Annotated in this window: 54 protein-coding genes and 3 tRNA genes (1 of these 57 cut by a window edge); 24 read left to right on the forward strand and 33 right to left on the reverse strand. The window is 63.5% G+C overall.

Translation table 11 applies throughout. The annotated features are described in order from the left end of the window. Positions 1–313 (forward strand): BON domain-containing protein (locus tag VI26_RS02945; RefSeq protein ID WP_048408264.1); only part of this gene is annotated, 313 nt, incomplete at its 5' end. Between the two features lie 156 nt (positions 314–469). Here the strand turns inward: VI26_RS02945 and VI26_RS02950 are convergent. The 5 genes from VI26_RS02950 to amgK form a co-directional block, all read right to left on the reverse strand. Further along, complete coding sequence (locus tag VI26_RS02950; RefSeq protein WP_369799185.1) at positions 470–1048, reverse strand: hypothetical protein; 579 nt, start codon at positions 1046–1048, stop codon at positions 470–472. Positions 1049–1473: 425 nt separating this feature from the next. Then, complete coding sequence (gene ruvA, locus VI26_RS02955; RefSeq protein WP_048408266.1) at positions 1474–2067, reverse strand: Holliday junction branch migration protein RuvA; 594 nt, start codon at positions 2065–2067, stop codon at positions 1474–1476. A gap of 37 nt (positions 2068–2104) precedes the next feature. After that, positions 2105–2656 carry a crossover junction endodeoxyribonuclease RuvC gene (ruvC, locus tag VI26_RS02960; protein WP_048408267.1) on the reverse strand — a complete coding sequence of 184 codons (552 nt, stop codon included), beginning with the start codon at positions 2654–2656 and terminating at the stop codon, positions 2105–2107. Between the two features lie 4 nt (positions 2657–2660). Beyond that, positions 2661–3368: an N-acetylmuramate alpha-1-phosphate uridylyltransferase MurU gene (murU, locus tag VI26_RS02965; protein ID WP_197081362.1), complete on the reverse strand. Its 708-nt coding sequence runs from the start codon at positions 3366–3368 to the stop codon at positions 2661–2663. Positions 3369–3370: 2 nt separating this feature from the next. Next, entirely contained in the window at positions 3371–4402 is a 1032-nt protein-coding gene (gene amgK, locus VI26_RS02970) for an N-acetylmuramate/N-acetylglucosamine kinase AmgK (RefSeq protein ID WP_048408269.1), read from the reverse strand. Positions 4403–4476: 74 nt separating this feature from the next. Here amgK and VI26_RS02975 point away from each other — a divergent pair, with 74 nt between their 5' ends. The 5 genes from VI26_RS02975 (at position 4477) to VI26_RS02995 (ending at position 13693) form a co-directional block, all read left to right on the forward strand. Further along, positions 4477–6750: an LPS-assembly protein LptD gene (locus tag VI26_RS02975; protein ID WP_048408422.1), complete on the forward strand. Its 2274-nt coding sequence runs from the start codon at positions 4477–4479 to the stop codon at positions 6748–6750. Positions 6751–6759: 9 nt separating this feature from the next. Further along, a complete protein-coding gene (locus VI26_RS02980) occupies positions 6760–8049 on the forward strand; it encodes a peptidylprolyl isomerase (protein WP_197081363.1) in 1290 nt (429 codons plus the stop codon). A gap of 2 nt (positions 8050–8051) precedes the next feature. Then, on the forward strand, positions 8052–9035 hold the full coding sequence (gene pdxA, locus VI26_RS02985; protein WP_048408271.1) for a 4-hydroxythreonine-4-phosphate dehydrogenase PdxA: 984 nt from the start codon (positions 8052–8054) through the stop codon (positions 9033–9035). A gap of 241 nt (positions 9036–9276) precedes the next feature. Beyond that, entirely contained in the window at positions 9277–13128 is a 3852-nt protein-coding gene (locus VI26_RS02990; protein ID WP_048408272.1) for a DUF3683 domain-containing protein, read from the forward strand. A gap of 16 nt (positions 13129–13144) precedes the next feature. Next, positions 13145–13693: a cysteine hydrolase family protein gene (locus VI26_RS02995; RefSeq protein WP_048408273.1), complete on the forward strand. Its 549-nt coding sequence runs from the start codon at positions 13145–13147 to the stop codon at positions 13691–13693. 48 nt (positions 13694–13741) lie between these two features. On the opposite strand, the gene VI26_RS03000 is transcribed toward VI26_RS02995, so the two are convergent. From VI26_RS03000 to VI26_RS03010, 3 genes are all read right to left on the reverse strand, one after another. Then, a complete protein-coding gene (locus VI26_RS03000) occupies positions 13742–15352 on the reverse strand; it encodes a glycosyl hydrolase family 18 protein (protein ID WP_048408274.1) in 1611 nt (536 codons plus the stop codon). A 529-nt stretch (positions 15353–15881) separates the two neighbouring features. Beyond that, positions 15882–16139, reverse strand: a complete 258-nt coding sequence (locus VI26_RS03005; RefSeq protein WP_048408275.1) for a hypothetical protein — start codon at positions 16137–16139, stop codon at positions 15882–15884. 134 nt (positions 16140–16273) lie between these two features. Further along, positions 16274–17572 (reverse strand): hemolysin family protein, encoded by a 1299-nt coding sequence (locus VI26_RS03010; RefSeq protein WP_231580947.1) that lies wholly within the window; start codon positions 17570–17572, stop codon positions 16274–16276. A 178-nt stretch (positions 17573–17750) separates the two neighbouring features. Here VI26_RS03010 and VI26_RS25285 point away from each other — a divergent pair, with 178 nt between their 5' ends. Beyond that, the gene (locus VI26_RS25285; protein WP_082150856.1) at positions 17751–18416 is read left to right on the forward strand and encodes an HIT family protein; all 666 of its coding nucleotides are present in this window, start codon (positions 17751–17753) and stop codon (positions 18414–18416) included. Between the two features lie 29 nt (positions 18417–18445). Continuing rightward, entirely contained in the window at positions 18446–19282 is an 837-nt protein-coding gene (locus tag VI26_RS03020; protein WP_048408277.1) for a sulfurtransferase, read from the forward strand. A 6-nt stretch (positions 19283–19288) separates the two neighbouring features. On the opposite strand, the gene VI26_RS03025 is transcribed toward VI26_RS03020, so the two are convergent. Next, positions 19289–19882, reverse strand: coding sequence for an alpha/beta hydrolase (locus VI26_RS03025; protein WP_048408278.1), 594 nt, complete (start codon positions 19880–19882; stop codon positions 19289–19291). Beyond that, positions 19882–20658, reverse strand: a complete 777-nt coding sequence (locus VI26_RS03030) for an exodeoxyribonuclease III (protein ID WP_048408279.1) — start codon at positions 20656–20658, stop codon at positions 19882–19884. The genes VI26_RS03025 and VI26_RS03030 overlap by 1 nt, the downstream gene beginning before the upstream one ends. Before the next feature lie 74 nt (positions 20659–20732). Between VI26_RS03030 and pyrE the strand changes: the two genes are divergently transcribed. Together pyrE and VI26_RS03040 are read left to right on the forward strand one after the other, a co-directional pair. Beyond that, a complete protein-coding gene (gene pyrE, locus VI26_RS03035; protein ID WP_048408280.1) occupies positions 20733–21377 on the forward strand; it encodes an orotate phosphoribosyltransferase in 645 nt (214 codons plus the stop codon). After that, positions 21377–21967, forward strand: a complete 591-nt coding sequence (locus VI26_RS03040; protein ID WP_048408281.1) for a DUF4124 domain-containing protein — start codon at positions 21377–21379, stop codon at positions 21965–21967. Before pyrE ends, VI26_RS03040 begins: the two co-directional genes overlap by 1 nt. Before the next feature lie 44 nt (positions 21968–22011). On the opposite strand, the gene VI26_RS03045 is transcribed toward VI26_RS03040, so the two are convergent. The 6 genes from VI26_RS03045 to VI26_RS03070 all read right to left on the reverse strand — a co-directional run bounded on the left by VI26_RS03045 (position 22012) and on the right by VI26_RS03070 (position 23924). Continuing rightward, positions 22012–22341 carry a hypothetical protein gene (locus tag VI26_RS03045; RefSeq protein WP_048408282.1) on the reverse strand — a complete coding sequence of 110 codons (330 nt, stop codon included), beginning with the start codon at positions 22339–22341 and terminating at the stop codon, positions 22012–22014. 72 nt (positions 22342–22413) lie between these two features. Next, positions 22414–22803, reverse strand: a complete 390-nt coding sequence (locus tag VI26_RS03050; RefSeq protein ID WP_197081364.1) for a YbaN family protein — start codon at positions 22801–22803, stop codon at positions 22414–22416. Beyond that, positions 22800–23381 (reverse strand): biliverdin-producing heme oxygenase, encoded by a 582-nt coding sequence (locus VI26_RS03055; RefSeq protein ID WP_048408283.1) that lies wholly within the window; start codon positions 23379–23381, stop codon positions 22800–22802. The genes VI26_RS03050 and VI26_RS03055 overlap by 4 nt, the downstream gene beginning before the upstream one ends. A 251-nt stretch (positions 23382–23632) precedes the next feature. Beyond that, a tRNA-Lys gene (locus VI26_RS03060) sits at positions 23633–23708 on the reverse strand. Positions 23709–23735: 27 nt separating this feature from the next. Then, a tRNA-Lys gene (locus VI26_RS03065) sits at positions 23736–23811 on the reverse strand. A gap of 37 nt (positions 23812–23848) precedes the next feature. Continuing rightward, positions 23849–23924: transfer RNA gene (locus VI26_RS03070), tRNA-Lys, on the reverse strand. Between the two features lie 263 nt (positions 23925–24187). Between VI26_RS03070 and VI26_RS03075 the strand changes: the two genes are divergently transcribed. Then, positions 24188–24628 carry an FxsA family protein gene (locus tag VI26_RS03075; RefSeq protein WP_048408284.1) on the forward strand — a complete coding sequence of 147 codons (441 nt, stop codon included), beginning with the start codon at positions 24188–24190 and terminating at the stop codon, positions 24626–24628. On the opposite strand, the gene VI26_RS03080 is transcribed toward VI26_RS03075, so the two are convergent. Further along, on the reverse strand, positions 24622–24918 hold the full coding sequence (locus VI26_RS03080) for a DUF167 domain-containing protein (RefSeq protein WP_048408285.1): 297 nt from the start codon (positions 24916–24918) through the stop codon (positions 24622–24624). The two genes, VI26_RS03075 and VI26_RS03080, sit on opposite strands and share 7 nt — an antisense overlap. Before the next feature lie 100 nt (positions 24919–25018). Between VI26_RS03080 and VI26_RS03085 the strand changes: the two genes are divergently transcribed. From VI26_RS03085 to VI26_RS03105, 5 genes are all read left to right on the forward strand, one after another. Next, positions 25019–25486 carry a Dps family protein gene (locus VI26_RS03085; RefSeq protein ID WP_048408286.1) on the forward strand — a complete coding sequence of 156 codons (468 nt, stop codon included), beginning with the start codon at positions 25019–25021 and terminating at the stop codon, positions 25484–25486. A 139-nt stretch (positions 25487–25625) separates the two neighbouring features. Beyond that, positions 25626–26486, forward strand: coding sequence for an energy transducer TonB (locus VI26_RS03090; RefSeq protein WP_048408287.1), 861 nt, complete (start codon positions 25626–25628; stop codon positions 26484–26486). 20 nt (positions 26487–26506) lie between these two features. After that, on the forward strand, positions 26507–26875 hold the full coding sequence (locus tag VI26_RS03095) for a hypothetical protein (protein ID WP_048408288.1): 369 nt from the start codon (positions 26507–26509) through the stop codon (positions 26873–26875). A gap of 62 nt (positions 26876–26937) precedes the next feature. Further along, positions 26938–27351 carry a thioesterase family protein gene (locus VI26_RS03100; protein ID WP_048408289.1) on the forward strand — a complete coding sequence of 138 codons (414 nt, stop codon included), beginning with the start codon at positions 26938–26940 and terminating at the stop codon, positions 27349–27351. A gap of 56 nt (positions 27352–27407) precedes the next feature. Beyond that, entirely contained in the window at positions 27408–27893 is a 486-nt protein-coding gene (locus VI26_RS03105) for a TlpA disulfide reductase family protein (protein ID WP_048408290.1), read from the forward strand. Positions 27894–27942: 49 nt separating this feature from the next. Here the strand turns inward: VI26_RS03105 and VI26_RS03110 are convergent, their stop codons facing one another. From VI26_RS03110 to def, 8 genes are all read right to left on the reverse strand, one after another. Continuing rightward, positions 27943–28698 (reverse strand): molybdopterin-synthase adenylyltransferase MoeB, encoded by a 756-nt coding sequence (locus VI26_RS03110; protein WP_048408291.1) that lies wholly within the window; start codon positions 28696–28698, stop codon positions 27943–27945. 99 nt (positions 28699–28797) lie between these two features. Then, the gene (locus VI26_RS03115; RefSeq protein WP_019100015.1) at positions 28798–30066 is read right to left on the reverse strand and encodes a sigma-54 dependent transcriptional regulator; all 1269 of its coding nucleotides are present in this window, start codon (positions 30064–30066) and stop codon (positions 28798–28800) included. Next, on the reverse strand, positions 30066–32174 hold the full coding sequence (locus VI26_RS03120; RefSeq protein WP_048408292.1) for an ATP-binding protein: 2109 nt from the start codon (positions 32172–32174) through the stop codon (positions 30066–30068). The genes VI26_RS03115 and VI26_RS03120 overlap by 1 nt, the downstream gene beginning before the upstream one ends. Beyond that, the gene (locus VI26_RS03125; RefSeq protein ID WP_231463722.1) at positions 32174–32746 is read right to left on the reverse strand and encodes a DUF4390 domain-containing protein; all 573 of its coding nucleotides are present in this window, start codon (positions 32744–32746) and stop codon (positions 32174–32176) included. Before VI26_RS03125 ends, VI26_RS03120 begins: the two co-directional genes overlap by 1 nt. Further along, positions 32733–33983 carry a 16S rRNA (cytosine(967)-C(5))-methyltransferase RsmB gene (gene rsmB, locus VI26_RS03130; RefSeq protein WP_048408294.1) on the reverse strand — a complete coding sequence of 417 codons (1251 nt, stop codon included), beginning with the start codon at positions 33981–33983 and terminating at the stop codon, positions 32733–32735. Before rsmB ends, VI26_RS03125 begins: the two co-directional genes overlap by 14 nt. Positions 33984–34079: 96 nt before the next feature. Continuing rightward, positions 34080–34937, reverse strand: coding sequence for a zinc metalloprotease HtpX (htpX, locus tag VI26_RS03135; RefSeq protein ID WP_043635619.1), 858 nt, complete (start codon positions 34935–34937; stop codon positions 34080–34082). Between the two features lie 36 nt (positions 34938–34973). Further along, entirely contained in the window at positions 34974–35894 is a 921-nt protein-coding gene (fmt, locus tag VI26_RS03140) for a methionyl-tRNA formyltransferase (protein WP_048408295.1), read from the reverse strand. A gap of 37 nt (positions 35895–35931) precedes the next feature. Further along, a complete protein-coding gene (gene def, locus VI26_RS03145; protein ID WP_048408296.1) occupies positions 35932–36435 on the reverse strand; it encodes a peptide deformylase in 504 nt (167 codons plus the stop codon). A 150-nt stretch (positions 36436–36585) separates the two neighbouring features. Between def and VI26_RS03150 the strand changes: the two genes are divergently transcribed. The 4 genes from VI26_RS03150 to topA all read left to right on the forward strand — a co-directional run bounded on the left by VI26_RS03150 (position 36586) and on the right by topA (position 41751). Further along, on the forward strand, positions 36586–37620 hold the full coding sequence (locus VI26_RS03150; RefSeq protein ID WP_048408297.1) for a LysM peptidoglycan-binding domain-containing protein: 1035 nt from the start codon (positions 36586–36588) through the stop codon (positions 37618–37620). Then, positions 37617–38696, forward strand: coding sequence for a DNA-processing protein DprA (dprA, locus tag VI26_RS03155; protein WP_048408298.1), 1080 nt, complete (start codon positions 37617–37619; stop codon positions 38694–38696). Before VI26_RS03150 ends, dprA begins: the two co-directional genes overlap by 4 nt. Before the next feature lie 35 nt (positions 38697–38731). Then, a complete protein-coding gene (locus VI26_RS03160) occupies positions 38732–39190 on the forward strand; it encodes a DUF494 family protein (protein ID WP_048408299.1) in 459 nt (152 codons plus the stop codon). 260 nt (positions 39191–39450) lie between these two features. Next, a complete protein-coding gene (gene topA, locus VI26_RS03165; protein ID WP_048408300.1) occupies positions 39451–41751 on the forward strand; it encodes a type I DNA topoisomerase in 2301 nt (766 codons plus the stop codon). A gap of 83 nt (positions 41752–41834) precedes the next feature. Here the strand turns inward: topA and VI26_RS03170 are convergent, their stop codons facing one another. The 6 genes from VI26_RS03170 to VI26_RS03195 all read right to left on the reverse strand — a co-directional run bounded on the left by VI26_RS03170 (position 41835) and on the right by VI26_RS03195 (position 46734). After that, the gene (locus tag VI26_RS03170; protein WP_048408301.1) at positions 41835–42212 is read right to left on the reverse strand and encodes a DUF1622 domain-containing protein; all 378 of its coding nucleotides are present in this window, start codon (positions 42210–42212) and stop codon (positions 41835–41837) included. A 43-nt stretch (positions 42213–42255) separates the two neighbouring features. Then, positions 42256–42627, reverse strand: coding sequence for a diacylglycerol kinase (locus VI26_RS03175; protein ID WP_369799187.1), 372 nt, complete (start codon positions 42625–42627; stop codon positions 42256–42258). 140 nt (positions 42628–42767) lie between these two features. Continuing rightward, positions 42768–43727 carry a glutathione synthase gene (gene gshB / locus VI26_RS03180; RefSeq protein WP_048408303.1) on the reverse strand — a complete coding sequence of 320 codons (960 nt, stop codon included), beginning with the start codon at positions 43725–43727 and terminating at the stop codon, positions 42768–42770. Positions 43728–43732: 5 nt separating this feature from the next. Continuing rightward, positions 43733–44347 (reverse strand): hypothetical protein, encoded by a 615-nt coding sequence (locus VI26_RS03185; protein WP_048408304.1) that lies wholly within the window; start codon positions 44345–44347, stop codon positions 43733–43735. Continuing rightward, entirely contained in the window at positions 44344–45633 is a 1290-nt protein-coding gene (gene gshA / locus VI26_RS03190) for a glutamate--cysteine ligase (RefSeq protein ID WP_048408305.1), read from the reverse strand. The genes VI26_RS03185 and gshA overlap by 4 nt, the downstream gene beginning before the upstream one ends. Before the next feature lie 156 nt (positions 45634–45789). Continuing rightward, positions 45790–46734 (reverse strand): carbohydrate kinase family protein, encoded by a 945-nt coding sequence (locus VI26_RS03195; protein WP_048408306.1) that lies wholly within the window; start codon positions 46732–46734, stop codon positions 45790–45792. A gap of 120 nt (positions 46735–46854) precedes the next feature. Between VI26_RS03195 and VI26_RS03200 the strand changes: the two genes are divergently transcribed. Further along, on the forward strand, positions 46855–47331 hold the full coding sequence (locus tag VI26_RS03200) for a TlpA disulfide reductase family protein (RefSeq protein WP_048408307.1): 477 nt from the start codon (positions 46855–46857) through the stop codon (positions 47329–47331). 45 nt (positions 47332–47376) lie between these two features. On the opposite strand, the gene VI26_RS03205 is transcribed toward VI26_RS03200, so the two are convergent. Both VI26_RS03205 and secA read right to left on the reverse strand, forming a co-directional pair. Then, positions 47377–47901 carry a DUF2087 domain-containing protein gene (locus tag VI26_RS03205; RefSeq protein ID WP_048408308.1) on the reverse strand — a complete coding sequence of 175 codons (525 nt, stop codon included), beginning with the start codon at positions 47899–47901 and terminating at the stop codon, positions 47377–47379. 246 nt (positions 47902–48147) lie between these two features. Beyond that, the gene (secA, locus tag VI26_RS03210; RefSeq protein ID WP_048408309.1) at positions 48148–50859 is read right to left on the reverse strand and encodes a preprotein translocase subunit SecA; all 2712 of its coding nucleotides are present in this window, start codon (positions 50857–50859) and stop codon (positions 48148–48150) included. A 430-nt stretch (positions 50860–51289) separates the two neighbouring features. Between secA and VI26_RS03215 the strand changes: the two genes are divergently transcribed. The 3 genes from VI26_RS03215 to VI26_RS03225 all read left to right on the forward strand — a co-directional run. After that, entirely contained in the window at positions 51290–53296 is a 2007-nt protein-coding gene (locus tag VI26_RS03215; RefSeq protein WP_231580948.1) for an alkaline phosphatase, read from the forward strand. 354 nt (positions 53297–53650) lie between these two features. Further along, positions 53651–55390 carry an ABC transporter permease subunit gene (locus VI26_RS03220; RefSeq protein WP_048408311.1) on the forward strand — a complete coding sequence of 580 codons (1740 nt, stop codon included), beginning with the start codon at positions 53651–53653 and terminating at the stop codon, positions 55388–55390. Positions 55391–55400: 10 nt separating this feature from the next. Beyond that, on the forward strand, positions 55401–56158 hold the 5' portion of the coding sequence (locus VI26_RS03225) for an AAA-associated domain-containing protein (RefSeq protein WP_048408312.1). 556 nt of this gene lie beyond the right edge of the window; only the first 758 of its 1314 coding nucleotides appear in the window; the start codon lies at positions 55401–55403; its stop codon lies beyond the right edge, outside the window.

Raw genomic sequence — 56158 nt, forward strand, 5'->3', positions numbered from 1 at the left:
CAGCGCCCCGGCCGACGACCACGCTCAACGCGCCACCGCAGCCAAGGGCGATGCCAGCGCCGCAGAAGCCATGGTGGCGGAAGCCGCGCCCAGCGCACCTGCAGCCAACCTGAACCAGGCGGTTCAGGAAACGGTATCCAAGGCTGCGGCCCAAGTCGGCGCCAATATCCAGAGCAGCGTGAAAGCGGGCGAAGTCATTCTGACCGGCACCGCGCCCAGCGAAGAAGCGCTGCGCCGCGTAGCCGAAGAAGCCTCTCGCGTGCCTGGCGTGACCGCGGTTCGCACCAACGTCACTCTCAAAGCCGCAGGCTAAACCCCTAGTGTTCGTCGGCGCGCTGCCCCCTGGCTCGCTTGCCCTGAGTACAGCAGCGCCGACCCTCGCTTTACCCGGAGTCGTCCCAAGGGACGCACGCAAGTGTGCCCGCCTCCATTCGCCGCCCTTCTGGGCGGCCTTTTTTATTCGCGGACGCTATCGTTTTCCACCGGCCCACACCGCTGCCGCGGCCTCGTCCCTGCTCATATAGCGGCTGATCAGCCGCAGCATGGTGCCGTCGCGATTCATGCCGTCCAGCAGTTGATGCCAGGCCCGGGCTTCGCCTTCGGAAAAACCGCGCTTGTTCAGCACCAGGCTGCGCGGACTTGGCGTCTCCTCGCGCTCCCAGTCAGCCACCCGCACCTTGCCCTCCAAACCATGCAGGCGGATTTTCTGGCGATAAACCATGGGCGTGGAAAAGATGCCGGCGACACGGCGCTGGGCCAGCAATCGGAACAAGGCATCCTCGTCGGCGACCTCAATCAGCCGGCGTTGCACCGCTAATTGGGTCACCAAGGGATCGAAGTAGCGGCTGGTGCTATAACTGCGCACGATGGCCCAGCGGCTGGACGGGGCGTCCTGGATAAAAGCTTCCATGGACTGGATGGAGGCCGATACCTCGGCCGATAGAATCGCGTACTGACGCAACTGGATATAGTTGAAGAACCAGTAAATCTTGCTCCGCTCCGGGGTTTCGATCGCGGAGCCGGTCATGTCCAGCATGCCGGCCTCCAACTCCTGCCAGATGCGCGCGCGGCATCACCAGGTACTCGAAACGGCAGCCGCTGCGGTGGCGCAGTTCTTCGGCGACATCCCGGTCCAGCCCTTGGCCGGCGCTATAAAACTGGCCGATTTCATAGAAGGCGAAACGGATGGGACGCGGCGGACACGCCACGCCGCCCTCGGCGCCCGCCCAACAGGCCGCCAGCGCCAAACCGCTCAGCACCATCCATGTCTTCACGATGAACCCGCCTCCAGGCCGCGCCACAGTGCCGCGCCATGCCCGCGCATGGCTCTCCCCACTATAGGCGAGCAGTACGCGGCTTTAGAAGCCGTTCACGCTCAGCAGTGCCCGGCAAGGCGCTCGGTGAAAACCGCTTCGAAGAGCACAGATATCGCTAATACCTTCCGCTGCCTCGCCCTTGCCCTCTGGACAGGTGCTAGAACTTCATCAGGCTCTTCAAGGCCAGGCGCACGCCCTCGCTCACCGTCACCTCGGCCGGCAGGCCCTTGATGGCGGCCGCCGCCTCTTTCTCGTTATATCCCAATGCCAGCAGGGCGTTGACGATGTCGCTCTTCTCGTCCGGCGTCGCGGCGAAAGCCAGCCCGCCCGGCGCGGTCAGCGTGCTGCCAGTGGCCAGCTTGCCGCGCAGTTCGAGCACCAGGCGCTCGGCGGTTTTCTTGCCTATGCCAGGCACCGCGGACAGACGCTTGATGTCCTCGCTGGCCACCGCCACCGCCAGTTCATCGGTGGTCATGCCGGAAAGAATGGCCAGCGCGATCTTGGCGCCGATGCCGCTCACCTTGATCAACTGACGGAAAGTCTGGCGATCTTCCTTGCTGGCGAAGCCGAACAGCAGATGAGCGTCCTCGCGCACCACCAGATGGGTGAATAGCGTGGTTTTCTGACCCAGCGCCGGCAGTTGGTAGAAAGTGGTCATCGGCACATCGACCTCGTAGCCGACGCCATTGACGTCCAGCACCACTTGCGGCGGTAGTTTTTCGATGAGATTGCCGCTCAGGCGTCCGATCATGTTCTGGTTCTTTCTTCAAGCGATAACAGGCAAGCGGCTATACCAGCCGGCCGCCGCGAATTTTCAAGCCGCTCTGCGCCAGTTGGCCCAAGGCGCCGGCGCTGAGGTTGGCATGCGCCAGGGCCACCGCCAGCGCATCGGCTGCGTCGGCCTGTGGCGTGCCGGACAGATTCAGCATCCGCACCACCATGTGCTGCACCTGCTCCTTGGCGGCCTTGCCATGGCCGGCCACGGATTGCTTGACCTGCAGCGCGGTGTATTCCGCCACCGGCAGGTCCCGCAACACCAGCGCGGCGATGCAGGCGCCGCGCGCCTGTCCCAGCATCAGCGTGGCCGCCGGATTGACGTTGACGAACACTTGCTCGATCGCCGCCGCCTGTGGTTGGTAGGTATCGATCACGCCGAACAGGCCGTCGACGATCACGCGGATGCGTTCGCTCAGCGGCGCGCCTGGCGGCGTGCGTATGCAGCCGGACGCGACATAGTGGCGCTGCTGGCCCAGCAAATCGATCACACCGAAGCCGGTGATGCGGCTGCCGGGATCGATGCCGAGAATGCGACGCGCGCCGGGAAGGGATGGAGCCGACATCGCCTCAACCCGGGACGGCGCGCAATTGCGCATCCAGCTGCTGCAATTGCTGCGGCGTGCCCACATTGTGCCAAGCGCCGTTGAAATACTCGCCGCTGGCTCTGCCCGCCGCGATGGCCGCATCGTAAAACGGCCGCATCGGCACGAAGCTGCCGGCCTGGATGGCGGCGAACATGCGGGTATCGTACAAGCCGATGCTGGAGAAGGTCAGCTTGCGCTCGCCGTCCGCCCGCAACAGACCATCCGCCGCCAAGGCGAAGTCGCCGCCGGCGTGGAAAGCCGGATTGTCGGTCATCACCAGATGCATGCCCGGTTCAACTCCGCGCTCCAGCGCATCCAAGCGTGGCAGCAGGCGGGCATAGTCGAAATCGGTGTAGATATCCGCCGCCACGCACAGGAAGGCGCAATCGCCCTCCTCGCGCAACAAGGGCAAGGCTTTGGCGATGCCGCCGGCGGTTTCCAAGGGCTCGCCCTCGGCGGAGTAGGCGATGCGCGCGCCAAAGCGCCGGCCATCGCCCAACTCTCTTTCAATCTGCGTGCCAAGCCAGGCATGGTTGATCACGATATCGGCGAAACCGGCCGCCACCAAGCGCTCGATCTGCCAGACGATCAAGGGTTTGCCGTCCACGGGCAACAAGGGCTTGGGCGTGTGATCGGTCAGCGGCCGCATCCGTTCACCGCGGCCGGCCGCCAGAATCATGGCTTTAGGCATGCTCACCCCTTGTAGCTCAGCACCGGATAGGCCGCTTGCAGTTCTTCGTCAGTCTCATCCTTGCCCACCAATTGCAGCAGCAACTGATAAAACGGCGCCAGTTCCTGATAACGACGGGAGGTCCGCTTCAGATATTTGATGAAACGCGGAATCTCGGCGCGGTATTTGTCCTTGCCGTCGCGGTGGAACAACCGCGCGAAAATACCGGCCACTTTCAGGTGGCGCTGTACCCCCATCCATTCGAAATCACGGTAGAAGGCATCGAACTCGGCCGGTACCGGCAGGCCCGCCGCGCGCGCCTTCTCCCAATAGCGGATCGCGATATCGAGCACGAAGGGCTCGTCCCACTCGATGAAGGCATCGCGCAGCAGACTGACGATGTCGTAGCTGATCGGACCGAATACCGCGTCCTGAAAATCCAGGACCCCGGGCTTGCCCGGTGTCAGCATCAGGTTGCGCACAATGAAATCTCGATGCACGAACACCCTGGACTGGGCCAGCAGCACCGGCAGCAAGGCCTGGACCCCGGCGTCCCATAATTGGCGCTGGGCGAAATTCAGCGGCTGGCCCAGCTCCTTGGCACAGAACCATTCCGGAAACAGATTCAACTCGCGCGTCAGCAGCGCTGCGTCGTATTCCGGCAACACTCCCGGCTGGCTGGCGGACTGGATTTCCACCAAGGTGTCCAGCGCCTCCAGCAATAGATGACGCCGCACCTGTTCGCGTCCATCGTGTTCCAAGGCGGCCAGATAGGTCACCCGCCCCAGATCCTCCAACAACAGCAGGCCCTGTTCGCGATCACGCGCCAGCAGCTTGGGAACATTGACCATCGCGAAAACGTCGCGCACTTGCACATAGGCATCGGTGCTCATTTTTTCCGGCGGCGCGTCCATCACGATGCAACTCGCGCCGTCCGGCCAAGTCGCACGAAAGTAGCGCCGGAAATCGGCATCCGCGGCGGCGAATTCCAGCCCGATGTCCTGCCCGGGATACAAATCCGCCAGCCATTTCTTGATGAGTTCCTGTCTGTGCATGTCGCTTCGTCTTGGTGCTGATAGAATTGGCTGATTTTATACTGCCCCGCCGCCCCTTAGATATGGCTTTGTGCATGCCCAGAATCAAACCCCATCCGCTAGCCTTGGCGCTGGCAGCCGCGTTTTCGCTGAACCCCGCGCTGGCGCTGGCCGATGAAGACGCGCCGATCGCCCTGCCCACACCGCCCAAGGCCGAAGGCCAAACCCATGTCACCGCCGACGATATGGACGGTGAAATGAATGTGGAATTGAAAGCGCGCGGCAATGTGGTGGTCACTCGCGACGACCAGAAGCTGGAATCCGACTGGTTGAATTACTACCAGAACAAGGATCGGGTCAAAGCCGGCGACCGCTTCAAGATGACGCGCGGCGTCGATGTCGTCACCGGCACCACACTGGATTACAACGTCGCCGACTACAGCGGCACCGGCATGGACCCGGTGTTCGCGATGGGCAAGCCGGCACCGGCCGCCAAGGGCGCGCCGGCGAGCACCCGCCCGATGAGCACGGTGCCGATGCGCGGCGATGGCCAGCAAGTGGACTTCCGCGGTCAGAATCTATACCGGGTCTACAATAGCCGCATCAATAGCTGCGAGCCCGGCGACGACTCCTGGTATCTGAACTCTTCCTTGCTGGATCTGGACTACGTCAATGGTGTCGGCGTCGCTCGCAACGCGCGGCTGAATTTCTACGGCGTGCCCATCCTGTACACCCCGTGGATGGATTTCCCGCTCAATGGCAACCGCAAGAGCGGCTTCCTGCCGCCCACCTTCAAGACCGGCAGCAACGGCACCGAGGTCGCGTTGCCGTATTACTGGAATATCGCGCCCAACTACGACGCGACCATCACCCCGCATTTCAACGATAAACATGGCACCATGCTGGGTGCGGAGTTCCGCTACCTGCAACCCAACTACACCGGTTCGATCTACACCGAGCAATTGCCCAAGGACAAGGTTACCGACAAGAACCGCTACGCCTGGTATGCAACACATAACCAGACGCTGGCGCCGGGCCTGAGCTTCGGCTACAACGCCAACTACGTTTCCGATCCGAATTACTTCAAGGATTTCGGCGACCGTCTCAGCATCGCCGCCAACGTCAACCTGGTGCGCGAAGCCTGGCTCAGCTACGGCTTTGGCTGGCAGGGCGGTTCGGCCAACGCCACCTTGCGCGCGCAGCGCTACCAGACCTTGCTGGAAAACCCCGGCCCCGGCGATATCCCCTACGCACGGCTGCCACAGCTAACCTTTAGTGTTAGCCAGCAGTTACCTCAGGGCTTCAGCGCCAATCTGCAAAGCGAGTTGACCCGCTTCTCGCACCCAAAGCTGCAAAACGGCGATCGCCTGGTCGCCTATCCCAGCCTGAGCTGGAGCCTAGACAAGAGCTGGGGCTTTCTGAAACCCAAGATCGGCATACACCTGACCGAGTACCAGCTGGACGCGCTGCCCGGTCAGCAAGCGCGTTCGGTGTCGCGCAGCCTGCCCATTTTCAGCACTGACGCCGGCCTCTACTTCGACCGCGACACCGAATTCCTGGGGCAGGACCATCTGTTGACGCTGGAACCGCGGCTGTTCTACGTCAATATTCCGACCCGCAATCAGAACAATCTACCCAACTTCGATACCTCGGAAAACGACTTCAACTTCGCTCAATTGTTCACCGAGAACCGCTTCTCCGGTTCCGACCGCGTCAACGGCGCCAATCAGCTGACCACGGCGCTGACCAGCCGCCTGGTCAGCCAGGAAAACGGCATGGAGCGGATCCGGCTGACGGTGGGCAAGCGCTACTACTTCAACCAGGACGACATCACGCTGGCCGGTGTGCCACAGCAACGCACCGTCAGCGGCTCCAACCTGTTGCTGGGCGCCGGCGGTGACTTGGCCAAGGGCTGGCGGCTGGACAGCTCCTATGAATGGAACGAGGCGCTGAAAACCACCGAGCGTTACAATGCCCAGCTGCGCTACAACCCGGCGGCGGGCAAGGTGCTCAGCGCCCGCTACCGTTATGGCCGCTACGAGCAGCTCGACAACTCCTCGCTCTACGGCCCGCTGCGCCAGGTGGACATCGCCGCGCAATGGCCGATCGCCAAGAAATGGTATGCGCTAGGCCGCTACAACTACTCGCTGGCCGACCGCAAGCCGCTGGAACAACTGGCCGGTTTCGAGTACAACGACGGTTGCTGGTCGGCGCGCATGGTCGGTCAGCGCTATGTCAGCGATCTGACCACCACCAAGAACGCCATTTATTTCCAACTGGAATTCAAAGGCCTGGGCGGTTTCGGCAACAACCCAGTCAACACGCTGAAGCTGGCGATTCCCGGTTATAGCAAGACTAACGACTTATAAGCGATGATCATGAAACAGACTCTGCTCGCCCTGTTGCTGGCCGGTGCCCTGCAAGGCGCCGTCGCCGCTCCCGCCACCCCGGTCAAAGAAGTGGACCGCATCGTAGCGGTGGTCAACAAGAACGTGATCACCTGGCTGGACCTGCAAGCCCGCGTCGACGAAGCGATCAAACAGCTACAGGCTCAGAAAGTGGCGCCTCCGGCGCGTCAGGTGCTGGAAAAACAGATGCTGGAGCAGATGATCACCGAAGAAGTGCAGCTGCAATACGCCGCCAGCGGCGGCCTGCGCATCGATGACGCCGCGGTGGACCAGGCCGTGGCCAATCTGGCCAAGCAGAACAAAATGGATCTGGCCGGCCTGAAAGCGCAGCTGGCCAAGGAGGGCCTGGCCTTCGACAAGCTGCGCGCCGAAGTGCGCAAGGAGCTGACCATCGCCCGCCTGCGCGACAGCGAAGTCGCCGCCAAGGTAAATGTCAACGAGACCGAAGTCGACCAGGTGCTGAAAAGCGCGCAGAGCGGCAACCGCGCCGAATACCACCTAGCCAGCGTCCTGATCAATGTGCCGGAGCGCGCCGATGCCAAGCAGATCGACACCCTGTCGAAGAAAGCGGAGAAAGCCCTGACGGAACTGGACGCAGGCCAGCCCTTCGCCAAGGTCTCGGCCAGCTACTCCGACGCGCCCAATGCGCTGAAAGGCGGCGATATGGGCTGGCGCAGCGCGGTGTCGCTGCCAGTGGAGTTCGTGCAGATGCTGGAGCAGCTGAAAACCGGCCAGCACACCAATGTAATCCGCACCCAGCAAGGCTTCTTCATCTTCCAACTGCAGGACAAGCGTGACAGCGGCGCGCCGATGATGGTGGAGCAATACCATGTGCGTCACATTCTGATCCGCACCAACGAGGCAGTATCGGCCAATGACGCCAAGACCCGCATCGAACAGGTACGCGACCGCATCCAGCGCGGCGCCAAGTTCGCCGACATGGCCAAGCTCTACTCCGAAGACGGCAGCAACGCCAAGGGCGGCGATCTGGGCTGGGTCAACCTCGGCGATCTGGTGCCGGACTTCGAGAACGCGATGACCCAACTGCCGATCGGCCAGCTGTCGCAGCCGGTGCGCACCCCGTTTGGCTGGCATTTGATCCTGGTCGAGGGCAAGCGCAATCAGGACGTGTCCGGCGACCGCGAACGGCTGGCGATCAAGCAGCAGATCCGCTCCCGCAAGATCGAACAGGCCTACGCCGACTGGGTGCGCCAGCTGCGCGACTCCGCCTTTGTCGAAGAACGGCTGGACGAGAAGTAAGCATGAGCGTCCCGGTATTGGCCATCACCACCGGCGAGCCGGCCGGGGTCGGCCCGGACCTGGCGCTGCGGCTGACCGAAGCCGGCGTCGATGCGCGTTGCGTGCTGATCGGCGACAAATCGCTGCTGGCGGCGCGCGCGCGCCAACTGGGCCTCGCGCTGCCGCTGCATGATTATGTTGCGGACACGCCCGCGCCGACACAGGGACTGGAAGTCTGCCATGTGCCGCTGGCGGCGCCCGTCGTCACCGGGCGACTGGACCCGGCCAACGCCGGTTATGTGCTGGCAACGCTGGACTGCGCCGTCGACGGCTGCCTGACCGGCGAATTCGCCGCCATGGTAACCGCGCCGGTGCACAAGGGAGTCATCAACGACGGCGGCGTCGCCTTCTCCGGCCACACCGAATACCTGGCCGAGCGCACGCACACGCCCAAGGTGGTGATGATGCTGGCCGGCGGCGGCATGCGCGTGGCGCTGGCCACCACTCATCTGCCGCTGCGTGAGGTCGCCGATGCCATCACCCCGGACAGCCTGGAACAGGTCATCCGCATCCTGCACGCTGACCTGCGCGCCAAGTTCGGCATCGCCGCGCCACGCGTGCTGGTGGCGGGCCTGAACCCGCACGCGGGCGAAGGCGGTCATCTGGGCCGCGAGGAAATCGAAATCATCGAACCGCTGCTGACGCGGCTACGCGGCCAGGGCATGGACTTGATCGGACCCTTGCCGGCCGACACCCTGTTCAACCCGGACAAACTGGCCGGCTGCGACGCGGTGCTGGCGATGTACCACGACCAGGGCCTGCCAGTGCTCAAGCACGCCAGCTTTGGCGCCGGCATCAATATCACCCTGGGACTACCCATCATCCGCACCTCGGTCGACCACGGCACCGCGCTAGACCTGGCCGGCAGCGGTCTTGCTCATCCGGGCAGCCTGTTCGAAGCCGTGCAGCTGGCCCAACGCCTGGCCCTCAACTCCTCCACGCGCTGATGCTCATCTAGCCGGCGGCCATTCTGGCCGCCGGCAGCTCACGCAACGGTGTCGCCACCCAGCCCTATCCATTCCACCAAAACACTGCCGCCACGTCCCACCCAAGAACGGTAGGACAATATCCGATCTCCGCAATATCTTGAAGTAAAGAGGGAAATCCCTAGCGAATACGGGTTTTTCGCAACGCAACAATTGGGCTACACTGGTGGACGTTTTTCCAATAATGACAGCTGCACGGACAATGACCACCACCACCCAAGCCCGTGTGCGGGAGATCCCGTACAACTACACCTCGTACTCCGATCGCGAAATCTTCATCCGCCTGCTGGGCGAGCCGATGTGGAAACTGCTGGAGGAGCTGCGCGCCGAGCGCAAGACCGGCCGCTCCGCCCGCATGCTGTTCGAGGTCTTGGGCGATATCTGGGTGGTGGACCGCAACCCCTATCTGGTCGACGACCTGCTGGACAATCCCAAGCGGCTGGCGGCCTTGGTGGACGCGATGCGCCACCGGCTGGCCGAAGTGGAAAAACGCCGCGAAGGCAATGACAAGGTGGGCAAGATGCTGACCGCGGCGCGCGCCGCCGTCGAGCGCTTCGCCGAACAGTTCGAGGACACTCGCGAGCTGCGCGCCAAGATCCTGAAGAAGCTGTCCCGGCTCACCCGCCGCGACAATATCCAGTTCGACGGCCTGTCCCGCGTCGCCCACGTCACCGACGCCACCGACTGGCGCGTCGAATATCCGTTCGTGGTGCTGAGCCCGGACAGCGAAGCCGAAATCGCGCCGCTGGTGCGCGCCTGTATCGAGCTGGGCCTGACCATCATTCCGCGCGGCGGCGGCACCGGCTACACCGGCGGCGCGGTGCCGCTGGACCGCATGAGCGCGGTGATCAACACCGAAAAGCTGGACCGCCACCTCGGCGTTGAACAGATCGAACTGCCCGGCCTGAACGGCCTCCGCGCCACCATACAATGCGGCGCCGGCGTGGTCACCGCCCGCGTCGCCGAGGCTGCCGCGGCGGCCGGCCTGGTGTTCGCGGTGGACCCCACCTCGGCCGAGGCCTCCTGTATCGGCGGCAATATCGCGATGAACGCCGGCGGCAAGAAGGCGGTGCTATGGGGCACCACGCTGGACAACCTCGCCAGCTGGAAAATGGTGGACGCCAACGGCCAATGGCAGTTCATCGAACGCCTGGAGCACAACTACGGCAAGATTCACGATGTCGACGTCGCCCGCTTCCGCGTCAGCCAGCTCAAGGACGACGGCCAGACCGTGGTGTCCAGCCGTCAGCTGGACATCCCCGGCAGCGCCTTCCGCAAAGTGGGCCTGGGAAAGGACGTCACCGACAAATTCCTGGCCGGCCTGCCCGCCGTGCAGAAGGAGGGCTGCGACGGCATCATCACCAGCGCCCGCTTTGTGCTGCATCGCATGCCCGCGCATATCCGCACCGTCTGCCTGGAGTTCTTCGGCACCGTGGCCGAAGCCACGCCGGCCATCGTCGAAATCACCGATCTGTTCAAGCCCGGCGGCACGGCGCTGGCCGCCGGCGTGCAGCTGGCCGGCCTAGAACACCTGGACTGGCGCTATGTGCGCGCGGTGTCCTATGTGACCAAGGCCAAGAGCAAAGGCCGCCCCAAGATGGTGCTGATCGCCGACCTGGTGTCGGACCACGAGGACGCGGTGGCGGAAGCCGCCAGCCAAGTGGTGCGGCTGGCCAACGCGCGTCACGGCGAAGGCTTCATCGCCATCACCCCGGAAACGCGCAAGCGCTTCTGGCTGGACCGCAGCCGCACCGCCGCCATCGCCAAGCACACCAACGCCTTCAAGATCAACGAAGACGTGGTGATCCCGCTGCCGCGGCTGGGCGATTACAGCGACGGCATCGAACGCATCAATATCGAGCTGTCGATCCAGAACAAGCTGCGCCTGCTCGATACCTTGACCGAGTATTTCCACGGCCGGCTGCCGGTGGACAAGCTGGACACCAATCTGCCATCGGAAGAACTGATCGGCGACCGCCGCGCCTCGGCGCTGTCCCAGCTCGCCATCACCCGCGACCGCTGGCAGTGGCTGTTGGAACACCTTGACCGTCCCTTCCACGAATACCGCGAGCGCTGGCCGCACGCGCCGCTGGAAGACGCCGCGGCAACGCCAGCCTCGGTGTTTCACGCGCTGCGCGACATGGTCGTGCGCGTCAGCTGGAAGCGCGAAATGCAGGCCGAACTGGAGCAACTGTTCTCCGGCAACACCGACGGCCCCATCCTGGCCGCCATCCGCGCCATCCAGCAAAAAGTGCTGCGCAGCCGCGTGTTTGTCGCGCTGCACATGCATGCCGGCGACGGCAACGTCCACACCAACCTGCCGGTCAACTCCGACGATTACGAGATGCTGCAAAGCGCGCACAAGGCGGTGGAGCGCATCATGGCGCTGGCGCGCTCCTTGGGCGGAGTGATTTCCGGCGAGCACGGCATCGGCATCACCAAGCTGGAATTCCTCAGCGAGGAGGAAATCGCCCCCTTCCGCGCCTACAAGCAGCAAGTGGACCCCAACGGCCACTTCAACCGCGGCAAGCTGCTACCCGGCGCCGACCTGGCCATGGCTTATACGCCGTCCTTCTCCTTGCTGGGCGCGGAATCGCTGATCCTGGAACAATCCGACATCGGCGCGATCAGCGATTCGATCAAGGACTGCCTGCGCTGCGGCAAGTGCAAACCGGTGTGCTCCACCCATGTGCCGCGCGCCAATCTGCTGTACTCGCCGCGCAACAAGATTCTCGGCGTCGGCCTGCTAACCGAGGCCTTCCTCTACGAAGAGCAGACCCGCCGCGGCGTCAGCCTCAAGCATTTCGAGGAATTATCCGATGTCGCCGACCATTGCACGGTCTGCCACCGCTGCGTCAAGCCCTGCCCGGTCAAGATCGACTTCGGCGATGTTTCGGTGGCGATGCGCAACTTCCTGCGCAAGACCGGCAACAAGAGTTTCAACCCCGGCACCGCCGTCGGCATGGCCTTTCTCACCGCCAAGGACCCGGCCACCATCAAGGCCTTGCGCACCGGCCTGGTCGGCGTCGCCTACAAGGCGCAGCGGCTGGGCAACGCGGTGGGCAAGCGCCTGGGCTTGATAGGCTCCCAGACCCGGCAACCGCCGGCCACCGTCGGCAAGGCGCCGGTCAAGGAGCAGGTGATCCACTTCATCAACAAGCCCATGCCCGGCGGCCTGCCCAAGAAAACCGCGCGCGCGCTGCTGGACGTGGAAGACGCCAGCATCGTGCCCATCATCCGCAACCCCAAGCTGTCGGAAGACGCGGAAGCGGTGTTCTACTTCCCCGGCTGCGGCTCGGAGCGCCTGTTCAGCCAGGTTGGCCTCGCCACCCAGGCCATGCTGTGGCATGTCGGCGCGCAGACGGTGCTGCCTCCCGGCTATCTGTGCTGCGGCTATCCGCAGACCAGCGCCGGCTATCAGGACAAGGGCGACGCGATCACCACCGAGAACCGGGTGCTGTTCCACCGCGTGGCCACCACGCTGAACTACCTGGACATCAAGACCGTGGTGGTCAGCTGCGGCACCTGCTACGACCAGTTGTCGCAATACCGCTTCGAGGACATCTTCCCGGGCTGCCGCATCATCGACATCCATGAATACCTGATGGAGAAGGGCGTCAAGCTGGACGGCGTCGGCGGTCAGCAATACCTGTATCACGATCCCTGCCACACGCCGATGAAGGCCTATCAGCCTATGAAGGTGGTCAACGAGCTGCTAGGCGGCGGCGTGGCGCTGTCAGACCGCTGCTGCGGCGAATCCGGCACCTTCGCCGCCAGCCGGCCGGACATCGCCACTCAGGTGCGCTCGCGCAAGGAAGAGGAAATCAACAAGAACCTGCAGGCACTGACCGGTGGCGCCAAGCCTGTCCAGCCAGTGAAGATCCTGACCTCCTGCCCGTCCTGCCTGCAAGGCCTGTCGCGCTACAGCCCGGACACCGGCACCGAAGCCGACTACATCGTGGTGGAAATCGCCAAGCATGTGCTGGGGCCGAACTGGTTGAAGCAGTATGTGGATCAGGCGCGCGATGGCGGCATTGAGCGCGTGCTTCTATAAGGTTGGAGAACAACCCATGGGCAATAAAGCGTTGATCATCATCGACGTGCAATACGGCCAGATCGAAGGCCAGCCCCGCGCCGGCCGTGCCGACGCCGTGCTGGCCAATCTCAACCGCGCCATCGCGCTGGCGCGCCGCCAACACATGCCGGTGATCTTCATCCAGCACGACAGCGGCCCCGGCAGCGATCTGGCGCGCGACAGCGAGGCCTGGCAGCTGCATCCGGCGCTAGCGCGGCAGGATGGCGATGCCGTGGTGCACAAACGCTTCAGCGACAGCTTCCAGCACACCACGCTGACCGAGCTGCTGCGCGGCGGCGATATCGACGAGCTGTGGCTGGCCGGCTCCGCCACCGAGTTCTGCGTCGACAGCGCGCTGCGCTCGGCGATGTCGCAGGAATACAGCGTCACCCTGATCGCCGACGCTCACACCTGCAAACCACGACCTCAACTGAACGCGGAACAGGTGATCGATCACTTCAACTGGATCTGGTCCAATCTGGACGAAACACCCAAGCCCTTACGCGTGCGCGGCATCGCCGAGTTGGAAAGCGGCGCGGCTTAAACGAAAACCGCCGGGCACGCCCGGCGGTTTCTCTTTGCTGCTTCCGTGTTACTTCAACGGCGATGCGGCCGAGGCCTTGGCCGCCGCCTTCTTCTTGGCCGCGGCGGCGTCCTGACGCACTTCGCTGGTGGTCTTCAACAAAGTGCCCTGGGCGTCGTCGCCGTCCAGGGACCAGCTGAACACCCCACCCAGTTGCTGCTGGCGCACATAGTCCAGCTTGGTGCGGATGGTGGCCGGGTCGTCGTAGCTCCAGAACTCATTGCCGTCGTAAGTCCACAACTGCTTGCTGACCGGATGCACGAACTGCTTGGCGGAACGCGTCTTCAGCACCTTGTAATCCTCGATGCCGGCCTCGTAAGTGCCCTTGCCGGCTCCGGTCGCCACTTGATACAGGCCATCGCCCTTGGCTCCCGCCGCCACGCCGGCCCAGCCGCGGCCATAGAACGGGATGCCCACGTTCAGCTTGGCCTTGGGCACGCCGGCGGTGACCAGGGTCTGGATCGCGTCGTTGACGTTGTAGTAGACGCGGTCGCCAGTCACCGGCGCGGCCGGATCGCGGAACAGATTGGACTGGAAGTTGGTCGGCCCCTTGGCGTCCCAGCCGCCGTTGAAGTCGTAAGTCATCACATTGATCCAGTCCATATAGGCCGCGTACTTGGCCGGCTCGGTCTGGCGGATCTTGTCGACGCCGGAGCCAATCGCCGCGGTCAGGTAGTAGCGGCGCTTGTTCTGCGCGGTCAGCGCGTCCAGCTGGCTGCGGAATTCCGCCATCAGCAAGGTGAAGTTCTGCTTGTCGTTGGGATCCACGCTATTGGTCGGCAGACCGCCGCCGCCCGGGTATTCCCAATCGATGTCGATGCCGTCGAACACGCCCTTGGCCGCGCCGGCGCCGCCGGCGTTCTCGCCCACCGGCAGATTGCCTTTCAGGTACAGATCGATGCAGGACGCGACCATGGCCTTGCGGCCGGCGTCGGTGGCGGCGAACTTGCCGAAGTTTTTCGACCAGGTCCAGCCGCCCAGTGAAATCAGCACTTTCAGCGAAGGATTGGCCAGCTTCAGCTTGCGCAGCTGATTGAAGTTGCCGCGCAGCGGATCGCTCCAGGCATCTGCCTTGCCGTCCACCGACTCATTGGCGCCGAAGGATTTCTGGTAATCAGCCCAAGCGTCGCCGCCGTCGCCGTTGCCGTTCTCTGCACGGGTCACCATGCCGCACTTGCCGTCGGCGTAGACATTGCCGAAAGCGTAATTCAGGAAGGTCAGCTTCTTATCGCCGCCTGCGTCCACCAGATTGCGCAGCTTGTAATTGCGGCCGTAAATGCTCCATTGCGCAAAATAGGAGCCGACATGGCGGCCCACGGTCGGCGTCGGTTCCGGCGGCACGCCGGTGCCCGGACCCGGGCCGGGATCGCCGCCGCCGGGCGTGCATTCGCTGGCCGGCCGCTCTTCCCACGGCCCCCATTGATCCGCGCCTGGTTGATTGTTCTGCGTCCACCATTTGGCGCGCCAGGTCTTGTTGGCGTGCAGGGCGTAATCGCCGCCGTTATAGGTCTGCGCACCGCTCCACGCATTGCAGGCCGGCGCGGCGAATACCGCCGCGCTGCTCAACAACAAGCCGGCCCCTCCAAACAGCGCCGACAACGTCAACGAAAGCTTCGACATTCGGACCTCCTCAATTCTGTCAGTGATCACGGCAGCGTCATGCTGTCCCCGCTGCAGCACCGCAAGCCGGCGTTTTAGTTCGGACATGTGGTATTACAGTGGTATCAGATTCGAGCAATCACTCCACCGCTGCCAACCCAAATTTCACCAACCTGTCCTTAATAACAGTTAAAACAGGTCAAAAGTATTGCCTTACGTCGCCGACAATACAGCCGGCTCCAACAAGCCGGAACAAGCCTGAATTTAAGTGAATTTCAATGAATTTAACGCAAGAACCACCATAGGCAAGGTGGAAATGGGAATCTTCCAGCAGGCATTACAGCGCGGCGCCGCAGAGATGGGGAACTTGAGAATGCCTGTTGGCAATTTGAGACAGAAACAACACGGCAATAGCATTGGCTTCATAAAACCATGCCACTACAAAACCATTAAATTTTCAATGGCATCTGAAACGGGAATCGCCCACGGCTCCGGAAATGCAAAGAGGAGGCCGAAGCCTCCTCCCGATACCCTGCCTATAGCCGCAGAATCAAGCCGCTTTTTTCACGTGCGCTTTTTTGTGATGCTGCTTCTTCACGTGTTTCTTGGCGGCTTGGGCTTTTTGCGCGGCCGGGGCGGAAGCTGCCTTTTTGGCATGCTTCTTATGATGATGTTTCTTGGCGTGATGCTTCTTGGCGTGCGCCGGAGCGGCGGCCTTGGCGGCCGGGCCGGAAGCGTCGGCGGCGAAGGTGGCGGCGGAAGTCAGGCCGATTACGGAAGCCAGGATCAGTGCGGCGATCTTTTTCATGGTGATTCTCCAAGTCTGCGACTTATCGGTTGTCAGGGCACCGTCCTGGTGCATCCTTGAATTCATCATATGCAAGCCGCCTCGCCGCAGTCTGTGAGGCCTGTGTTAAATCATGTAACCGATCGTACAAGCGCTTAAACCTGCGCCGGCTCCTTGGCCACCACCCGCGTCACCAGGATCTGGTCGATCTTGTGATTGTCGATGTCCACCACCTCGAACTTGTAGCCGGCGTATTGCACGCAATCGGTGCGGCGTGGGATCTTGCGCAGCATATACATCATGAAGCCAGCCACGGTTTCGTAGTTCTGATCGTCCGGCAGCTCATCGATCTCCAGCACTCGCAATACATCTTCCACCGGCGTGATGCCGTCCACCAACCAGGAGTTTTCGTCGCGCTTGACGATCTGCTCCTCCTGACCCTGGCCCACCAGATCGCCCATCACCGTGGACATCACGTCATTGAGCGTGATCAGGCCAACGACGAAAGCATATTCATTCAAGATGACGGCGAAATCCTCGCGCGTGCCCTTGAACTGATCCAGCGACTCGGACAGGGTCAAGGAATCCGGGATCAAGAGCACGGTCTTCAACAAGCCCGGCTCCTTCAGCGAGATCGCGCGGCCGGCCAGCACCCGGCGCAGCAAATCCTTGGAATCGACGTAACCGACCACATTATCGATACCGTTGTCGCACACCAGGAACTTGGAATGCGGCTGCTCGGCCACCTTGGACTTGATGCTGTCCTCCCCCTCGTCCAGCGTGAAATAGATGATGCTCTCGCGCGGCGTCATCGACGACGGCACCAGCCGGCTTTCCAGCTCGAACACATTCTCGATGACCTGATGTTCCTGCCGATGCAGCACGCCGGCTTCGGCGCCGGCGTCCATCATCGCCGAGATATCGTCACTGGTGATCTCGTCGCGCGGGCTGGTGGGCATGCCCACCAAGCGCAGCAACAGGCCGGACAACTCGTTGAACAGCCACACCAGCGGCTTGAACAGCAGTACCATGAACAACATCGGCCGCACGATGCGCACCGCCACCGTCTCCGCCGCCACCATGCCCAGACGCTTGGGCGTCAAGTCGGCGAACAGGATGAACAAGCTGGTCACCAACAGGAAGGACGCCAGGAAACCCAGACTCTGCGCCAACTCCGGCGACAGGAAAAACCCCAATACGCGGGCGAAGAAGGGCGTGAACGCCGCTTCGCCGACGATGCCGCCCAGGATGGCCACCGCATTGACGCCTATCTGCACCACGGTGAAGAAATGGCCGGGATGCTCCTGCAAGGCCAGCACTTTTTCGGCATTGGCATTGCCTTCGTCCACCATTTGGCGCAAGCGAATCTTGCGCGAAGCCGCCAGCGAAATTTCCGACACCGAAAAAAAGGCGCTGGCCAGAATCAGCGCCAAGATAATCATCATATCCGTCATCAAGCTCTCCACTCTTGCCCATCGCAGCGCCTGAACACCGCTGCAGGCGGGCTAGGGCAGAAGGCATGATAAATAGTTCAAATCATAATTTCTGTAATGATAGCAGCGAACCGTGGTTTCACCGAAGCCCACGGCAACCGTTACAATGACCGCTCCACATTTCAGTAAGGCCGCAACCATGGATTGTGAATTGTGCCAAGCTCCAGCCGGGCAACTACTGCATGAAGACGAGCGCCTCAGAGTGCTGTTGGTGGACGAGGCCGGCTACCCTGGCTTCTGCCGCGTGATCTGGAAGGCCCATGTCCGCGAGATGAGCGACCTTTCCGATGAAGACCGCCTACACTTGCTCGACTGGGTCCAATATACCGAAGCCGCGCTGCGCCACATTCTAAAGCCGGCCAAGATCAACCTGGCCAGCCTGGGCAATATGGTTCCCCACCTCCACTGGCACGTGATTCCGCGCTTCGAAGACGACGCCCACTTTCCCGCCCCGATCTGGGCCGCCGCGCGCCGCGATGGCGCGGTACGCCACTGGCCAGACCTGGCCGGACAACTGCGCTCACAACTAGCCGACGCCGCCAGCCATTGCTGGCTGAACTATCAAATCCAGGTGACCCAGGTTCCGGACGGGCTGGAAGGCGCCGATCTGGCCTGCTACCGCTTCTTCGCCGAATCCGGCCTGGCCTGGCCGGTGGACGGCGTGGATGCCGACGGCCGCCACTGGCTGGCGCTGCGCCGCGTCGACGGCAACGGAGCTAGCAGTGTCGAGACACTGCGGCTGGAGGCCGGCAGCTACCGCCTGGTCCCCGGCGTCCCGTCCTACCAAGCCACGTTGCTGCGCTGAGCAGCCAGACTCCATTCAAGAGGTATGCCATGTACCAAACGCTGATTTCCGCCGAACAACTGGCCACTCTGCCCGATGAAAACCTGGTGATCCTGGATTGCCGCTTCCGGCTTGAGCAGCCGGACTACGGCCTGGCCGCCTACGAAGCCGGCCACCTGCCCGGCGCTCACTACCTACACCTGGACTACCACCTATCCGGCAGCAAGACCGGCGACAACGGCCGCCACCCTTTGCCAGACGGCAGCCGGCTGGCGGTGGACCTCGGCGCCATCGGCGTCACGCCGGGCACCCAGGTGGTCGCCTACGACGATATGGCCGGACAATACGCCGCCCGCGCCTGGTGGCTGCTGCGTTGGCTCGGTCATCCCGCCGTCGCCGTGCTCGACGGCGGCATCGCCGCCTGGAGCCAGGCCGGTCGCACGCTCAGCAGCGAAGCCGGGCAGCGCCGTCCCTGCCGCTTCTCCGTCCGCGCGCCGCTGGTGGATAGCGTCGACGCCGCGGCCGTGCTGGCCAATATCGAACAACCGGCCTTCACCGTGGTGGATGCCCGCTCCGCCGAGCGCTTCCGCGGCGAAGGCGAGACGCTGGACCCGGTGGGCGGCCACATTCCCGGCGCGGCCAACCGCTTCTTCATGCACAACGTCGACGCCGAAAATCGCTTCAAGAGCGTGCAGCAGCTACGCGCCGAATGGCAGGCACTGCTCGGTGAATTCGATCCAGCCGCCATCGTCCACCAGTGCGGCTCCGGCGTCACCGCCTGCCATAATCTGCTGGCGATGAGCCATGCCGGCTTCGCGGGCAGCCGGCTCTACCCCGGCTCCTGGAGCGAATGGTGCAGCGATCCGGCGCGGCCGGTTGAGCGCTGAGCCCGCTCAAGCCAGCATCAGTTCCTGCAGCAAATCCTGGCCGAAGCGCCACTGCCCCAGCCGCGCGGCGCTGCCCAGGTGTCCATGCGCGCCGGCGTCGACCAAGGGACAGCCCCAGGCTTGCGCCATCGCTTCGGCCTCGGCCATGTCGCAGAACAGGTCGTCGCGACTGGCCACCAATAAGGCCGGCGCGGACAAGCGCAGCGTCGGCGCGTTAAAGCCGGCGAAAGCGGGCAGGGGCGCGTCCTCCGGCAGTTCGCCGCTGGCGCGCGCCCGCGCCTCGCTGATCGGCAAGGCCGGCGGCGCCACCAGCAACAGCCCTTGCAGCCGCTTCTGTTCGCGCAAGGACAGCGTCCGCAACCAAGCCGCCGCCGCATGGCAGCCCAGGCTGTGCGCCGCCAGCATCCAGCGGCCCGGCACCTGCTCCAGCGTGCGCCGGATGCCGTCCACCCAAGCCTCGCACTCCGGGTAGAGCCAGTCGCCCTGCTCCACCCGGCGCGCCAGCGGATAGCTGCGCTCCCAGGCGGTCTGCCAATGCTCCGCTCCGGAGTTGCCCCAGCCCGGCACCGTGATCAGGGTGATGTCGTCCTCGTCCAACATCACAGGCTACGCTCGTAATCGACGATCAGCGGCGCATGGTCGGAAAACTTCTCGTCCTTGTACACCGAGGCGTTGCGCGCCAGCGCCATCAGCGACGGGGTCACGATGTGATAATCGATGCGCCAGCCCACGTCCTTGGCGTAAGCCTGACCGCGATTGCTCCACCAGGTGTAGCCCGGCGTGTCCGGGTACAGGCTGCGCCAGGCGTCGCACCAGCCGACGCGGCCCAGCAAATCGGTCATCCAGGCGCGCTCCTCCGGCAGGAAGCCGGAGTTCTTCAGGTTGCCCTTCCAGTTTTTCAGGTCGATCTCATTGTGGGCGATGTTCCAATCGCCGCAGATCACGATGTCGCGGCCGGCCGCGCGCAGCGTTTCCAGATGCGGCATGAACACGTCGAGAAAATCGAATTTCACTTGCTGGCGCTCGTCGCTGCTGGAGCCGGATGGCAGATACAGCGAGATCACGCTGAGATTGCCGAAATCCAGTTGCAGGAAACGGCCTTCGGCATCGATCCAGTCCACGCCCAGCCCTTCCACCACCGCGTCCGGCAGATGGCGGGTGTACAGGCCGACGCCGCTATAGCCCTTCTTCTCCGCATAATGGAAATAGCCGGTCATCCCATCCGGCTGGCGCATGCGCTCTGACAAGTCGCCGGCCTGGGCCTTCAGTTCCTGCACGCAGACAAAGTCGGCGTCCATGCCGGCCAGCCAGTCGAAGAAACCTTTTTTATCGGCGGAACGGATGCCGTTCAAATTGGCGGAAACGATTCGAAGCAAGAGAGTCTCCCGTGATATGCTTGCCGGCAATTTTTTCAGCCGTTCAAACAGTTAACAGTTAATAAGGAGTAATGATGAGCGATTTCCGTCAGGATTTTATTCGTTTTGCGCTCGACAAGCAGGTTTTGAAGTTTGGCGAGTTCATCACCAAGGCCGGCCGCAAGTCTCCCTACTTCTTCAATGCCGGCCTGTTCAACGACGGTCTGTCCACATTGCACTTGTCCCGCTTCTACGCCAAGTCGATACTGGAAAGCGGCTTGCAGTTCGACATGCTGTTCGGCCCGGCCTATAAAGGCATCATCCTGGCAGCCGGCGCGTGCATGGCCATGGCCGAACAAGGCCGCAACCTGCCCTTCGCCTACAACCGCAAGGAAGCCAAGGACCATGGCGAAGGCGGCACCCTGGTGGGGGCACCGCTGCAAGGCAAGGTGCTGATCATAGACGATGTGATCTCGGCCGGCACCTCGGTACGTGAATCGGTGCAGCTGATCCGCGCCGCCGGCGCCGAGCCGGCCGGGGTGGCCATCGCGCTGGACCGCATGGAACGCGGCAGCGGTGAGTTGTCCGCGGTGCAGGAAGTCGCTCAGCAGCATGGCCTGCCGGTCATCGCCATCGCCACGCTGAAAGACCTGCTCGGCTTCCTGGAACACAGCCCGGAACTGGCGGCGCACCTGGACGCGGTGCGCGCCTACCGGGCGCAATACGGAGTCAACGACTGATGAAAACGCTTGCCGGACTGCTACTGCTGCTGGGAACCGCCGCCAATGCCGGCGGCCTCTACAAGTGGGTGGACGAGTCCGGCAAGGTGCATTACAGCGACTCCCCGCCACTGCAGAGCCAGCAGCAGGGCGTCGCCGAGCTCTCCAAGCAGGGCACCGTCACCAAGCCGGCGGAAAGCCCCGCCGCGCGCCAGGCGCGCGAAGCCGCCGAGGCCGCGCAAAAACAACACGACGTCCAACGCTTGGAAAACACCCGCCGCGACAACGCGCTGGTGGAAAGCTACGCCAGCCTGCAACAGCTGCAAGCCGAGCGCGCCAAGCAGCAGGCCGTGCTGCAAAGCGCGCTGGACGCGCTGCAGCTGCGCGCCCAAGGACTGGCGATGCAAGTCCGCAATACCCAGCAAGACATCGCGCAAAGCCAGCGCAACAAGCAAGCGCCGCCGCAAAACAGCCTGCGCAATCTGAAAGTGCTGCAGGCCGAACAACAGGATCTGGCCAAGCAGATCACCGTCAAGCAACAGGAACTGGCGGCTTTTCGCCAGAAAACCCAGAACGACCTCAGCCGCTATCGCCAACTGCGCGGCGAATGAGACTTGGCGCCGCGAAGCTTCTCACAACAAGCCTAAGGCCGCTGTTATTGGCCGCCTTCCTTGCGCTGCCAAGCCTCGTTCAAGGCCTTGGTGGCCGCCTCGCTGGCCTGCGCCGCCGCCGCTTGAGCGGTCTTGGCCGCCTCCAGTTCGGTATTCGCGCCGCTCAGCCCAGCCTGGGCATCCGCCAGCCGCTGCTCGGCTTTGGCCTTGTCCGTCTCCGCCTGCGTCAAGCGCGCATCGGCTTTCTGTTGCGCGCCGCGTACCTGCTGGTAATACATCTGCGCCGCCAGCAATTGCTCATCCGCCGTCTGCGCCAGCGCCGGCATCGACAATAGCAAGCCCGCCAGCGCCGCGGCGATTCCGTTCACTTTCATCTCAGCTCCCGTTTTTCGGTTTCAACGACGCAAGCTTAACGCGGCCACCGGATTTTGGCTAAATCCCGACGCTCAGCCGACGGCGCGCGATGGCCGCGACAGCAGGTAGAGCAGGACGCTCAGCTCGATCGCCCCAACCAGCCACGGCACCCAATGCGGCGGCCGCGCCAACAGCAGGGCGGCGAACCCCGCGCCCATGCCCAGGCTGGCGAACCACTTGGCCTTGACCGGCACCACGCGCTGCTCGCGCCAAAGCCGCAGCGCCGGGCCGTAGCGCGGATGCGCGAGCAAACGCTGCTCCAGCCGCGGGGACGATTTGCTGAAACAGGCCAGCGCCAGGATCAGAAAGATCGTGGTCGGCATCACCGGCAGCAAGGCGCCTATCACGCCCAGCGCCAGCATCAGCATGCCGGCGCACAGATACAGCCAGCGCACCGCCGGGTGCCGCGCCCGCCCGCTCAAGCGTACACCTGGTCCAGGTGGCTGTTCATGCAGGCGAAAGCGGCCACGGCGCCGGCGGTGACGCGTTGCTCGGCCGCCTCATCCAGCAGCAGGCCGTCCAACGCGGCGGTGAACGCGCGCCAGTGGCGGGCGCGGCCATCCGGATGGCCAGCCAGGTGGCGGGCGCCGCAATTCTCGTCCAGGCCCAATTTGCCGGCCAGCTTGTACAGAATGGCCGCGCCCAGCTTGGAGCCTTCCACCACGTAGAGCCAGCCCATCGCGCTGGCCACGTCCAGCGTGCTGCTGATCGGCGCTTCGCGCAATTCCGGCAGCGGCCGGTCCAGGTCCCGCAGATCGGCGGCGATGCTGTCGTAACGGCGGCGCTCGGCCAGATCCGGGAACAGGCGGGCCAGCTCGGGGTTGTCGTACAGCGCGTCTGCATCGCGCAGGAAGCAGTATTGCGCCAACAGGAAGCGCGCGTAGTTTTCACGGGTGGCGAACGGCTGATTCGCCATGATGCGCTGGTCCAACGCGTCGTGGGTTTCGTGGGTGCGGGCTTTCAGATCCTGGGTGCGGGTTTTCTCGACAACGGTAGTCATGCTCGTGTTTCCTGTTTGATGCGAACCCGGCGCCTGCGCGCGGCGGCGAGGGCGCCGGGATGAGGCGATTAACTCGCCATTATAATGCGAATGATTCTTACAATCATTATCAAATTTACCATAACGACGGCATGCTCGAGAGAAAGGCGCGCCACGACGGCCGATCAACGCTAATCAGAGAGGGGAAACACGAGGAGAACAGCGAAAAACAAAAAGGCCAGTTCTTGCGAACTGGCCTGATTGCTGTAAATTGGTGGGTCGTGCGGGATTCGAACCTGCGACCAACGGATTAAAAGTCCGCTGCTCTACCAGCTGAGCTAACGACCCGATCCAGTATGCGCATAAAGTTTTGAGTGGTGGGTCGTGCGGGATTCGAACCTGCGACCAACGGATTAAAAGTCCGCTGCTCTACCAGCTGAGCTAACGACCCTCTAACAAAACTCCTGGCAATTTCCGGCATCGGAAACTGGTGGGTCGTGCGGGATTCGAACCTGCGACCAACGGATTAAAAGTCCGCTGCTCTACCAGCTGAGCTAACGACCCAAGAGAGAGCGCAACTATAATGAAACAGTTCAGGGTCGTCAACGGGTTTTTGCATTTTTTTTTACATGAATGACGTTGGCACGCGGTGAAAAACCTCAAGCCGGCAGGAACCGAAAACGGGGAAGAACCATCTAAGCCCGAACGATAAGCTAGATCCCGACTTGTAAAGTCGCCGGACCATACCCATGTGTATAACAAGGGATCAGGCGGCGACCGCAAACGCCGGATCGCGATCACCCACTTACCGGATACTCAGCTCGCTCATGCGCACATTCCTCATCCTGTTATTGCTGTACCCCTTCGCAGAAATCGCCGCCCTGGTGGCGCTGGCGGACCACTTTGGCGGACTCGCCGTCTTCGTCTTCGTCGTGCTGTCTTCGCTGCTGGGGCTATGGATGCTGCGCAACCAGCAAATCGGCGCCCTGTTCACGCTGGGCAGCGTGATGCGCCAGGGCGAGCGCGTATCGCTGTATTCCCTGCTTTGGCCGCTGCGCTACTTGCTGGCCGGCGTGCTGTTCCTGATTCCAGGCGTCATCAGCGACCTGGCCGCAGTGCTGTTGCTATTGCCCTTCAAAGGCCCCAACATTGCCGTCAACGCTCGTGGGGCCGCTGGCGGCGGCCACAGCTCCGCCGATAATGACGTGATCGACGGTGAATACACTCGGGTGGACAAGGAAACTCCGTCGGACCGGCGTCTTCATTGAATGCCCAGCAGCCGCAAGACCTCCTCGTCGGTCGCCGTGAACTGAATCAACACCACCTTGTGCCGGCTCTTGTCGCCGGACAGCAGTTGAACGTCGCGTTTGGCCACGGCGAAGCGTTGCGCCAGCCAAGCCAGCAGCGCAGCATTGGCCTTGCCGTCCACCGGCGGCGCCGCCAAACGTATTTTCAGGCAATCGCCGTGTTCGCCCGCCGCCTCGGTCTTCTTGGCGCCGGGCTGAACATGCAAGCTAAGACGGACTGTGCCCTTACTGCAGTCCAGCCAGGGTTTCATGATCTTTTTCCCGCAAAACGGGAGAGTGTAGTCGAAAAGCCGCCGCGTCGGCACCGCCGGCCGCGGCCTCCGCTCTCCCTTCACTTATGAGGATATCGCGATGGATATTGGAATCAACGAACAAGACCGCCAGGAAATCGCCCACGGCTTGTCCCGCCTGCTGGCCGACACCTACACCCTGTACTTGAAGACTCACAATTTTCACTGGAACGTCACCGGGCCGATGTTCAACACCCTGCACCTGATGTTCGAAACCCAGTACAACGAGCTGGCGCTGGCGGTGGACGCCGTGGCCGAGCGCATCCGCGCGCTGGGCCACCACGCGCCGGGCAGCTACGCCGACTACGCCAAGCTGACCGCGATCCCGGAAGCCGCCGGCACCCCGCCCAAGGCTGAGGAAATGATCCGCCAGTTGGTGGACGGCCATGAAACCGTATGTCGCACCGCGCGCAGCATTTTCGCCGTGGTTGACCGCGCCGGCGACGAGCCCAGCGCCGACTTGCTGACCCAGCGCCTGCAAGTGCATGAAAAAACCGCCTGGATGCTGCGCAGCCTGCTGGAAAAATAATAGGCCGCAACGCCCTCTGCCCGACGCCGCGCTCCACGCGGCGTTTTTGCTTGCCATCGTGCTACACTTTCAGCAGCGCGCGCCCCGCCTGCGGCGGCATCTGTCGGCGCTCCGCCTACCCGGTAAAAGATCAGCCACCATGTCCACTAGTCCGCTTTCGCCCTCGTCGTCCAACGCAGCCATGCTGCCCTTGGCCACGACGCTGTTTGCCTCGCTGCTGGTTCATGCGCTGCTGTTCAGCCTGGAAATCCGGCCGCGCTCGAGCCCGCCGGCGCCGGCCTCGGTCCAGATCATCAATGTGCAATTGAACCAGGCGCCCAGCCGGACCGTGCCCAAGACCCGCCGACTGGCGGAACAAAACAATCTGGGCGCCGGCAACAGCGCGCAAACCGACCGGCTGGCCAGCCACCGCGCCAAACCGCCGGCCGCGCCAGTGGATCCCGGCACTCCCGAACCCGCCGACGCCTCGCCGCGACAGCAGACCATTACCCGGCCACCGGACACCGGCAAAAAACCTGCGCTGCCGCCAGCGCAATCCGGCAACGTCGGCCACGTCAGCGCCGGCAGCCTGCTGGCGCAAGTCGGCGACCTGAGCCGGCAATTGGGCGACAGCGGACTGGCCGATCAGCAGCAGGAAAGTGGCGGCAAGCAAGGCCGGCTGGCGGAAAGCGCGCGCGGCTACCCCTGGGCCCGCTACCAGGAAGACTGGCGGCTGAAAGTGGAGCGCATCGGCAACCTCAATTATCCGGAAACCGCGCGCCGTCAGAATATTCACGGCGCGGTCACGCTGGAAGTGCTGATTGCAGCCGACGGCGGCCTGCGCGAAGTCCGCGTGCTGCGCAGTTCCGGTTTCGATGTGCTCGATGACGCCGCCCGCCGCATCGTCGAACTGGCCGCGCCCTATCCGCCGTTCCCGGCCTCGCTCGCGCAGCAATACAGCTCGCAGCGCATCCGTCAGAAATTCGTCTTCACCCGCGACAATCAATTATCCAGTCGCTGACACATCATCAAGGAATCTCCATGTACGAAGTCAACCGCAGCATTGCCCTGATCCGCCCATTGGCGCCCTTTCACGCCTGGCTGCAACAACTGCCTGGCGGCTTGGACGGCGGCATGTCGCTGGACCAGCTGGGTCTGGATTGCAACGCGCTGCTGATCCCGCCGGCGGAGGATTACACCGATGCCCAGACCTTCATCCTCGAACGCTACCAGCAATTGTTCGAAGCCGAACTCTCCGACTGGTGCGATGACGATGGCCTGTGGCCCGAGGCATTGACGCTGGAGCTGTTCCAGCAATGGTTCGCGGTGGAAATCCACTCCATCGTCACCGACCTGGTCGACGAGCCGCTGGAGCGCGAAGCTTTCGTGCCGCTGGAACTGGGCGAATAACACGGAGAAACGGCGGCGCTCATCGGCGCCGCCACCAACACCCAAGGGGGGGAAACACCATCATGCAGCACAATACCAAGATCAAAGTGCGCGGCTATCACCTGGACCTGTACGGCCATGTCAACAATGCCCGCTACCTTGAGTTCCTGGAAGAGGCGCGCTGGAATTACTTCGAAAGCCGCGGCGACCTGCCCTGGTTCCTGCAATCGGGCCTGGCCCTGGTCGTCGTCAACATCAATATCGATTACCGCTACCCGGCCACTATGGGCGACGAACTGCAGATCGACACCGGCGTGAAATCGATAGGCACCCGCAGCGCGGTGATGCACCAGCGCGTGACGCTGGCCGGCAGCGGCAAACTGGTGGCCGAGGCCGATGTCACTTTCGCTGTCTTTGACGCCAAACAGGGCAAGGCGGTGGCGCTGGATGGCAAACTGAAGGAACTCCTCGAACAGATGCTGGCCGAACAAGCCTGATCATCATGGCATGAACCGTCCGGGCCGCGCCCGGACCTTACCCGCAGGACAAGGAAATGAAGAAAGCTCTGCTCGCGCTGCTTGGCGTCGCTCTGCTCGCCGTCATCGGCTATATGACGCTGTTCGCCGGCACGCCGGCGCCGCAGGTCAGCTATACCTCGCTCAGCGGCCAGACCGCCAGCACCGAGTCGCTGAAGGGCAAGGTGGTGCTGGTCAACTTCTGGGCCACCAGCTGCCCGGGCTGCGTGGAAGAGATGCCGGAAATCAAGAAGATGCATCAGGAGTTCGCCGGCAAGGGCTTGGAAACCATCGCGGTGGCGCTGAGCTACGATCCGCCCAATTACGTAAAGAGCTTCGTCGACAAATATCAGTTGCCCTTCTTTGTCGCGCTGGATGGCAATGGCGAGATCGCCAAGGCCTTCGGCGACATCCAGCTGGCGCCGACCACCTTCCTGATCGACAAACAGGGCAAGATCATCAAGCGCTACGTCGGCGTGATGGACTTCAAGGAAGTGCGCGCGCTGGTGCAGCAGCATCTGTGAGCCCGCTCGCCGCCGCCAAAACCAACGCCCCGGTCAGCCGGGGCGTTTTTCATCGCGTGGCGCACACCGCGCAAGCGGGATCACGCGGCACCCGGATCTGGCGGAACTCGCCAGCCAGCCCATCGTAAAGCGTCAGCCAACCCAGCCGCGGCGCGATGCCAGCCAATAGCTTGACCGCCTCCACTGCCTGCAAGCTGCCTATCACCCCCACCAGCGGCGACAGCACGCCGAAAGTCGCGCACGGCCCATCGCCGGCCTCGCCCTCGTCAGGGAACAGACAGTGATAGCAGGGAGACGCCGCGTCGCGCGGATCGAACACCGCCAACTGCCCGGAAAAACGTACCGCGGCGCCGGACACCAGCGGCGTGCCGGCAGCGACGCAGGCGCGGTTCACCGCGTGGCGGGTGGCGAAATTATCGCTGCAATCCAGCACCAGCTCGTGGTCGGCGGCCAACTGCGCCAGCTCCTCTGGACCCAAACGCCGCGCCAGCGGCGTTACCGTCACTTCGGGGTTGATCGCGCGCATGCGCTCGGCGGCGGACTCCGCCTTCAAACATCCGAGGCTATCACTGTGGTGAATAATCTGGCGCTGTAGATTGGACAGCTCCACCACATCGTCGTCGGCGATGCTGATCTGCCCTACGCCGGCGCTGGCCAGGTACAACGCCACCGGCGAGCCCAGTCCGCCGGCGCCGACAATCAGCGCCCGCGCCTGGCCCAAGCACTGCTGGCCTGCGATATCGATTTCCGGCAGCAGGATATGCCGGCTATAGCGCAATAGCGCTTCGTCGTTGAGTTCCATCATCTTTCCAGCCTAATCCGAACGCAGCCACCACGCCATCGTCCAAAAGCATAAGGCCAGCCGTATGCTGGCTGGCCTTATGTTCAAAGCTGAAACGCGGACTTATTCTTCCACCGTCTTGCGGGCGAACTTGATGCCCAGCTGCTTGAGCTTGCGGTACAGATGGGTGCGCTCCAGGCCCACCTTCTGCGCCACCCGGCTCATATTGCCGTTCTCCAGCGAGATATGGTACTCGAAGTAGCGCCGCTCCAACTGCTCGCGCAGTTCGCGCAGCGGCATATTGAAGTCGAAACCGGACTCCTCCACCGGCTTCTCGTGGCGGAACTGCGCCAGCACCTTGTTGACCTCGCCGGCATCCACCTCGTCGGACTCCGACGTCAGCGCCAGGCTCTTGATGATGCTGCGCAGCTGCTCCAGATTGCCCGGCCAGTCATACTGACGCAGCGCGTTGAGCGCGGCGGTGGTCAGTTTGCGCGCCGGCACCTGCTTGGACTCCACCAGCTCGGTCAGGATCTGCTCGGCGATGAAGATGATGTCCTCGGAATGCTCGCGCAGCGGCGGAATCGGCACGATCACGCTGGACAAGGCGGTCAGCAGCCGGTTGTCGCACTCGGGATCGACCAGCAATTCCTGCAAGGGACGGCTGCAGGAACACAGCAGCCGCACATTGAAACGGTCCAGCTTGGACAGCAGGAACAGCAGGCCTTGCTGCACGCGGCGGCCGTACTGGCCGATCTCCGGCAGGAACAACACGCCGTTATTCGCCTTTTGCAGCAGCTCCAGCGGCGCGTCCGCCAATTGCTCCTGCTTGGCCGGCGTCACCCACGGCGTATTTCCCTGGTGGAAAAAGCGCGCCACCAGCTCAAAGCCGGAGCCAGGCTCGCCGGTCAGCAACACCGGAGACTTGACCTTGGCCACGCGTTCCAGTTGCCGCTTCAACTCCTGGATCGGCTCGCTGCGGCCCAGCTTGTCCAGGTTCAGCGAGGTATTGGCCTGCATGTCGCCATACTTCAACGCGCGCTGCACCGTGGTCAGCAACTTTTGCAGCGCGATCGGCTTCTCCAGGAAGTCGAACGCGCCGATGCGAGTGGCTTCCACCGCGGTGTCGATGCTGGCATGGCCGGACATCATCACCACCGGCATGTTCAGCTGGCCGGACTTGGCCCACTCCTTGAGCAGCGTCACGCCGTCGCAATCCGGCATCCAGATGTCCAGCAACACCAACGCCGGACGCGTCTGGTTGCGCAGCTGTCTGGCCACCTCGGCGTTTTCCGCCAACGCAACGGTATACCCCTCGTCCTGCAGTATCTCGGAGAGTAATTCACGGATACCGATTTCGTCGTCAACAATCAAAATATCGCTGCTACGCATTAGGCCTCCAGCAATGGCAGGGAGAGAAGGATGCGCGCGCCGTTCGGTTCGAGATTGCCCACTTTGATCTGCCCGTGGTGGTCTTCAAGAATCTTCTTGACCACCGCCAGGCCAAGACCGGTACCCTTGGCCTTGCTAGTCACATAGGGTTCGAACACGCGTTGCAGGATCTCCGGAGCAAAGCCCGGACCATTATCCTCCACGCTAACGAGCGCATAGCCTTCTTCTTTTCGGCTGCTAATTTGAATCATCGGGATGTCAACGTCAAGGACCGCATCTTGCGCGTTCTGAATCAGGTTATGTAAAACCTGGCGCAACAATGCCGCATCCGCCATGATCATCAACGGCCTTTCATCAAGCGCCATCTTAACAGCAGAGTTGGATTCGTAAAGAGCCATCACCTCCCGCACCACTTGATTCAGGTCCAATTCGGTCAACTTGGTGCGCGGCGCGCGCGCGTAATCGCGGAAGGCGTCGACCATGGCCTTGAGCGCGCCCACCTGCTTGATGATGGTATCGGTGGAGCGGCGCAGCATGTCGGAATCGGCGCCGGCCAGCTTGTCCTGCAGCTTCATCGCCAGCCGTTCCGCCGACAATTGAATCGGCGTCAGCGGATTGCGGATCTCGTGCGCCAGCCGCTTGGCCACCTCGCCCCAGGCCGCGTCGCGCTGGGCGCGCGCCAGTTCGGTAATGTCGTCGAACACCACCACATAGCCATCCGCCGACGCTTCCGGCAAATGCGCGCCGCGCACCAGCAAGGTGCGCTCGCCCTGCACCGTCAGATAGCTGAGCTGGGTTTTCCAATCGCTGTCGCTGTTCTTGGACGCATACTCCAGCACGCATTCCACCAACGGCGCCACCGCCGGAATCGTGGTGGCCCAGTGCGGGAAATCGCGGTCGGACACCTCGGCGAAATCCACGCCCAGAATGCGCGAAGCGCTGGTATTGGCCGCGCGCAGCTGCCAGTCGGCGCCGAAGGCGATCACGCCGGCGCTCAGGTTGGCCAGGATGCTTTCCAGGTAAAGCTTGCTGCTTTCCAGCTCGCTGCGGCTCAGGTCGGCGGCGTGGCGCGCGTCCTCCAGCTGCTGCGTCATGCGGTTGAACAGCGTGGTCAGCATGCCCAGTTCATCGCGGCGGTATACCGGATGGCGCTTGGAAAAGTCGCCCTGCGCCACCGCCCGGGTGCCGGCGGCCAGTTCGGACAGCGGCGCCGACAGCCGCTCGGACAGGAATAAGGCGAAGGCCAGCGCCGCGGTCAGCGCCAGCAGCGCGGACAAGGCCAGCGTCAGCATATAGAAGGTGGTCAGGCCCTCGCGCCCCAGCAGCAGTTGCCGGTATTCCGCGCGCGCGGTCTCGATCTGTTCGGCGTCCTGGGCAATGCTGCCCGGCGCCGATTGCAAGGCCTGCAGCACGCGCTGCTGGCTGTCCAGATTGCGATAGATCAGCAGCGATTTCAGCACCAGGCCGCTGCCGCCGTCGTTCTCGAAACTGTCCAGAGTTTGACGCGGCCTGAGCTTGGCGATACTGTCGCGCCCCAAGGAAGGAGGCACTCGCTCGCTGAGGCCGCCGGCAAAGGCCAGCAGCTGGCCGCTGCGGCTATAGACAGCAAGCTCGCGCAATCCCAATTGCTCGCGCAGCCGCTCCAGCCGCGCCGGCAGCAGCCCTTCCGGCAAGGACTCGATCTCGTCCTGCACCGAGCGCGCGCGCCGGCTCAGATCTTCCTGCACATAGTGCAGCGAATTGCGCGCCAGCCCCAGGCTGCGGTCCAGCGCCGATTCGACGCGCACATCGAACCAGCTCTCAATGCTGCGGGTCAGGAACTGGGCGGAGACGGTGAACACCAGGATGCCGGGCACCAGGGCCACCACCGCGAACATCATCACCAGCTTCTGGGTCAGCTTGGCGCCGAACACCCGGTCGCGCACCCGCTGGCGCAAGCGCAGCAACTGGCGCGCCACCACGCCCAGCAGCGTGGCGAGCAAAAGGCCGTTCAGGCCGAACACCCACCAGTAGTAATCGTTAAGCTTGGAGGCGTTGCCAGTGGCCAGCGCCAGCAAATAGAGCAGGATGGCGCCCAGCGTCGCCAGCGCGACAACCGCGTAGCGCATCAGCTGCCATCCTTTACGTCCAGCTTGACCCAGTCCGACGACAGCGACCAGTCAGCCGAACCCAGCGCGTTCAGTTGGAAGGGCTTGGGCAGTTCGCCGATATCCAGCAGCAGCCGCACCTGACCGGCCACGCGCCCCGGCGCGCGCGGGTCCAGCGTGCCGTTATTGAGCACGCGCCAGCCCTGGATCGCGCCCACGGCGCCCAGCGCCTCGCGCAATGTGGGATAGAAATTGGACAGTCCACCGATGGTGACCCGGTAGCGATTGGTCAAGGACTGGTAGGACAGTTTGAAACCAAGCTGGGCGTGCGGATCGAACCATTCGCTGAAATTCAGATAGTAAGCGGTCAGCCGCGGCTTGGTCAGTTGGAACTCCAGCCGGAACGGCAACACCACGCCTTGCTCCAGCGCATCGCTGAGACTGGGCGTCAAGCGCGTCTGAAAGCGAGTGCTGACGGACAGCTGGCCGTCCGCCGTCACTTCCGCCTCGGCCCGCCGCGAGCTGATGGTCTCGGCCTGCGCCGCCATGGCGAGGCCGGCCAGCAAACACAGCAGCAGGCTAATGTTTTTCAAGCAACGCGTAATAAAAGCCGTCATGACGCTCACAAGGAAGCAACTGCTCCTGCTTCAGGCACGCGGCGTCCGCGTGGCGGTTCAGGAAGGAGTCGAGCTGTTGCTGATTCTCTTCGGGGAAAATGGAGCACGTAGCGTAAAGCATTTTGCCGCCGGAGGCGAGCAAAGGCCACAGCGCGTCGGCCATCGCCGCCTGCTGCACGCCTAGCGCGGCAAAGTCGCCCGGGCGCCGCAGCCACTTGATGTCCGGATGGCGGCGCGCCACGCCGCTGGCGGAACACGGCACATCGGCGAGAATGCGGTCGAAGGGCTGGCCGTCCCACCAGCCGTCCGGCTGGCCGGCGTCGGCGACATGCAGCCGGGCGGTGGCGCCGATGCGCTCCAGATTGTCCGCCACGCGCTGCAGCCGCTGCTCGTCGATGTCCAGCGCGGTCACGCTGACATCGGCGCTCTCCAGAATGTGGCCGGTCTTGCCGCCGGGCGCGGCGCAAGCATCCAGCACGCGCTGGCCGGCGCGCAGGTCCAGCCAATGCGCGGCCTGCTGCGCGCCCCAGTCCTGCACCGACACCTCGCCGTCGGCGAAGCCGGGCAGCTCGCGCACATTCACCGGCCGCGCCAGCTTGATCGAGCCGCCGTCCAGCGCCTCGCCGTCCAGGCCGGCCGCGCGCAGCCGCTCCAGATAGGCCGCGGCGTCGCCATGGCGGCGGTTGACGCGCAAGGTCATCGGAGGATGGCTGTTGTCGGCGTCCAGGATGGCGCGCCAAGCGTCCGGATAGGCGCGCTGCAAGCCCTTCACCCACCACAGCGGATGATTGAAGCTGGCTTCAAGGTCTTTTTCCGCCGCTCGTTCCAGCGCCGCGCGCTGACGCAGGAAGTTGCGCAGCACTCCGTTGACCAGACCCTTGAAATTGCCCTTGGCCAGCCTCCCGGCCAGGGTCACCGCCTCGTTCACCACCGCGTACTCGGCGGCGCGGGTATGCAGCAATTGATAGAAGGCCACGATCAACACCCGCTCCAGCACCGGCTCGGGCAAGGGCTTGGCCACCAATTGGCGCAGATAAAAGCGCAGCCGCGCCAAGTGGCGCAGGCTGCCATAGCTCAGATCCTGCAGCGCGCCGCGCTCGGACGGGCTCAGATCGGGCGCCTTGCGCTGGGCTTCGGCCAAGGCCTCGGTCAGATTGGTTCCGGACTCGACGCGCAACAGGATGTTGGCGGCCAATTGCTGAATATGATGCATGGGTGCCTTCTATAACGACATAACAAACAGGCCAATGCCGGTCGGCATTGGCCTTGTGCGGTCATCGCGGCGCGGCGGCCGCGCGACGCTCTTCAATTAATATACGCCGCGCGCCATCGCTTGCAGCCGTTCGATGCGATCGGCGGTCTGCGGATGGGTTCGGAACAGATCGCCCATCCCGCCGCCGCCGGACAGCGGATTGATGATCATCATCTGCGCGGTTTCCGGATGCGCCTCGGCGGTGGGCATCACGATGCCCTGGGCGTAATACTCGATCTTCTGCAATGCGGACGCCAGCGCCAGCGGATCGCCGGAAATCTCGGCGCCGCCACGGTCGGCCTCGAATTCGCGCGCGCGCGAAATCGCCATCTGGATCAGACTGGCCGCCAGCGGCGCCAGCAGGGCGATGGCCAGGCGCGGCAGCAAGCCCACCGGCTGGCCGTTCTCATCGCGGCCGCCAAAGAACATGGCGAAGTTGGCCAGCGCCGAAATCGCGCCGGCCATGGTCGCGGAAATGGTGGAGATCAAGGTGTCGCGGTGCTGGACATGAGCCAGCTCATGCGCCATCACCCCGCGCAGCTCACGGTAGTCCAGCATGCGCATGATGCCGCTGGTGGCGGCCACCGCCGCGTGCTCCGGGCTGCGACCGGTGGCGAAGGCGTTGGGCTGCTCTTCGTGGATCACGTAGACGCGCGGCATCGGCAGGCCGGCGCGCTGCGCCAGTTCCGCCACCATGCCGTAGAATTCCGGCGCGCTCTGGGCGTCCACTTCCTGCGCGTTGTACATGCGCAGCACCATTTGGTCGGAATTCCACCAGGCGAACACATTCATCGCCCCGCCAAACAGCAGGGCCAGGATCATGCCGCTCTTGCCGCCTATCATGCCGCCGATCACGGCGAACAGCGCTAGGATCGCCGCCATCAGCAAAGTGGTTTTGAACCAGTTGTCCGTCATCGCTCGCTGCCTTTCACTCCTTGTCCATCAATCCGTTCACGCGCCCAGGCGCACGCCCGGCAAATGGCCGCGGCCGGCGACGAAATCGCGCGCGGCCAACCGCTTGCCGCCCGCCGCCTGCAGCACGCTCAAGCGCACCAGGCCAGCGCCACAGCCCACCAGCACGCCGTCCGCGTCCGCGGCGACGATCACGCCCGGTTCGGCTTCGCCGGCTTCGGCGCTGGCCATCCACAGTTTCAGCGGCTCGCCGGCCAGCAAGGTATGCGCGCCGGGCGCCGGGTTGTAGGCGCGGATCGCCCGCGCCACGTCCTGCGCCGGCAGGCTCCAATCCACCAAGGCCTCGGCCTTGTTCAGCTTCTGCGCGTAAGTGACGCCCGCTTCCGGCTGCTTGCGCGGCTGAATGGCGTCCAGCCCGGCCAGCGTGGAGACGATGGCGCGCGCGCCCTCTTCCGCCAGCTTGTCATGCAGCGTGGCGGCGGTTTCATCGGCGGCGATGGCCACCGGATGGATGGACAGCATGTCGCCGGTGTCCAGGCCCACGTCCATCTGCATGATGGTGATGCCGGTTTCGGCGTCGCCGGCCAGGATGGCGCGCTGAATCGGCGCGGCGCCACGCCAGCGCGGCAACAGCGAGGCGTGGATGTTCAGACAGCCGCGCGCCGGGATGTCCAGCACCGCCTGCGGCAGGATCAGGCCATAAGCGGCCACCACCATCAGCTCGGCGCCGACATCGCGCAGCATCTGCTGCGCCTCCTCGTTGCGCAGCGACACCGGCTGCTCCACGCGCAGGCCGTGCTCCAGCGCGACGGCCTTGACCGGGCTGGGTTTCAATTTCATGCCGCGGCCGGCCGGACGGTCCGGCTGGGTCAGCACCAGGGCGATTTCATGGCCGGCGGCGATCAGCTCTCGCAGCGCTGCGGCGGCAAACTCCGGCGTACCGGCAAAGATCAATTTCATTCAAACCATTCCGGACGGAGCGCCGATGGCGCGTCCATCACATATTCTGTTTTTCACGCTTTTTCAGCTTGGTCTTGATGCGGGTCTGCTTCATCTGGGACAGGTATTCAACGAATACCTTGCCGTCCAGGTGATCGATCTCGTGCTGGATGCAGATCGCCAGCAGGCCGTCTGCTTCCAGTTCGAACGGCTTGCCGTTGCGGTCCAGCGCGCGCACTTTGACGCGCTCGGCGCGGGTCACCTTGTCGTAGATGCCGGGCACGGACAAGCAGCCCTCCTCGTACACGGTCTCGCCGTCCTTCTGCAGGATTTCCGGGTTGATGAACACGCGACGCTCGTTCCGCTCCTCGGAAATGTCCATCACCACCAGGCGGTGGTGGAAATCGACCTGGGTCGCGGCCAGTCCGATGCCTTTGGCTTCGTACATGGTCTCGAACATATTGTCGATCTGCGTCTGCAAGGCCTCGTCGAAGACCTCCACCGGCTTGGCCACGGTGTGCAGCCGTTCATCCGGGTAATGCAAAATATTCAACAATGCCATCGGATTTAATGACTCCCCATCGTTTCAATCACTCATCAAGTTGTCGTATCGCAATCGGCACGCCGATAATAGACATGTTCGAAACGCGATTCGTTGCATGCGGGCCACCCCCCGCAGGTGTCCGTCCACCTTCATATTGGGGCATTTCCCATGCGTAAAAGCATTATATCCTTCGCCTTGGCCCTCGGGCTCGCCGTGCCCGGTTTCGCTGCTGACCTGCAACTGAAAGCGGATGCGCCCAGCCGCTACACCGTGAAGCGCGGCGACACGCTGTGGAGCATTTCCGGGCGCTACCTGAACAGCCCCTGGAAATGGCCCCGCCTGTGGCGGATGAACCAAGGCGAAATCAAGAACCCGCACTGGATTTATCCTGGCGATGTGCTGGCGCTGGACTATGTGGACGGCCAGCCGCGCTTGTCGCTGGCCAGGGGCGCGCAACGCGAGGTCAAGCTGTCGCCGCAGGCGCGCATCGAAGCCCAGGATCTGGCGGTGGCCAGCATCCCGGCTTCCGCGATCGAGCCCTTTCTCAAGCGCCCGCTGGTGGTGGACATGGCGCAATTCATGCAAGCGCCCAAGCTGATCGCCGGCCCGGAAGAACGCATCAGCGTCACCACCGGCGACCGGGTCTACGCCACCGGCATCACCGAGGCTGGCACCTGGCAGGCCTACCGCCTGGGCAAACCGCTGCTGGACCCGGACAGCAAACAAGTGCTGGGCATAGAAGCCACGTATAGCGGCGACCTGGTTGCCGACAAGGCGCAAGGCGAAGTCCAGACGCTCAAGGTCAGGAATACCAGCGAGGAAATCATGGTCGGCGATCGCCTGATGCGCGCGCCGCGCCAGAATTTCAACAATTACGCGCCACACCCGGCCAGCGCGCAGATGAGCGGCAAAGTGGTCTCAATCTACAACGGCGTGGACGGCGCGGCGCAATACTCCACTATTGTACTCAATCTGGGCAGCGCGCAGGGAGTTGAAAACGGCCATGTGTTCGGTCTGTTCAAAAAGGGCCGCCCACTGGAAATCAAGGACGAGCAAGGCAAGCGCACGGTGGCATTGCCGGCGGAGCGCGCCGGCAATGCCTTCGTCTACCGCGTGTTCGACAAAGTCTCCTACGCGCTGGTTCTCGATAGCACCGGCCCGATCTATGTCGGCGACGGCGTGGCCAGTCCCGAGCAAGAATGACGCAGCCTCCGCACGACTGGCTGTTGCTGGCGCTGACCCCCGGCATCGGTCCGGCCGGCTTTCTGCGGCTGATCGACGCCTTCGGCAGCGCCGCCGCCGCGCTGGACGCCAACAGCCGCCAGACCGAGCCCCTGATCGGCAAAGAAGCCGCCGCCGCGCTGCGCGGCCGCGAGGCCGAAGCCGCCGCCGACTCCGCGCAGCAATGGGCGCAAACCCCTGGCTGCCAACTGGTGTCCTTGCTGGATGACGACTATCCGCCGCAGTTGGCCGAATCCGGCTCGCCGCCGCCGCTGCTGTTCGCCCGCGGTCGACGCGAACTGCTGGCCCACCCCATGCTGGCCATCGTCGGCAGCCGCGCAGCCACACCGCAGGGCCGGCAGAACGCGGAAAGCTTCGCTAGCGAATTGGCCGAGCACGGCTATTGCATCGTCAGCGGCATGGCCAGCGGCATCGACGCCGCCGCCCACCACGGCGCGCTGACCCAGCCGGCCTCCACCATCGCCGTGGTCGGCACCGGCATAGACCGCGTCTACCCGGCCGGCAACCGCCAGCTGGCGCACCGCATCGCCGAGGAAGGGTTGATCCTGTCCGAGTTCGCGCTGGGCATGGGGCCGCTGGCCGGCCATTTCCCGCGCCGCAACCGCATCATCGCCGGGCTCAGCCGCGGCTGCCTGGTGGCCGAGGCCAACACCGGCTCCGGCTCGCTGATCACCGCGCGGCTGGCGATGGAGAACAACCGCGAAGTGATGGCCATCCCCGGCTCCATCCACAATCCGCAATCGCGCGGCTGCCACCGCCTGATCAAGGACGGCGCCAAGCTGGTGGAAACCGTGGACGACGTGCTGGACGAAGTGGGCCGCCTGCAACGCCAGCCTCCCCGCGCCCAGCCGGCGGTTGTCGCCGCGGAATCGCCGCTGCTTGAAGCCATGGGATTCGACCCCATCAGTATCGATGCACTTTCAACCACGCTCGGGTTGACTGTGGGGGAGCTTTACGCGATGCTGCTCGAACTTGAGCTGGCCGGCCTGGTGGCCAGCCATCCCGGCGGGCTTTTTCAACGCCTGAAATCGGGCTGAACCGCGCTAACCCGCACTTTGATAAAGACAGATTGATGTTTGACGTACTCGCCTTCCTGTTTGAACAATTCCGCGATCCGGAAGCCTTTGGCGACCGCGGCGTGCTGATGCGCCAGCTGGAAGCCGCCGGTTTCGAAGACGAGGAGATCAACGACGCGCTGGACTGGCTGGATGGCGTCAGCGGCCTGGACGACAGCGGCTATCTCGGCGCCAACGAGGCCAGCGGCATCCGCGTCTACGCTGAAGACGAGGTGGAACACCTGCCCGCCGACGTGCGCGGCCTGCTGCAGTTTCTGGAAGACCACGGCGCCTTGACGCCGGCGCAGCGCGAAATGGTGATAGACCGGCTGATGGACCTGCCCGCCGACGATATCAACGTAGGCAGCGCCAAGCTGGTGGCCTTGATGGTGTTGTGGGCGCAACAGGCGGAGCTGCCCATTCTGCTGGGAGAGGCGCTGCTGGATGCCGTGCATGGCGAACCCACCATGCAATGACTTGTCAGGCGTCTGGGCCGGGCTTAACATGCCGCCCTTGCTTGTCTCGGCTGGCACCCGAACCAAAGAGCGCTCTTGCGCTCTTGTTTTATTTGACGAATATATTTTCTGTCGACGCGATTTTTCCGAACGGACATTCCCGCACGGTCGACGGGAACGCAGCACCACGCAGAGGCTCAAAGCCATGCCGCGACGGCAGGCTTGCGAAGCCCGACGGATCAGCCGGCGCGCCGGCGCTTGCAAACAATTGAAAAGATAATATGCCCACCAGTCTCTTGATCGTCGAATCGCCGTCCAAGGCGAAAACGCTGAAGAAATACCTAGGCCCGGACTTTGAAGTCCTGGCCTCCTACGGCCATGTGCGCGATCTGGTGCCCAAGAACGGCGCGGTGGACCCAGAAAAAGGGTTCGCGATGAAATACCAGTTGATCGCGCGCAACAGCAAGCATGTCGACGCCATCGTCAAGGCGGTGGGCGACGCCGAACACATCTATCTGGCAACTGACCCGGACCGCGAAGGCGAAGCCATTTCCTGGCATCTGGTGCAGATCCTGAACAGCAAGAAACTGCTGAAGAACAAGACCGCCCAACGCGTGGTGTTCCACGAGATCACCAAGAACGCGGTGCTGGAAGCGATCCAGAACCCGCGCGAAATCGCGCAGAACCTGGTGGACGCGCAGCAGACCCGCCGCGCGCTGGACTACCTGGTGGGCTTCAACCTGTCGCCGCTGCTGTGGAAGAAGATCCGCCGCGGCCTGTCCGCCGGCCGCGTGCAGAGCCCGGCGCTGCGGCTGATCTGCGAGCGCGAGAACGAAATCCGCGCCTTCGTCGAGCAGGAGTACTGGTCGGTGCATCTGGACAGCCACAAGGGCCGCACCAAGTTCGGCGCCAAGCTGACCACAATGGCCGGCAAGAAGCTGGAACAATTCGACATACCCAATGAGGCCGAGCAGGCCGGCATACTGGCGCGCTTGGAAGGCCACCCGGCGGTGGTCAGCGCCATCGAGAAGAAAAAGAAATCGCGCAGCCCCGCCGCGCCATTCACCACCTCCACGCTGCAGCAGGAGGCCGTGCGCAAGCTGGGCATGACCACTGACCGCACCATGCGCACCGCGCAGCAGCTGTACGAGGGCATAGACATCGGCCAGGGCACCGTCGGTCTGATCACCTATATGCGTACCGACTCGGTGGCGCTGGCCGGCGAAGCGGTGGAGGAAATCCGCGGCTATATCGGCCTCAAGTTCGACGGCGACTACCTGCCGAAGAACCCGGTGGCCTACAAGAACAAGTCCAAGAACGCCCAGGAAGCGCACGAGGCGATCCGCCCCACCTCCATCCTGCGCACGCCGGAAATGGTCAAGCCCTTCCTGACCACCGATCAGTTCAAGCTCTACGACATGGTCTGGAAACGGACCCTGGCTTGCCAGATGGCGCCGGCCAAGTTCGACACCACCAGCATAGACATCGCCGTCGGCGAAGGCATGTTCCGCGCCACCGGCCAAGTGCAGACCTTTGCCGGCTTCCTCGCCGTGTATGAAGAAGACGTGGACGACGCCGAGGATGAGGACAACGCCAAGCTGCCGCTGCTGGAAGAGGGCGAGACCCTGCCGGTGGACAAGCTCTACGGCACCCAGCACTTCACCCAGCCACCGCCGCGTTATTCGGAAGCATCGCTGGTGAAGGCGCTGGAAGAATTCGGCATTGGCCGCCCGTCCACCTACGCCAGCATCATCTCGACGCTGAAGGACCGCGAATACGTGGTGCTGGACAAGAAGCGCTTCCTGCCCACCGACACCGGCGACATCGTCAACAAATTCCTGACCGAGCATTTCGCGCAATACGTGGACTACAACTTCACCGCCAAGCTGGAAAACCAGCTGGATGAAGTGGCCAACGGCCAGCGCGAGTGGGTGCCGGTGATGGACAGCTTCTGGAAGAACTTCTCCAAGCAGATCACGGAGAAGGAAAGCATTTCCCGCGCCGAGGTCACCACCGAGAGCCTGGACGAAGCCTGTCCCAAATGCAGCAAGCCGCTGTCCATCAAGTTCGGCAAGCGCGGCCGCTTCATCGCCTGCACCGGCTATCCGGACTGCGATTACACCCGCAATATCGGCGAAACCGCCGAACAGGCGGCGGAAGAGGCGGAAGCGCCAACGGTGATCGAAGGCCGCAGCTGCCCGGAATGCGGCGGTGAATTGCACATCAAGAAGGGCCGTTACGGCAAGTTCATCGGCTGCGCCAACTATCCGAAGTGCAAGCACATCGAACCGCTGGAAAAGCCGCGCGAAACCGGCGTGGAATGCCCGGAATGCAAGGCCGGCCAGCTGATCGAGCGCAAGAGCCGCTACGGCAAGCTGTTCTATAGCTGCAATACCTATCCCAAGTGCAAGTACGCCACTTGGAACCCGCCGGTGGCCGAGCCCTGCCCGAAGTGCAACTGGCCGATCCTGACCATCAAGACCACCAAGCGCCGCGGCACCGAGAAAGTCTGCCCGCAGAAGGAATGCGGTTATAGCGAGGTGATCGCGCCGCCGGAAGGCAAGGAAGCCGAGCCAAGCTAAGTCGCCCGCGCTTAAAGCAACAGCCCTGCATGGGAAAACCGTGCAGGGCTGTTTGTTTATTACTGCGCAGGCAAGAGGCCGGTTCAGGCCGGCGGCGGCTTGAGCCGACGCACCGCCTCGGCTTCACGGATTTCCCTGCCCAGGAAGTAATTGAGCGCGGTGCGCAGCACCGCGATGGCGCCCAACTTGCCGATCTGATCCCAACTGGGCGCCACCGCGGTGGACAGGATATCGGCCGCCAGCTGCAACTCCAAGGCCAGCGCCAGAAAGCGGGCGAAGCTGAGCCGCACCTGATTGTAATCAGCGTGATCCGGGCTCAGGCAGCGGCGGATATAGCGCAGGCCCAGGGTCAGGATGCCGACGCCTATCACCAGCGCGCCCAGCGCCTCCACGCCCAGCTTGAGCCAGAGCACCATATTCAGCACCCACTCCTCGACTCCGGATTCCACTGGCGACATCATCTGACGGCTCCTCTTGATTCAGGCAGCGCTCACCTTACCCGCTTCAGCCGAACAGCACCAGGCTCCACACCGCGGTCAGATTGATCAGGCCCAGCAATTGAGCGGCGCTGCCCATGTCCTTGGCGCGCTTGGCCAGCGGATGCCGCTCCAGCGAAGTATGATCCACCGCCGCCTCGATCGCGGAGTTCAGCAGCTCGATGATCAGCGTCGCCAGCGAACTGGCCACCAGCAAGGCACGCTCCAACGGCTGGGCGTGAATGACGAAGGCCAGCGGGATCAACACCACCGCCAGCAGCACCAGTTGACGGAAGGCGTCCTCATGCCGGAACGCCGCCTTGAGGCCGTCCAGCGAGTAGCCGAAGGCGTTGATCAGGCGGGTGATCCCGGTTTTGCCTTTGAATGGGCTTTCTTTCATTGCTAGGTCCATGCGCTTGGGGCACAAAGCGGCGTCGGATGACGACCGGCGCCCCAGCATGCCAGCCCAAGATGACGCCAATAAAAAATCAAAACGGCCGGCATTGTCGCCGGCCGTGTCAAAGGTCGCTGCAATCGGCGTTAATGCGCCAGGCAGCGCCGCTCCAGCGCGTCGATGTACAGGCCGGCGACATTGATCTCGGTCTGATCCATGATCTCGCGGAAGCAGGTGGGACTGGTGACGTTGACCTCGGTCAGATAGTTGCCGATCACATCCAGGCCCGCCAGCAGAATGCCGCGTTTCTTCAGCTCCGGCCCCACTGCCTCGGCGATCTCGCGATCGCGCGCGCTCAGCGGCCGCGCCTCGCCGCGACCGCCTGCCGCCAGGTTGCCGCGGGTTTCCCCGGCGGCGGGAATCCGCGCCAGGCACCAGTCCACCGGCTCGCCGTCGATTACCAGGATGCGTTTGTCGCCGTCGCGGATCTCCGGAATATAACGCTGCGCCATCACCGTGCGCTTGCCGCGCAGGGTAATGGTTTCAATAATCACCGACAGATTGGCGTCGTCCGGACGCACCCGGAAGATGCTATCGCCGCCCATGCTGTCCAGCGGCTTCAGGATCACGTCCTGATGCTGATTGACGAAGGTGCGCAGCCGGTGCGATTCGCCGGTGATCAGCGTCGGCGCGGTCAGCTCCGGGAATTGCAGAATGGCCAGCTTCTCGTTGAAATCACGCAAGGCCTGGCCGCTGGTGAACACCTTGGCGCCCTGGGCCTCCGCCAGCGTGAACAACTGCGAGGCGTACAAGTACTCCATGTCGAACGGCGGGTCCTTGCGCATCACCACGGCGCTAAAGGCCTGCAAGGGCTGGCGGTGCAGCTCGCCCAGCTTGAACCAGGCGGGATGTTCGCCCGCGTTCTGACCAGTCAGGCTCAGATCGCGCGCATCCACCAGCACGCGTCCGCCTTCCACCGATAACTGGTGCGCCTCGGCGAAGCTCAGGGCGTGGCCGCGTGCGGCCGCCTCCTGCATCATCGCGAAGGTAGTGTCCTTGTAAAGCTTGAAGTGATCCAGCGGATCGGCAATGAACAAGATACGCATGCTTGTCAGTCCTCGCTTGGCTTGGCGGTATCGCGCAATATGCGCGCCATATCGCCTCGCGCTTTTTCCATCATCTCATCGGCTTGGGCGGCAACGGCAAGAAAGGCCTCCTCGCCGGCTCCATTATAGGAGCAGCCCAGATAGCGCAGTGGCTCGTCCTGTGGCGCGCCCAGCAGCGCCGCCATCGGATTGGCCGGCATCTGATAGGCCGACAACATCGGCCCGTCATTGCCGACAAAGCGGTAATACTGCTCCGTCGCCCGGATAGGCGCGCGTTTGAGCCGCAGCCGGGACGCGGCTTCGGCCATTGTCCAAGCGGACGGCAGCGGCACCGACACGAACTCCTTGTGCAGCGCCAGCCGCGTCGTCTCCACGCCGAACACCCGGATCGGCCGCTGCAGATCGTAGACATACACGCCCAGGCTGCTGGCCTGCTCACTCTTGCGTATCCAGGCCGGCCCCTTGTCGAACACCACGTCCAGCAAGGCCGGCTGCAGCGCCTGGTAGCGCTCGAACGATGCGCACTGCACCAATTCCTCCAGCGCCTGCGGCGTCAAGGCCTCGTCGGCGGCCGCCGAGGCCGTCGCCGCCAACAGCGCCAGGCTCAGCCAGGCTTTCATTCCTCCGCGTCCGGATCGGTGGCTTCCAGTTCCAGCGCCGCCGCCAGCAAGGCCAGCCGCGAGATCACGCCATAGGCGTAGAAACGGTTGGGCGCACAGTCCGGCGTGCCTTGGCGGTCCGGCAGGCAAGCGGTCTCGAACGATAGCGGCACGAAGTGCATGCCGGGCGCGTTCAGGTTCTCGTCTATGCCGCGGCCGGTATGCACGCGGTAGAAGCCGCCGGTCACATAGCGGTCCATCATGTAAACCACCGGCTCCGCCACCGCGTCTTCCACCGTTTCGAAGGTGTACACGCCCTCCTGGACGATGACCTCGGACACCTCCAGGCCTTCCTTGACCACCGACATCTTGTTGCGCGCCTTGCGGTTCAGGCCCAGCACCTCGTCCGGGCTCTTCACGCTCATCACGCCCATGCCGTAAGTGCCGGCATCGGCCTTGACGATGACGAAGGGCTCGTTGTCTATGCCGTACTCGCGGTATTTGATCCGGATTTTCTCCAGCATCCGCGACACTTCGTCCGCCAGTTGCTCCTCGCCGGTGCGGGCGTGGAAGTCCAGGCCGCTACAGCTGGCGAAATAGGGATTGATGGTCCAGGGATCGATGGAGATCAAGCGCGCGAAGTCCTCGCACACCTTGTCGTAGGCGGCGAAGTGGTTGCTCTTGCGGCGCACCGCCCAACCCGCGTGCAGCGGCGGCAACAGGTTTTGCTCCAGGCCCTTGAGCAGGTCGGGAATGCCGCCGGACAAATCGTTGTTCAGCAGGATCACGCAGGGATTGAAGCCATCCGCCAATACCAGGCGGTTGCCGCGGCGCTCTATGGGCTCCAGGCGCACGGTGTCGCCATTGGCGGATAGCAGCTCGGTCGGCTCGGTGATTTCCGGATTCAGCGAACCCAAGCGCACCTTGAGGCCGGCCTGTTCGAAAATATGCACCAGCGCGGCGATATTCTGCAGGTAGAAGGTGTTGCGGGTGTGGTTTTCCGGAATCAGCAGAATGCTGCGCGCTTCCGGACACACTTTCTCCACCGCGCTTTGCGCGGCGTGCACCGCCAGCGGCAGGAAATCGCGGTTCAGGTTGTTGTGGCCGCCGGGGAACAGGTTCATGTCCACCGGCGCCAGCTTGAAGCCGCTGTTGCGCAGGTCCACCGAGCCATAGAACGGCGCCGCGTGGTTGTGCCACTGACTGCGGAACCAGTGTTCGATCTGAGGCTGGGCAGTCAGGATGCGGCTTTCCAGTTCGTAAAGCGGGCCGGTCAAAGCGGTTGCCAGATGCGGAACGGGCGGCATGAGATCCCCTTGGGTTTTCGAATTGAATTCGCTAATGGTGGGGGTGGCGAGGGGCGAATTCAAGACTTATTGTGTTTTGACCATTCAAAAAGCAAAGGACGCTCGCGCGTCCTTCCAGTGTCATCCAGCCGCGATCCGGCCATTGCGGCCGCATCATCACAACGGCCAGGGTTCTCCGTAAGCCTGCTGATACAAATCCTTCAGCGAGTCCCAGTCGAAGAAATGGTTCTGGCAGCCCGGCGTGGTCACCTTGATCGCGCCGATCACATTGGCCAGGCGGCCGGTGATCTTCCAGTCCAGGCCGCGGCTGATGCCATAAAGCAGGCCGGCGCGGAAAGCGTCGCCGCAGCCCATCGGATCCACCGGCTTGATCGGCATCTGCACGCGCGGGATCAGGTGCACGGTGTCACCGACGTAGATCTCGGCGCCCTTGGAGCCGCGAGTGACGATCAACGCCTCCACCTTCTTGCTCAGTTCCTCCACCGACAGGCCGGCGCGTTCGCGCATCAGCTCGCTCTCGTAGTCGTTGATCGCCACATAGCTGGCCAGTTCGACGATCTCGTGGATCTCGTCGCGCGACAGCAAGGGCAGTTCCTGACCCGGATCGAAGATAAAGGGAATACCGGCCGCGGCCAGCTCCTTGGAGTGCTGCAGGAAGGCGGTGTAGCCACCAGGCGACAGAATGGCCAGCTCGATGGGGTCCGGAATATCCGCAACGTGATTCTCGGTGGCGAAATCCATGGCCCCGGGATGGAAGGCCATCAATTGATTGCCATCCTTGTCGGCAATGCCGAAGCACTGCGAGGTATACTGCTTGCGGATCAGACGGATGAAGCGGTCATCCACGCCGGCGCGTTTCAGATGTTGGCGATACGGTTCGAAGTCCTCGCCCACCACGCCCATGACGATGGGGGTTTCGCCGAGCAAACACAGGCTGTAGGCGATATTGCCGGCCATGCCGCCAAACTCCCTGCGCATGGTGGGCGCCAGGAAGGTGGTGGAAATCTTGTGCAGCTGATCCGGCAGGATCTGGCTGTCGAACCGGCCGTGAAACGAGAACAGGGTATCGTATGCGAGCGCCCCGCAGACGAGGATAGACATGCCCACTCCGCAAAAAGGTCAATCGACCATTTTAACATGAAACCATTTTGACGCGCTGCCCGCGCTTGGCGCCGCACGTAAATATTCAATCAACATCAAGCACCTACCAGGAATCCATTCATGCTCAAACGCCTGCTCGCCCCCGCGCTGATCGCGCTGCTGCCCTTGACCGCCATGGCCGCGGCCACGCTGGAACAAACCAGCTTCGCCACCCTGCAAGGCGGCAACACCACCCTCGCCGCTTACAAGGGCAAAGTCACGGTGCTGAATTTCTGGGCCACCTGGTGCGGGCCGTGCCGCGAGGAAATGCCGATGCTGAACAGCATGCGCGCCAAGCTGGCGCCCAAGGGCGTGGAAGTGGTGGGCGTGGCGCTGGACAATAAGGAAGAAGTCGGCGCCTTCGTGCGCCAGCTGAAAATCAGCTACCCCATCCTGCTGGGCGACAGCGACACGCTGGGCCTGATGCGCAGCCTGGGCAACGCCACTGGCGGCCTGCCCTACACCCTGGTGCTGGACCGCAAGGGCAAGGTGGCCGCCAAGCTGATCGGCCGCCTGGACGAGAAAAAGCTGGAAGCGGCGATCAAGCCCTATCTGTGACGACAACGCCCGGCCGTGGCCGGGCGTGATTGAGCGCAGCCCGCGCTAGCGGCGCTGCGTCCGGCGCAGGCCCAGCTGTTCGATCAACCCGCCGGCCTCCGCCGGCGCCTCATTCTCGATCAGCCAGTACTGACGGCAATCCGGCGTGCGCCCCAGCAAGCCCTGCTCCACCAGTTCGCGCCGCAGCAGCACGTGATCGCCGAACACCTCCTCCGCGCGCAACAGCGCGTTGACTTCCGGCTCGGACCATTGCCGGCCACGCGGCAAGGCCGCCCACAAGGCCCACAGACACAGCCGCTGCTCGCTGAACTTCTTCGGCCAGCGCGTCAAGCGTCCCTCGGCGTCGTAATGGCGCAACAAGCGCGTGGTTTCGGCCGATGCCTCGGGTGGCGTCGGGCGCTCGCACTCGGCGCGCCAATGCTGGAAGTTCTGGAAACCGGCGGCGCGCGCCAGCATATTGAGGATGCTCAAATGGCTGGGCGGGGCGCTTTCCTGCTGCCACTGCTGTTTGAGCGCGCGCGCCAAGGCGGAGATATCACTGCAATAAAAGGGATAAAGCGTACGAGACATGGTTCGAATCCTGTCGTCGTGCCAAGGTCGGAGGGACTGCCGCGGTCGCCGTTACGGCCTGGCACGGGTTCGAGCCAAGCGGGATGCATCTAGCCAAGACAGGTTTAGCGTGGTGCGGACACCGGCGACGCCTGGGTGAACTGTTGACCCGAGACGATGCTAACACCGCGCCGTTGGCTTGCAAAGCGCATGAGCATGAAAAAAGCCGACGCTCTTGCGTCGGCTTTTGGCCCTGCGGCTACCGAATCACTCCAAACGACCGTGGCACTGCTTGTACTTCTTGCCGCTGCCGCAAGGGCAGGCGTCGTTGCGACCGATACGCAGGCCCTGCGCCGCCAGCGCGTCCGGGGACAGCGGATTGTCCTCGTCCTCGCCCAGCGCCGAACCCGGCGCCGCGTGCTGCATTTCGTACTCGCCCACCTGGTGCGGCTCCACCGCGTCCACGTCTTCCTGGCTGCGGATCTGCACCGTCATCAGCACATTGACCACGCTGCGCTTGATGCGCTCCAGCATGTCGGCGAACAGTTCGAAGGCTTCGCGCTTATATTCCTGCTTCGGATTCTTCTGCGCGTAACCGCGCAGATGAATGCCCTGGCGCAGATGGTCCATCGCCGCCAGGTGTTCGCGCCAGTGGTTGTCCAGCATCTGCAGCACCAGGCTGCGCTCGAATTGGCGCATCACGCCGTCGCCGGCCAGGTCCACCTTGGCCTGATAGGTTTCGGCGGCCTGCTCGATGATGCGCTCGCGGATGGACTCGATGTCCAGCGCCGGTTCCGCCTTCAGCCATTCGCTGACCTTGATCGGCAGCAGGAATTCGGCTTCCAGCGTTTTCTCCAGGCCCGGCAGATCCCACTGCTCTTCCATGGATTCCGGCGGCAGGTGCTGGTCCACCAGGTCGGACAACACGCCTTCGCGCATGTTGACCACCACGTCGGACACATCGCTTTCCACCAGGATTTCATTGCGTTGCTGGTAGATCACCTTGCGCTGATCGTTGGCGACATCGTCGTATTCCAGCAATTGCTTGCGGATGTCGAAGTTACGGCCTTCCACCTTGCGCTGGGCGTTCTCGATGGAGCGCGACACCCACGGGTGCTCGATCGCCTCGCCTTCCGGCATCTTCAGACGGTCCATGATCGCGGCGACGCGGTCAGACGCGAAGATGCGCAGCAGCGGGTCTTCCAGGCACAGGTAGAAACGGGAGGAACCCGGGTCGCCCTGACGGCCGGAACGGCCGCGCAGCTGGTTGTCGATACGGCGCGATTCGTGGCGCTCGGTGCCGACGATGTGCAGGCCGCCGGCGGCCAGCACCTGATCATGCACCACTTGCCAATCGGCGCGAATCTTGTCGATGCGCGCGCGCTTTTCCTCGGCGGACAGGCTGTCGTCGGACTCGACGCCCTTGATTTCCGGTTCCGGGTTGCCGCCCAGCACGATGTCGGTGCCGCGGCCGGCCATATTGGTGGCCACGGTGATCACGCCGGGACTACCGGCCTGCACCACGATGTCGGCTTCGCGCGCGTGTTCCTTGGCGTTCAGCACATTGTGCGGCAGCTTGGCCTTTTGCAGCAGATTGGCGATCAGCTCGGAGTTCTCGATGCTGGTGGTGCCCACCAGCACCGGCTGGCCGCGCTCATGGCAATCCTTGATATCGGCCAGGATGGCATCGTACTTCTCCTTGGCGGAGCGGTAGACCTTGTCCTGTGCGTCCTTGCGGACCATGGGCCGGTTGGTCGGGATCACCACGGTTTCCAGACCGTAGATGCTCTGGAATTCGTAAGCCTCGGTGTCGGCGGTGCCGGTCATGCCGGCCAGCTTGCCGTACAGGCGGAAGTAGTTCTGGAAGGTGATGGACGCCAGCGTCTGGTTCTCGCGGTTGATCTCCACGCCTTCCTTGGCTTCCACCGCCTGGTGCAGGCCTTCCGACCAGCGGCGGCCGGACATCAGGCGGCCGGTGAATTCATCCACGATCACCACTTCGCCGTCCTGCACCACGTAATGCTGGTCCTTGTGGAACAGCGAATGGGCGCGCAGCGCGGCCATCAGGTGGTGCATCAGGGTGATGTTGGTGGCGGAATACAGGCTGTCGCCGTCCTTCAGCAGGCCCAGGCGGGTGAGGATTTCCTCGCTGTGCTCGTGGCCGGCTTCGGACATCATCACCGAGTTGGCTTTCTCGTCCACCCAGTAATCGCCCTCGCCCTCTTCGGTTTCCTGGCGCTTCAGCATCGGCGGCACCGCGTTCATGCGCTGGTACATGTCGATATTGTCGTCAGCCGGGCCGGAGATGATCAGCGGGGTGCGCGCTTCGTCGATCAAGATGGAGTCCACCTCGTCGATCACCGCGTAGGCGAGCTTGCGCTGCACCTTCTCTTCCACGCTGAACACCATATTGTCGCGCAGATAGTCGAAGCCGAATTCGTTGTTGGTGCCGTAGGTGATGTCGCAGGCGTAGGCTTCCTGCTTCTCGTCATGCGGCATCTGAGACAGGTTGACGCCGACGGACAGGCCCAGGAAGTTGTACAGCTTGGCCATGATGCCGGCGTCGCGGCTGGCCAGGTAGTCGTTGACGGTGACGACATGCACGCCGTCGCCGGTCAGCGCGTTCAGGTAGGACGGCAGCGTGGCCACCAGGGTCTTGCCCTCGCCGGTGCGCATCTCGGCGATCTTGCCGTAGTGCAGCACCATGCCGCCGATCAGCTGCACGTCGAAATGGCGCATGCCCAGCACGCGGCGCGAGGCCTCGCGGCATACCGCGAAGGCTTCCGGCAGCAGATCGTCCACCGTCTCGCCCTTGGCCAGACGCTGTTTGAACTCGTCGGTTTTAGCTGCCAAGGCCTCGTCGGACAACGCTTTCAAGCCCTCTTCCAGAGCATTGATACGCACCACCGTCTGGCGGAATTGCTTCAGGAGCCGGTCATTGCGGCTGCCGAATACTTTTTTGAGCAAAGAAGAAATCATGTAATCGAATCCAGAGACCAGCGGGCTGTTTAGATAGGTGTCCGCAAAAATGCCTGAAAGTGTAGCACATTAGCAGTCTTGTTTTATTGGGGCGCGGTTGCGCTGTATCAAGAGGCCGAGCGGAACAAACCCGGCCTTTTTCCGCCGGCGCCGAAGCCGCTCCCCCGCCTGAGCCCCCACCCCGCTCGCCGCGGCCTTGGCCGGCCGCGAATCAAACAAGTGTTGGTTTTAGACTACGATTCGCCGGCAAATTCGAGCAAACACTCAATTAAATTGACACCCGCTGTCATGCCAATTTAATAATCCCCTCAAACAATAGCGCCTTTCCAAACAAGGGCCGTCCACGGCCCGGCTCAACCGCGCAACACGCAGCGCCACCTACAGAGGGGAACAGATGGATCGCAGACAGTTTTTGAAATGGAGCAGCTTTTTGACCGTTTCCACCGCGGCCGGCGCCCTGTCCGCCTGCGGCGGCAGCGGCGGCGCAGCCAGCCAGCCGGGGGGCAAGGACGCGGCCGAGGGCATAGCCGGCAGCGGTTTCGGCCAGGGCGTGGCCTCCGGCGACCCCAAGCCGGACAGCATCATCCTGTGGACCCGCGCCGACGGCGGCAGCGGCGGCCAAAACATCAAGGTCACGCTGCAATTGTCCGACCGCGCCGACTTCTCCACCCTGCTGGTCAATGTCGCGCTCAGCGCCCAGCCCGCCTGGGACTACACCCTCCGCCACAAAGTCACCGGGCTCAACAGCGCCACCACTTACTACTATCGCTTCCTCACCGGCGCGGCGGTCAGCATGACCGGCCGCACCAAGACCGCGCCGGCGGCCGGCACCCCGCTGTCCCAGCTCAAGTTCGCCTTCATTTCCTGTCAGGACTGGAGCGTCAACCACTGGGGCGCCTTCGACGAACTGGCCAACCAGGACCTGGACTTCATCGTCCACCTGGGCGACTACATCTACGAGACCGTCGGCGCCGGCTTCCAGAGCGGCGGCAATGAAAGCCGCCACCCGGCGCTGAGTCTGCCCAATGGCACCAAGCGCGCCGACGGCGCGATCTACGCCACCACGCTGGCGGACTACCGCTCGCTGTACAAGGCCTATCGCGGCGACGCCCGGCTGCAGAAGCTGCATGCCAGCTTCCCGATGATAGCGATCTGGGACGACCACGAGTTTTCCGACGACTGCTGGCAGGACCGCCAGGAATACAGCGCCACCGACGACAGCACGCCGCAAACCGCGCGCCGCCGCAGCGCCAGCCAAGCCTGGTTCGAAAACATGCCGGCCGATGTCCAGCTGGACCTGAACAATCCCTCGTTCCAGAACATCCAGATCTACCGCAGCTTCGTGTTCGGCGACCTGGCCACGCTGGTGATGACCGACGAGCGCCTGTACCGCAGCGATCACATCATTCCGGAAACCCAGACCGGCAGCGAAATCGGCAGCCGCTACTTTGTGCCGCAGGACATCCTGTCCCAGGTCGAAGCCGCCAAGATGACATCCACCGGCGGCAATCTGCTGAGCGTGTCGGTGCTGGGCGAAACCCAGCGCGCCTGGTGGCAGGGCCAGATGAAGTCCGCCACCACCACCTGGAAGCTGTGGGGCAATGAGGTGTCGCTGCTGCGCATGGGCTTTGACGGCACCGTCGCGGTCGCCGCGCTGCTGACCCAGGGCCTGGTGCCGCAATTGGCCGGTTTCGGCCTGACGCTGAGCCAGCCGCAAATCGCCCAATTGCAAGGCGCGCTCTATCTGGACCTGGCCGCCGCCAACACCAGCGGCACCACTCCGGTGGTCAGCTATACCAACACCCAGCCGCTGTTGAGCAGCCTCAGCGGCGGCGCGATCTCCGCCGGCACCTTCAACGCCAACATCAAGCCCGGCCTGGACGCCGGCCTGCCGCCGTCGCTGTTCTTCGACAAATTCATCCTCAACGCCGACCAATGGGACGGCTACAACGCCGAGCGCAAGGCGCTGATGGCCTATCTGAAAGCCCAGTCCATCGGCAATGTGGTGGCGCTCACCGGCGACATCCACGCCTTCTTCGCCGGCCCGGTGATGGACGACTACGACGCCGCCAGCCCCAGCCCGGTGATGGTGGACCTGGTCACCGCCGGCGTGTCCAGCAACTCGCTGTTCAGCTATTTCAAGAACGTGGTGGACACCGTGCCGGCCTTCTCCAAGGCCAAGCCGCTGATCTACACCACGGCCAGCGGCCAGGTGGTCAACACCTTCACCAACACCTTGCAAAGCTTCAACAGCTGGCTCAAATACGTGGACAGCGACGCCCAGGGCTATGCGCTGGTGACCTTGACCCCGGCCAAGCTCAGCTGCGTGTTCCACAAGGTGGGCGCCGTCAGCAACGGCGTCGCGCCCAGCCCGGCCACGCTCAGCGTCAAGACCGTGGAAGTGGCGGCCGGCGCCGCCGCGGTCAACGTGCTGTAAATCCCTTGCCGGCAGCGCCGCCGTCCCGTGTTCCACGGCGCGGCGGCGCCACGCCCAAGCCCTTGATTTGCGTCAGTACAATTCGTCACAAAACACCAACAAATCTGCCGTGCCGGTAACATTCCCGCACTCACAACTCTGCTAGTATCCAGCGCCGACGCCATGCGTACCCATTCCCGATGCATGGCCTTGCCCGCAGTCCACGCCCGATGCCCTTGGCCTATGCTTCAGATGACGGGCATGCCGCTTCCGGCCGCGTGTCCCGCTGCCGCGGCTCCGCCCGAATAAAACAGACTAAAGAACCGCTGACCGCCGCAGGCGGCGCTGTCGGCGGCGCTAAACCGGAGAGGCCAGATGACTACCGTTGTCCGCCATTTCATGCCCGCCACCGCCAAGCGGCTGATTCCCAACCGCTGGGATTTGATCGCGTTTCCGCTATTGCTGGGTTTCCTGTTGATGGCCACCACCGGCATCCGCGAAACCTGGGCGCCGCTGACCGCGCTGCAAACCGTGCCGATCACGCTGGACCCGGCCAATCTGCCGGAATACGCATTGCGCACCACGCTGCGCATGCTGGCCGCGATGGCCGCCGCCCTGGTCTTCACCCTGATCTACGGCACGCTGGCGGCCAAGAGCCGTCGCGCCGGCCTGCTGCTGGTGCCCATCCTGGACATCCTGCAATCGGTGCCGGTGCTCGGCTACATCTCCTTCACCGTCACCTTCTTCCTGGCGCTGTTTCCCGGTCGGGTGCTGGGCGCGGAATTCGCCGCCATCTTCGCCATTTTCACCAGCCAGGCCTGGAACATGACCTTCAGCTTCTACCAATCGCTGCGCACCGTGCCGCGCGATCTGGAAGAAGTCTCGGTCAATCTGCGGCTGACGCCGTGGCAGAAGTTCTGGAAGCTGGAAGTGCCGTTCTCCATGCCCGGCATGATCTGGAACATGATGATGAGCATGTCCGGCGGCTGGTTCTTCGTGGTGGCCTCGGAAGCCATCACCGTCGGCGACAAGACCGTCACCCTGCCCGGCGTCGGCTCCTACCTGGCCATGGCCATTCAGAACAAGAACCTCGCAGCCGTCGGCTGGGTGATCCTGACCATGACCGTGGTCATCATCATCTACGACCAATTCCTGTTCCGCCCGATGGTGGCCTGGGCCGATAAATTCCGCCTGGAAGACACCGCCAGCCAATCGGCGCCGGAATCCTGGGTGCTGAACCTGATCCAGCGCACCCGCGCCATCCAGCAACTGCTCAAGCCCTTCAGCAAACTGCTGCGCGTGCTCGCCCGGCTGCGTCTCGACTACCGGCTGCCGCAAGGCCTGCATTCCGAAGCGCAAACCCCGGTGTCGCGCGGCATCGACGCGGTCTGGTGGCTGCTGGTGGCGGTGCTGGGCCTGCTCGCCAGCTGGAAGCTGGTGACCTTCATCCACAGCGAAGTGGGCGCATCCGAGGTGCTGCGCGTGCTGGGCCTGGGCCTGATCACCCTGCTGCGGGTATCGCTGCTGATCCTGCTGGCCTCCCTGGTCTGGGTGCCCTTGGGCGTTTACATCGGCCTGCGCCCGGCGCTGGCGGAAAAGATCCAGCCGCTGGCGCAATTCCTCGCCGCCTTCCCGGCCAACCTGCTGTTCCCGGTATTCGTGGTCGTCATCGTCCACTTCAAGCTAAGCCCGGACATCTGGCTGTCGCCGCTGATCGTTCTCGGCACCCAGTGGTACATCCTGTTCAACGTGGTGGCCGGCGCCAGCGCCTTCCCCAACGATTTTCGCGAAGCCTCGGCCAATTTCCGCATCCGCGGCTGGCAATGGTGGCGGCAGGTGATGCTGCCCGGCATCTTCCCCTACTATGTCACCGGCGCGATAACGGCATCGGGCGGGGCATGGAACGCCAGCATCGTGTCCGAATACGTGTCCTGGGGCGACGACAAACTGGCCGCCCACGGCCTGGGCGCCTATATCGCCCAGACCACCGCCGCCGGCGACTACCCCAAGATCCTGCTCGGCATCGCGGTGATGTCCTTGTTCGTCGTCCTGTTCAACCGCCTGCTGTGGCGTCCCATGTACGCGATCGCCGAAAACAAACTCCGTCTCAACTAAGGGGGCAACCATGACTCAAGACACCATCACCCCGGGGCGGGAAATTTTCCGGCTGGAAAACGTTTGTCGCGGTTTCAAAAAGGGCAATGACGAAATCCAGGTGCTGGACGACGTCAACCTGACGCTGCGCGAAGGTGAGATCGTCGGCCTGCTCGGCCGCTCCGGCTCCGGCAAATCCACCTTGCTGCGCATCATCGCCGGCCTGATCAAGCAAAGCAGCGGCGACGTCCGCTACCACGACAAGCCCTTGACCGGCCCGGCCGAAGGCGTGGCCATGGTGTTCCAGACTTTCGCGCTGTTCCCGTGGCTGACCGTGCTGCAAAACGTGGAAGCCGGCCTGGAAGCGCTGGGCGTGGAAGCCAAGGAACGCCGCCGCCGCGCGCTGGCCGCCATCGACCTGATCGGCCTGGACGGCTTTGAAAACGCCTATCCGCGCGAGCTGTCCGGCGGCATGCGCCAACGCGTCGGCTTCGCCCGCGGCCTAGTGGTCAATCCGACGCTGCTGTTGATGGACGAGCCCTTCTCCGCGTTGGACGTGCTCACCGCCGAAACGCTGCGCACCGATATGCTGGACCTGTGGAGCCAGGGCCAGCTACCGATCAAGTCGGTGCTCATCGTCACCCACAATATCGAAGAAGCCGTGTTCATGTGCGACCGCATCCTGGTGCTGTCGTCCAACCCCGGCCGCGTGGTGGCGGAGATCAAAGTGCCGTTCCCGCATCGCCGCAACCGGCTGGACCCGGCCTTCCGCAAGATGGTGGACGACAT

Source organism: Chromobacterium sp. LK1 (genome assembly GCF_001043555.1).
Classification (GTDB): Bacteria; Pseudomonadota; Gammaproteobacteria; order Burkholderiales; family Chromobacteriaceae; genus Chromobacterium; species Chromobacterium aquaticum.

Excerpts from the sequence above, each read along its gene's own strand:
- VI26_RS03095 (WP_048408288.1), top strand. The coding sequence starts at position 26,507 with ATGTACGAAGTCAACCGCAGCATTGCCCTGATCCGCCCATTGGCGCCC.
- VI26_RS03010 (WP_231580947.1), bottom strand. The coding sequence starts at position 17,572 with ATGACGGATATGATGATTATCTTGGCGCTGATTCTGGCCAGCGCCTTT.
- dprA (WP_048408298.1), top strand. The coding sequence starts at position 37,617 with ATGACGCAGCCTCCGCACGACTGGCTGTTGCTGGCGCTGACCCCCGGC.
- VI26_RS03040 (WP_048408281.1), top strand. The coding sequence starts at position 21,377 with ATGAAAACGCTTGCCGGACTGCTACTGCTGCTGGGAACCGCCGCCAAT.
- pdxA (WP_048408271.1), top strand. The coding sequence starts at position 8,052 with ATGAGCGTCCCGGTATTGGCCATCACCACCGGCGAGCCGGCCGGGGTC.
- VI26_RS03080 (WP_048408285.1), bottom strand. The coding sequence starts at position 24,918 with ATGAAACCCTGGCTGGACTGCAGTAAGGGCACAGTCCGTCTTAGCTTG.
- VI26_RS25285 (WP_082150856.1), top strand. The coding sequence starts at position 17,751 with ATGGATTGTGAATTGTGCCAAGCTCCAGCCGGGCAACTACTGCATGAA.
- VI26_RS02990 (WP_048408272.1), top strand. The coding sequence starts at position 9,277 with ATGACCACCACCACCCAAGCCCGTGTGCGGGAGATCCCGTACAACTAC.
- htpX (WP_043635619.1), bottom strand. The coding sequence starts at position 34,937 with ATGACGGACAACTGGTTCAAAACCACTTTGCTGATGGCGGCGATCCTA.
- VI26_RS03085 (WP_048408286.1), top strand. The coding sequence starts at position 25,019 with ATGGATATTGGAATCAACGAACAAGACCGCCAGGAAATCGCCCACGGC.
- amgK (WP_048408269.1), bottom strand. The coding sequence starts at position 4,402 with ATGCACAGACAGGAACTCATCAAGAAATGGCTGGCGGATTTGTATCCC.
- VI26_RS03020 (WP_048408277.1), top strand. The coding sequence starts at position 18,446 with ATGTACCAAACGCTGATTTCCGCCGAACAACTGGCCACTCTGCCCGAT.
- VI26_RS03045 (WP_048408282.1), bottom strand. The coding sequence starts at position 22,341 with ATGAAAGTGAACGGAATCGCCGCGGCGCTGGCGGGCTTGCTATTGTCG.
- ruvA (WP_048408266.1), bottom strand. The coding sequence starts at position 2,067 with ATGATCGGACGCCTGAGCGGCAATCTCATCGAAAAACTACCGCCGCAA.
- VI26_RS03175 (WP_369799187.1), bottom strand. The coding sequence starts at position 42,627 with ATGAAAGAAAGCCCATTCAAAGGCAAAACCGGGATCACCCGCCTGATC.
- VI26_RS03160 (WP_048408299.1), top strand. The coding sequence starts at position 38,732 with ATGTTTGACGTACTCGCCTTCCTGTTTGAACAATTCCGCGATCCGGAA.
- gshB (WP_048408303.1), bottom strand. The coding sequence starts at position 43,727 with ATGCGTATCTTGTTCATTGCCGATCCGCTGGATCACTTCAAGCTTTAC.
- VI26_RS03105 (WP_048408290.1), top strand. The coding sequence starts at position 27,408 with ATGAAGAAAGCTCTGCTCGCGCTGCTTGGCGTCGCTCTGCTCGCCGTC.
- murU (WP_197081362.1), bottom strand. The coding sequence starts at position 3,368 with ATGCCTAAAGCCATGATTCTGGCGGCCGGCCGCGGTGAACGGATGCGG.
- VI26_RS02975 (WP_048408422.1), top strand. The coding sequence starts at position 4,477 with ATGCCCAGAATCAAACCCCATCCGCTAGCCTTGGCGCTGGCAGCCGCG.
- VI26_RS03205 (WP_048408308.1), bottom strand. The coding sequence starts at position 47,901 with ATGTCTCGTACGCTTTATCCCTTTTATTGCAGTGATATCTCCGCCTTG.
- VI26_RS03185 (WP_048408304.1), bottom strand. The coding sequence starts at position 44,347 with ATGAAAGCCTGGCTGAGCCTGGCGCTGTTGGCGGCGACGGCCTCGGCG.
- VI26_RS03075 (WP_048408284.1), top strand. The coding sequence starts at position 24,188 with ATGCGCACATTCCTCATCCTGTTATTGCTGTACCCCTTCGCAGAAATC.
- gshA (WP_048408305.1), bottom strand. The coding sequence starts at position 45,633 with ATGCCGCCCGTTCCGCATCTGGCAACCGCTTTGACCGGCCCGCTTTAC.
- VI26_RS03090 (WP_048408287.1), top strand. The coding sequence starts at position 25,626 with ATGTCCACTAGTCCGCTTTCGCCCTCGTCGTCCAACGCAGCCATGCTG.
- VI26_RS02980 (WP_197081363.1), top strand. The coding sequence starts at position 6,760 with ATGAAACAGACTCTGCTCGCCCTGTTGCTGGCCGGTGCCCTGCAAGGC.
- VI26_RS03000 (WP_048408274.1), bottom strand. The coding sequence starts at position 15,352 with ATGTCGAAGCTTTCGTTGACGTTGTCGGCGCTGTTTGGAGGGGCCGGC.
- VI26_RS03115 (WP_019100015.1), bottom strand. The coding sequence starts at position 30,066 with ATGCGTAGCAGCGATATTTTGATTGTTGACGACGAAATCGGTATCCGT.
- VI26_RS03100 (WP_048408289.1), top strand. The coding sequence starts at position 26,938 with ATGCAGCACAATACCAAGATCAAAGTGCGCGGCTATCACCTGGACCTG.
- VI26_RS03120 (WP_048408292.1), bottom strand. The coding sequence starts at position 32,174 with ATGCGCTACGCGGTTGTCGCGCTGGCGACGCTGGGCGCCATCCTGCTC.
- VI26_RS03110 (WP_048408291.1), bottom strand. The coding sequence starts at position 28,698 with ATGATGGAACTCAACGACGAAGCGCTATTGCGCTATAGCCGGCATATC.
- fmt (WP_048408295.1), bottom strand. The coding sequence starts at position 35,894 with ATGAAATTGATCTTTGCCGGTACGCCGGAGTTTGCCGCCGCAGCGCTG.
- VI26_RS03150 (WP_048408297.1), top strand. The coding sequence starts at position 36,586 with ATGCGTAAAAGCATTATATCCTTCGCCTTGGCCCTCGGGCTCGCCGTG.
- topA (WP_048408300.1), top strand. The coding sequence starts at position 39,451 with ATGCCCACCAGTCTCTTGATCGTCGAATCGCCGTCCAAGGCGAAAACG.
- VI26_RS03220 (WP_048408311.1), top strand. The coding sequence starts at position 53,651 with ATGACTACCGTTGTCCGCCATTTCATGCCCGCCACCGCCAAGCGGCTG.
- VI26_RS03170 (WP_048408301.1), bottom strand. The coding sequence starts at position 42,212 with ATGATGTCGCCAGTGGAATCCGGAGTCGAGGAGTGGGTGCTGAATATG.
- rsmB (WP_048408294.1), bottom strand. The coding sequence starts at position 33,983 with ATGCATCATATTCAGCAATTGGCCGCCAACATCCTGTTGCGCGTCGAG.
- VI26_RS03005 (WP_048408275.1), bottom strand. The coding sequence starts at position 16,139 with ATGAAAAAGATCGCCGCACTGATCCTGGCTTCCGTAATCGGCCTGACT.
- VI26_RS03025 (WP_048408278.1), bottom strand. The coding sequence starts at position 19,882 with ATGTTGGACGAGGACGACATCACCCTGATCACGGTGCCGGGCTGGGGC.
- VI26_RS03055 (WP_048408283.1), bottom strand. The coding sequence starts at position 23,381 with ATGACTACCGTTGTCGAGAAAACCCGCACCCAGGATCTGAAAGCCCGC.
- VI26_RS03200 (WP_048408307.1), top strand. The coding sequence starts at position 46,855 with ATGCTCAAACGCCTGCTCGCCCCCGCGCTGATCGCGCTGCTGCCCTTG.
- VI26_RS02995 (WP_048408273.1), top strand. The coding sequence starts at position 13,145 with ATGGGCAATAAAGCGTTGATCATCATCGACGTGCAATACGGCCAGATC.
- ruvC (WP_048408267.1), bottom strand. The coding sequence starts at position 2,656 with ATGTCGGCTCCATCCCTTCCCGGCGCGCGTCGCATTCTCGGCATCGAT.
- VI26_RS03195 (WP_048408306.1), bottom strand. The coding sequence starts at position 46,734 with ATGTCTATCCTCGTCTGCGGGGCGCTCGCATACGATACCCTGTTCTCG.
- pyrE (WP_048408280.1), top strand. The coding sequence starts at position 20,733 with ATGAGCGATTTCCGTCAGGATTTTATTCGTTTTGCGCTCGACAAGCAG.
- def (WP_048408296.1), bottom strand. The coding sequence starts at position 36,435 with ATGGCATTGTTGAATATTTTGCATTACCCGGATGAACGGCTGCACACC.
- secA (WP_048408309.1), bottom strand. The coding sequence starts at position 50,859 with ATGATTTCTTCTTTGCTCAAAAAAGTATTCGGCAGCCGCAATGACCGG.